53 protein-coding genes and 1 tRNA gene (1 of these 54 cut by a window edge) are annotated in these 55591 nt (G+C 65.1%); 25 read left to right on the top strand and 29 right to left on the bottom strand.

Annotated features, from left to right (window positions below; translation table 11 throughout):
* Positions 1-1883, bottom strand: the 5' portion of a protein-coding gene (gene uvrB / locus QM707_RS03965) for an excinuclease ABC subunit UvrB (RefSeq protein WP_415000567.1). The gene continues 139 nt to the left of window position 1, outside the view; only the first 1883 of its 2022 coding nucleotides appear in the window; its start codon is at positions 1881-1883; its stop codon lies off the left edge, out of view.
* Positions 1884-2049: 166 nt separating this feature from the next.
* Here uvrB and QM707_RS03960 point away from each other — a divergent pair, with 166 nt between their 5' ends.
* Entirely contained in the window at positions 2050-2592 is a 543-nt protein-coding gene (locus tag QM707_RS03960) for a GspH/FimT family pseudopilin (protein ID WP_415000566.1), read from the top strand.
* A 65-nt stretch (positions 2593-2657) separates the two neighbouring features.
* Here QM707_RS03960 and QM707_RS03955 read toward each other — a convergent pair whose 3' ends face one another.
* From QM707_RS03955 to QM707_RS03930, 6 genes are read right to left on the bottom strand one after another with little or no spacing between them, the layout of a single operon-like run.
* Positions 2658-3092 carry a type IV pilin protein gene (locus QM707_RS03955; RefSeq protein WP_415000565.1) on the bottom strand — a complete coding sequence of 145 codons (435 nt, stop codon included), beginning with the start codon at positions 3090-3092 and terminating at the stop codon, positions 2658-2660.
* 19 nt (positions 3093-3111) lie between these two features.
* Positions 3112-6987: a pilus assembly protein gene (locus tag QM707_RS03950; RefSeq protein WP_415000564.1), complete on the bottom strand. Its 3876-nt coding sequence runs from the start codon at positions 6985-6987 to the stop codon at positions 3112-3114.
* A 13-nt stretch (positions 6988-7000) separates the two neighbouring features.
* Positions 7001-7555: a PilX N-terminal domain-containing pilus assembly protein gene (locus tag QM707_RS03945; RefSeq protein ID WP_415000563.1), complete on the bottom strand. Its 555-nt coding sequence runs from the start codon at positions 7553-7555 to the stop codon at positions 7001-7003.
* Entirely contained in the window at positions 7552-8595 is a 1044-nt protein-coding gene (locus tag QM707_RS03940; RefSeq protein ID WP_415000562.1) for a PilW family protein, read from the bottom strand. Before QM707_RS03940 ends, QM707_RS03945 begins: the two co-directional genes overlap by 4 nt.
* The gene (gene pilV, locus QM707_RS03935; protein WP_415000561.1) at positions 8592-9080 is read right to left on the bottom strand and encodes a type IV pilus modification protein PilV; all 489 of its coding nucleotides are present in this window, start codon (positions 9078-9080) and stop codon (positions 8592-8594) included. The genes QM707_RS03940 and pilV overlap by 4 nt, the downstream gene beginning before the upstream one ends.
* Before the next feature lie 14 nt (positions 9081-9094).
* Positions 9095-9691 (bottom strand): GspH/FimT family pseudopilin, encoded by a 597-nt coding sequence (locus QM707_RS03930; RefSeq protein WP_415000560.1) that lies wholly within the window; start codon positions 9689-9691, stop codon positions 9095-9097.
* A gap of 166 nt (positions 9692-9857) precedes the next feature.
* Here QM707_RS03930 and QM707_RS03925 point away from each other — a divergent pair.
* Positions 9858-9934, top strand: a tRNA-Asn gene (locus tag QM707_RS03925).
* Between the two features lie 64 nt (positions 9935-9998).
* Here the strand turns inward: QM707_RS03925 and ppnN are convergent.
* The 5 genes from ppnN to grxD all read right to left on the bottom strand — a co-directional run bounded on the left by ppnN (position 9999) and on the right by grxD (position 16914).
* A complete protein-coding gene (gene ppnN / locus QM707_RS03920) occupies positions 9999-11381 on the bottom strand; it encodes a nucleotide 5'-monophosphate nucleosidase PpnN (RefSeq protein WP_415000559.1) in 1383 nt (460 codons plus the stop codon).
* Positions 11382-11508: 127 nt separating this feature from the next.
* Positions 11509-14907: a TonB-dependent receptor gene (locus tag QM707_RS03915; RefSeq protein ID WP_415000558.1), complete on the bottom strand. Its 3399-nt coding sequence runs from the start codon at positions 14905-14907 to the stop codon at positions 11509-11511.
* 271 nt (positions 14908-15178) lie between these two features.
* Positions 15179-15766 carry a YhgN family NAAT transporter gene (locus QM707_RS03910; protein ID WP_415000557.1) on the bottom strand — a complete coding sequence of 196 codons (588 nt, stop codon included), beginning with the start codon at positions 15764-15766 and terminating at the stop codon, positions 15179-15181.
* Between the two features lie 75 nt (positions 15767-15841).
* Positions 15842-16585, bottom strand: coding sequence for an SDR family NAD(P)-dependent oxidoreductase (locus QM707_RS03905; RefSeq protein ID WP_415000556.1), 744 nt, complete (start codon positions 16583-16585; stop codon positions 15842-15844).
* Positions 16582-16914 carry a Grx4 family monothiol glutaredoxin gene (grxD, locus tag QM707_RS03900; RefSeq protein ID WP_415000555.1) on the bottom strand — a complete coding sequence of 111 codons (333 nt, stop codon included), beginning with the start codon at positions 16912-16914 and terminating at the stop codon, positions 16582-16584. Before grxD ends, QM707_RS03905 begins: the two co-directional genes overlap by 4 nt.
* A gap of 101 nt (positions 16915-17015) precedes the next feature.
* Between grxD and QM707_RS03895 the strand changes: the two genes are divergently transcribed.
* Entirely contained in the window at positions 17016-17594 is a 579-nt protein-coding gene (locus QM707_RS03895) for a superoxide dismutase (protein ID WP_415000554.1), read from the top strand.
* Between the two features lie 84 nt (positions 17595-17678).
* Here QM707_RS03895 and QM707_RS03890 read toward each other — a convergent pair whose 3' ends face one another.
* Both QM707_RS03890 and purE read right to left on the bottom strand, forming a co-directional pair.
* Complete coding sequence (locus QM707_RS03890) at positions 17679-18821, bottom strand: 5-(carboxyamino)imidazole ribonucleotide synthase (RefSeq protein WP_415000553.1); 1143 nt, start codon at positions 18819-18821, stop codon at positions 17679-17681.
* Positions 18818-19324: a 5-(carboxyamino)imidazole ribonucleotide mutase gene (gene purE / locus QM707_RS03885; protein ID WP_415000552.1), complete on the bottom strand. Its 507-nt coding sequence runs from the start codon at positions 19322-19324 to the stop codon at positions 18818-18820. Before purE ends, QM707_RS03890 begins: the two co-directional genes overlap by 4 nt.
* 56 nt (positions 19325-19380) lie before the next feature.
* Between purE and QM707_RS03880 the strand changes: the two genes are divergently transcribed.
* Together QM707_RS03880 and nadC are read left to right on the top strand one after the other, a co-directional pair.
* Complete coding sequence (locus QM707_RS03880) at positions 19381-19647, top strand: Trm112 family protein (RefSeq protein WP_415000551.1); 267 nt, start codon at positions 19381-19383, stop codon at positions 19645-19647.
* Positions 19644-20501: a carboxylating nicotinate-nucleotide diphosphorylase gene (gene nadC, locus QM707_RS03875; protein WP_415000550.1), complete on the top strand. Its 858-nt coding sequence runs from the start codon at positions 19644-19646 to the stop codon at positions 20499-20501. The genes QM707_RS03880 and nadC overlap by 4 nt, the downstream gene beginning before the upstream one ends.
* A gap of 66 nt (positions 20502-20567) precedes the next feature.
* Here the strand turns inward: nadC and QM707_RS03870 are convergent, their stop codons facing one another.
* Complete coding sequence (locus QM707_RS03870) at positions 20568-21374, bottom strand: FHA domain-containing protein (protein WP_415000549.1); 807 nt, start codon at positions 21372-21374, stop codon at positions 20568-20570.
* 103 nt (positions 21375-21477) lie between these two features.
* Here QM707_RS03870 and QM707_RS03865 point away from each other — a divergent pair, with 103 nt between their 5' ends.
* Complete coding sequence (locus QM707_RS03865; protein WP_415000548.1) at positions 21478-21780, top strand: DUF3301 domain-containing protein; 303 nt, start codon at positions 21478-21480, stop codon at positions 21778-21780.
* A 30-nt stretch (positions 21781-21810) separates the two neighbouring features.
* On the opposite strand, the gene QM707_RS03860 is transcribed toward QM707_RS03865, so the two are convergent.
* From QM707_RS03860 to QM707_RS03835, 6 genes are all read right to left on the bottom strand, one after another.
* Positions 21811-22227, bottom strand: coding sequence for a ClpXP protease specificity-enhancing factor (locus QM707_RS03860; protein ID WP_415000547.1), 417 nt, complete (start codon positions 22225-22227; stop codon positions 21811-21813).
* Positions 22224-22859 (bottom strand): glutathione S-transferase N-terminal domain-containing protein, encoded by a 636-nt coding sequence (locus tag QM707_RS03855; protein ID WP_415000546.1) that lies wholly within the window; start codon positions 22857-22859, stop codon positions 22224-22226. The genes QM707_RS03860 and QM707_RS03855 overlap by 4 nt, the downstream gene beginning before the upstream one ends.
* Before the next feature lie 149 nt (positions 22860-23008).
* A complete protein-coding gene (locus QM707_RS03850; RefSeq protein WP_415000545.1) occupies positions 23009-23788 on the bottom strand; it encodes a cytochrome c1 in 780 nt (259 codons plus the stop codon).
* A complete protein-coding gene (locus QM707_RS03845; protein WP_415000649.1) occupies positions 23781-25052 on the bottom strand; it encodes a cytochrome b in 1272 nt (423 codons plus the stop codon). Before QM707_RS03845 ends, QM707_RS03850 begins: the two co-directional genes overlap by 8 nt.
* Complete coding sequence (petA, locus tag QM707_RS03840; protein ID WP_415000544.1) at positions 25049-25648, bottom strand: ubiquinol-cytochrome c reductase iron-sulfur subunit; 600 nt, start codon at positions 25646-25648, stop codon at positions 25049-25051. Before petA ends, QM707_RS03845 begins: the two co-directional genes overlap by 4 nt.
* A gap of 138 nt (positions 25649-25786) precedes the next feature.
* Positions 25787-26677: a transglycosylase SLT domain-containing protein gene (locus QM707_RS03835; protein ID WP_415000543.1), complete on the bottom strand. Its 891-nt coding sequence runs from the start codon at positions 26675-26677 to the stop codon at positions 25787-25789.
* Between the two features lie 83 nt (positions 26678-26760).
* Here QM707_RS03835 and miaB point away from each other — a divergent pair, with 83 nt between their 5' ends.
* The 7 genes from miaB to corA all read left to right on the top strand — a co-directional run bounded on the left by miaB (position 26761) and on the right by corA (position 33200).
* Positions 26761-28200, top strand: a complete 1440-nt coding sequence (miaB, locus tag QM707_RS03830) for a tRNA (N6-isopentenyl adenosine(37)-C2)-methylthiotransferase MiaB (protein WP_415000542.1) — start codon at positions 26761-26763, stop codon at positions 28198-28200.
* A gap of 18 nt (positions 28201-28218) precedes the next feature.
* Positions 28219-28572, top strand: coding sequence for a hypothetical protein (locus tag QM707_RS03825; RefSeq protein WP_415000541.1), 354 nt, complete (start codon positions 28219-28221; stop codon positions 28570-28572).
* A gap of 28 nt (positions 28573-28600) precedes the next feature.
* Complete coding sequence (locus QM707_RS03820) at positions 28601-29584, top strand: PhoH family protein (RefSeq protein WP_415000540.1); 984 nt, start codon at positions 28601-28603, stop codon at positions 29582-29584.
* Positions 29581-30051: an rRNA maturation RNase YbeY gene (ybeY, locus tag QM707_RS03815; RefSeq protein WP_415000539.1), complete on the top strand. Its 471-nt coding sequence runs from the start codon at positions 29581-29583 to the stop codon at positions 30049-30051. Before QM707_RS03820 ends, ybeY begins: the two co-directional genes overlap by 4 nt.
* A 66-nt stretch (positions 30052-30117) precedes the next feature.
* Positions 30118-30969 (top strand): HlyC/CorC family transporter, encoded by an 852-nt coding sequence (locus QM707_RS03810; RefSeq protein WP_415000538.1) that lies wholly within the window; start codon positions 30118-30120, stop codon positions 30967-30969.
* Complete coding sequence (locus QM707_RS03805; protein WP_415000537.1) at positions 30969-32159, top strand: DUF4105 domain-containing protein; 1191 nt, start codon at positions 30969-30971, stop codon at positions 32157-32159. Before QM707_RS03810 ends, QM707_RS03805 begins: the two co-directional genes overlap by 1 nt.
* Before the next feature lie 39 nt (positions 32160-32198).
* Positions 32199-33200, top strand: coding sequence for a magnesium/cobalt transporter CorA (corA, locus tag QM707_RS03800; protein ID WP_415000536.1), 1002 nt, complete (start codon positions 32199-32201; stop codon positions 33198-33200).
* 98 nt (positions 33201-33298) lie between these two features.
* On the opposite strand, the gene QM707_RS03795 is transcribed toward corA, so the two are convergent.
* Complete coding sequence (locus QM707_RS03795; RefSeq protein ID WP_415000535.1) at positions 33299-35362, bottom strand: prolyl oligopeptidase family serine peptidase; 2064 nt, start codon at positions 35360-35362, stop codon at positions 33299-33301.
* A gap of 70 nt (positions 35363-35432) precedes the next feature.
* Positions 35433-37364, bottom strand: coding sequence for an OPT family oligopeptide transporter (locus QM707_RS03790; RefSeq protein WP_415000534.1), 1932 nt, complete (start codon positions 37362-37364; stop codon positions 35433-35435).
* Between the two features lie 106 nt (positions 37365-37470).
* Between QM707_RS03790 and QM707_RS03785 the strand changes: the two genes are divergently transcribed.
* Positions 37471-39240 carry a peptide MFS transporter gene (locus tag QM707_RS03785; RefSeq protein ID WP_415000648.1) on the top strand — a complete coding sequence of 590 codons (1770 nt, stop codon included), beginning with the start codon at positions 37471-37473 and terminating at the stop codon, positions 39238-39240.
* Between the two features lie 88 nt (positions 39241-39328).
* Positions 39329-40348: an L-threonine 3-dehydrogenase gene (gene tdh, locus QM707_RS03780; protein ID WP_415000647.1), complete on the top strand. Its 1020-nt coding sequence runs from the start codon at positions 39329-39331 to the stop codon at positions 40346-40348.
* Positions 40349-40426: 78 nt separating this feature from the next.
* Here the strand turns inward: tdh and QM707_RS03775 are convergent, their stop codons facing one another.
* Positions 40427-41158, bottom strand: coding sequence for a TorF family putative porin (locus QM707_RS03775; RefSeq protein WP_415000533.1), 732 nt, complete (start codon positions 41156-41158; stop codon positions 40427-40429).
* Positions 41159-41295: 137 nt separating this feature from the next.
* On the opposite strand from QM707_RS03775, the gene kbl reads away from it, so the two are divergent.
* Positions 41296-42558 (top strand): glycine C-acetyltransferase, encoded by a 1263-nt coding sequence (gene kbl, locus QM707_RS03770; RefSeq protein WP_415000532.1) that lies wholly within the window; start codon positions 41296-41298, stop codon positions 42556-42558.
* Between the two features lie 18 nt (positions 42559-42576).
* Here kbl and QM707_RS03765 read toward each other — a convergent pair whose 3' ends face one another.
* Positions 42577-43320, bottom strand: coding sequence for a pseudouridine synthase (locus QM707_RS03765; RefSeq protein WP_415000531.1), 744 nt, complete (start codon positions 43318-43320; stop codon positions 42577-42579).
* 91 nt (positions 43321-43411) lie between these two features.
* On the opposite strand from QM707_RS03765, the gene QM707_RS03760 reads away from it, so the two are divergent.
* Genes QM707_RS03760 through QM707_RS03730 form a run of 7 tightly spaced genes read left to right on the top strand, consistent with a single transcriptional unit; the run spans position 43412 to position 50045 of the window.
* The gene (locus QM707_RS03760) at positions 43412-44371 is read left to right on the top strand and encodes an acyl-CoA desaturase (protein WP_415000530.1); all 960 of its coding nucleotides are present in this window, start codon (positions 43412-43414) and stop codon (positions 44369-44371) included.
* Positions 44368-45609, top strand: a complete 1242-nt coding sequence (locus QM707_RS03755; protein ID WP_415000529.1) for an NAD(P)/FAD-dependent oxidoreductase — start codon at positions 44368-44370, stop codon at positions 45607-45609. The genes QM707_RS03760 and QM707_RS03755 overlap by 4 nt, the downstream gene beginning before the upstream one ends.
* Positions 45603-46400 (top strand): DUF1365 domain-containing protein, encoded by a 798-nt coding sequence (locus QM707_RS03750; protein WP_415000528.1) that lies wholly within the window; start codon positions 45603-45605, stop codon positions 46398-46400. The genes QM707_RS03755 and QM707_RS03750 overlap by 7 nt, the downstream gene beginning before the upstream one ends.
* A gap of 17 nt (positions 46401-46417) precedes the next feature.
* Positions 46418-47695 (top strand): class I SAM-dependent methyltransferase, encoded by a 1278-nt coding sequence (locus tag QM707_RS03745; protein ID WP_415000646.1) that lies wholly within the window; start codon positions 46418-46420, stop codon positions 47693-47695.
* The gene (locus QM707_RS03740) at positions 47685-48221 is read left to right on the top strand and encodes a DUF2878 domain-containing protein (RefSeq protein WP_415000527.1); all 537 of its coding nucleotides are present in this window, start codon (positions 47685-47687) and stop codon (positions 48219-48221) included. Before QM707_RS03745 ends, QM707_RS03740 begins: the two co-directional genes overlap by 11 nt.
* A 17-nt stretch (positions 48222-48238) precedes the next feature.
* Entirely contained in the window at positions 48239-48997 is a 759-nt protein-coding gene (locus QM707_RS03735) for a DUF1295 domain-containing protein (RefSeq protein WP_415000645.1), read from the top strand.
* Between the two features lie 16 nt (positions 48998-49013).
* Positions 49014-50045 carry an SAM-dependent methyltransferase gene (locus QM707_RS03730; protein ID WP_415000526.1) on the top strand — a complete coding sequence of 344 codons (1032 nt, stop codon included), beginning with the start codon at positions 49014-49016 and terminating at the stop codon, positions 50043-50045.
* A 46-nt stretch (positions 50046-50091) separates the two neighbouring features.
* On the opposite strand, the gene QM707_RS03725 is transcribed toward QM707_RS03730, so the two are convergent.
* The 3 genes from QM707_RS03725 to QM707_RS03715 form a co-directional block, all read right to left on the bottom strand.
* On the bottom strand, positions 50092-50538 hold the full coding sequence (locus QM707_RS03725) for a hypothetical protein (protein WP_415000525.1): 447 nt from the start codon (positions 50536-50538) through the stop codon (positions 50092-50094).
* Between the two features lie 113 nt (positions 50539-50651).
* Positions 50652-51749 carry an OmpA family protein gene (locus QM707_RS03720; RefSeq protein WP_415000524.1) on the bottom strand — a complete coding sequence of 366 codons (1098 nt, stop codon included), beginning with the start codon at positions 51747-51749 and terminating at the stop codon, positions 50652-50654.
* A gap of 145 nt (positions 51750-51894) precedes the next feature.
* Positions 51895-53343, bottom strand: a complete 1449-nt coding sequence (locus QM707_RS03715; protein ID WP_415000523.1) for a bifunctional 2-methylcitrate dehydratase/aconitate hydratase — start codon at positions 53341-53343, stop codon at positions 51895-51897.
* A 150-nt stretch (positions 53344-53493) separates the two neighbouring features.
* On the opposite strand from QM707_RS03715, the gene QM707_RS03710 reads away from it, so the two are divergent.
* Both QM707_RS03710 and QM707_RS03705 read left to right on the top strand, forming a co-directional pair.
* A complete protein-coding gene (locus tag QM707_RS03710; RefSeq protein ID WP_415000522.1) occupies positions 53494-53766 on the top strand; it encodes a hypothetical protein in 273 nt (90 codons plus the stop codon).
* A 278-nt stretch (positions 53767-54044) separates the two neighbouring features.
* On the top strand, positions 54045-54584 hold the full coding sequence (locus QM707_RS03705) for a hypothetical protein (protein ID WP_415000644.1): 540 nt from the start codon (positions 54045-54047) through the stop codon (positions 54582-54584).
* On the opposite strand, the gene QM707_RS03700 is transcribed toward QM707_RS03705, so the two are convergent.
* On the bottom strand, positions 54581-54946 hold the full coding sequence (locus QM707_RS03700; RefSeq protein WP_415000521.1) for a hypothetical protein: 366 nt from the start codon (positions 54944-54946) through the stop codon (positions 54581-54583). The genes QM707_RS03705 and QM707_RS03700 overlap by 4 nt on opposite strands.
* Positions 54947-55591 lie beyond the last annotated feature (645 nt).

The following is a 55591-nucleotide window of genomic DNA, read 5'->3' as shown; positions in this document are numbered from 1 at the left end:
GGATCGAAGATCGCATAGTCCGCCGTCGCCTCCGCGACCTGTCGCTTGCCGCCCTTGCCGCGATCTTCGCCGCCGTCGGAGCGTGCGCCTTCGAGCACGTCGGTCACCGCCTTGACGATGGACTGCGGCACGATGCCGTGTTCTGCGTTGTATTCGAGCTGGCGATTGCGGCGGCGCTCGGTCTCGTCCATCGCCCGCTTCATCGAGTCGGTGATCCGATCGGCGTACAGGATCGCCTTGCCGCGCACGTTGCGGGCGGCGCGCCCGATGGTCTGGATCAGCGAGCCGGTCGAGCGCAGGAAGCCTTCCTTGTCTGCGTCCAGGATCGCGACCAGCGAGACCTCCGGCATGTCCAGGCCCTCGCGCAGCAGGTTGATGCCGACCAGTACGTCGAACACGCCCAGGCGCAGGTCGCGGATGATCTCGACGCGTTCCACCGTCTCCACGTCCGAATGCAGGTAACGCACCTTGACGCCGTGCTCGCCGAGGTAGTCGGTGAGATTCTCGGCCATCTTCTTCGTGAGCGTCGTCACCAACACGCGATCTCCGACCTTGACGCGCGCGTTGATCTCCGACAGCAGATCGTCGACCTGCGTGCCCACGGGTCGCACCTCGACCTCTGGATCGACCAGGCCCGTGGGACGCACGACCAGCTCGATCACCTGGTCGCCGGAATGTTCGAACTCGTACTTGCCGGGCGTCGCGGAGACGAAGACGGCACGCGGCGAACGGCGTTCCCATTCCTCGAACTTCAGCGGACGATTGTCCAGCGCCGACGGCAGGCGGAAACCGAACTCGACCAATGTCTCTTTGCGTGAACGATCGCCTTTGTACATCGCTCCTAGCTGCGGCACGGTCACATGCGACTCGTCGACCACCAGCAACGCGTCCGGCGGCAGGTAGTCGTAGAGGCAGGGCGGCGGCTCGCCGGGCATACGCCCGGTGAGGTGGCGCGAGTAGTTCTCGATGCCGGTGCAGAACCCGACCTCGGCCATCATCTCGATGTCGAATTGCGTGCGCTGCTGCAGCCGCTGCGCCTCGACGAGCTTGTTCTCGCGGTAGAAGTATTCCAGGCGCTCTTTCAGCTCGGGCTTGATCGTATCGATCGCATCGAGCACCGTGCGCCGCGTCGTCACATAGTGAGACTTGGGATAGAGGGTGTAACGCGGCAGCTTGCGGAAAACCTCACCGGTGAGCGGATCGAACAGGGACAGGTTCTCGATCTCGCCGTCGAACAGCTCGACACGCAGGGCCTCGGAATCGCTTTCGGCCGGATGGATGTCCACCACCTCGCCGCGCACCCGATAGGTCGCACGGCGTAGTTCCATGTCGTTGCGCGTGTACTGCATCTCGGTCAGGCGGCGGATCAGCTCGCGCTGGTCGATACGATCGCCGCGCACCAAGTGCAGCACCATTCGGAAGTATTCGTTCGGATCGCCAAGGCCGTAGATGGACGAAACCGTCGCGACGATCAGCGCGTCCCGGCGCTCGAGCAGGGCCTTGGTCGCCGACAGGCGCATCTGCTCGATGTGTTCGTTGATCGACGAGTCCTTCTCGATGAAGGTGTCGCTGGATGGCACGTAGGCTTCCGGCTGGTAGTAATCGTAGTAACTGACGAAGTACTCGACTGCGTTGTGCGGGAAGAACTGCTTGAACTCGCCGTACAGCTGCGCCGCCAACGTCTTGTTCGGCGCCAACACCAGGGTCGGCTTCTGCACCGCCTGCACGACATTGGCGATCGTGAAGGTCTTGCCCGAGCCGGTGACGCCCAACAACGTTTGATGCGCCAGCCCGGACTGGAAGCCCGCGATCAACCGTTCGATCGCCTGCGGCTGGTCGCCGGCCGGCTGGAAGGGCGAGACGAGTTCGAAGCGATCGGACATGGGGGAGATCCGGGGGCGATTGGACAGTATAGCCTTCGCGCAGGCGCTTGTTCCTTCGAAACGCAGCCGCAAGCCCGGCGTTTTCCTACGAAGTATCAGGCGAGTTGCCGACGGCTCGGGATTGCCTGCGTTGCCACGCTGGCGTTCAGCCGATCGGAGCGCCGTCATGCGTCGGAAACACGGATTCACCCTTCTGGAAATGCTCGTGGTGGTGGCCGTCGCAGGCTGTCTTTGCGCCATCGCGGCATCCGTTTACGGAAGCGCCGTCAGCGCCGGGCATGCCGCCGCCGCCAAGACTTCGCTTGCCGAATCGGTGAACCTGGCCTTCGTGCAATCGAGCCTGCGCGGTCAGTACGTCGTTCTCTGCGCCAGTGCAGGCGGCCACGCCTGCGACGGCGGCCTCGACTGGACGCGCGGCTGGATCGCCTTCGTCGATGCGAACCACGATCGCGAGCGCGACCCGGGCGAGCCGATCCTGCGTGTCTTTCGAACGCTCGCTCATGGCGTTCGCCTGCGCACCAGCACCGGACGCACCCGCATCGTCTTCCAGCCCCATGGCGGCGTGAATGCAGGCACCAATGTCACGTTCACTTTCTGCGACGGCCGCGGCGCGGAGAAAGCCAGCACGCTGGTGCTAGCCAATAGCGGTCGCATGCGCACGGGCATGGCAACACCCGCACAGGCCAGCGCCTGCCTGGCAATGGGCTGAGCGGGCCAGGAAAAGAAAAGGCCGCGGCGAGCCGCGGCCTTCGCATGATGCATCGCGCGCGAGGACTACCAGCAACCGGTCGCCGGCGTCTTTGTGCCGGTCTGATTGACGGTCATCGTGCCGCAACTGTCCTTCGCCTGCTTGCCCTGCGGGACGATCTGGATCGTGTAGGTCGTCTGCGTCACAGACCCGACGAAGCTGACATCGTAAAAACGCTGCGAGTCGGACGAGCAGATGGTGCTCGGCGCATTCACGGCAACCGGAGTCGCGGCGTTGGTCTGGTCGTAACGCAGGTTCGTCGCATAGAAGCGCTCCATGTACTGGGAGGCTTCCATCAAGCAGCCCTGGGCGGTGGCGCGCCGCGACTTGCGCATGGCGTACTCGTAGCTGCTGATCGCGATGACCGCCAGTACGGCGATCACGGTCACGACGATCATCAGCTCGAGCAGCGTGAAACCGCGCTCCCGGCCGGGGACGAAGCCCCGGCGTTCCCTTTTCATACGAACGGTTGCGAACATGTCAGTCCTTCAGGATTTCGCGCCAGGAAAGTCGCCGCGAGCCGTTGCCCTGCGGGTTGATGCTGATCGAACCCAGTGTACCCGTTGAACCGCCCGCCACCAGCAATTGGTCGATCAGGGTCGGCAGGGTCGGCATGCCGAGGCCCAGGTCGACCGAGCCGATGGCCACGGTGTCGCTGCCGCTGGTCAATGTATCGTCGGCGAAGTTGGCGGCGCCGCCCGTCTTGGTCAGGTTGGCGTTGAAGAAGGCCTGGGTCAGGCTGGTGCCGGTGAAAGCATCGAGCGCATTGATGTAGCCGTTACCGCCTGCGTCGCAGGTGTTGTTGGTCGGCGGGATCAGGCTGGCGGTCACCAGCACCGTGCCGAACACGCGCGGGTTGCTGACCGTGCGCTCGCCCTCCGCCGTCGGGGTCGGCGGTTTCACCATGTCGATGAACCAACCCTTCTTGCCAGCAGGCAGGGTGGCGTTCGGCTGGAAGCCGCGAACATCCCGGAACAGGTTGTCCGTACCCGCCGGCAGCTGGTTGGTATCGCCATCGCCGTCGGTGTCGAGCCTGATCTGGCTCGCGACCAGAATGCTGCGCTTTTCCAGTTCACCGAATGCGGCCACGCCGGTCCGGCTGTCCACATCCGCCAGGCCATCGTCGATGATGCCGTAGGTGCTCTGCACGGACATGTCGGACATGTCGGTCGTGCTCAGGAAACGGCCGGTCGCAAGGAAAACCCAGCGACGACCGCTCAAGGGCTCAAGCGCCAAGGCCAGGCCGGCCGTAATGGGCTGACGAACGTTCGACGCATCCTTGGCCACGAACAACGGGTTGCCGCTAAGCGCAATCTGCCAGTTGGTGGTCAGGTTGCTGGTCAGGTCGAACTTCCACAGATTGCCCTTCAGGTCGCCGGCGTAGACATAGTCCACCGTGCCGTTGTTGTCGTTGTCCCAACCGCGCGGCGCGAACAGGCCATTGTCGCCGGCAACGCCGGTATCGATTTCCTTGATGATGGCGCCGGTGGCGATGTTGAGGATGAACAACACCGCTTTGCCGTTGGTGCTGTTGATGCCGTTGCTGACGATGACGCCCTTGCTGCCGTCGTTCAAGGTCACGACCAGCGGCTCGCCCAGCACATAGCCCATGTTGGCGCCGGTGGTGCGTTCCCACAGCACATCGGTCGCTGCGAAAGACGCCGGCGTCTTAACCTCCAGGCCATACACGCCCTTGCCGCCGCGGCCGAGCGCGCCGACCAGGTAGTTGTGTCCGGGCGTCTGCTTGGTCGTCGACACGGCGATCGGGCCGTCGACGAAATAACCGTGCGCGTACTGCGGGTCGCTGAGGCCGCCCAGGGCCGTCATGTTGATGCCGGCCGGGATATAGGCGAAGTGCTCGGCACCGGTGGCGGCATTGATGGCATGCAGCATGCCGTCGTTGGCGCCAACGAAGATCGTCGACAGTTCCGATACGTAGATCGGGCTGGAATTGACGATGTCGCCCATGGGCGTACCCGCTACGATGTCGGCGCCGCCGGAGCGTATCGTGACCGTGCGGCTGCGCAGGGTACCACCGTCAAAACGGCGTTCCTTCGTACTCTGACCCTTGATGTAGTTGGCGTTATCGGTACCGTTGACGCTGGACAGCGGACGCGCGCTCTGGTCCAGCGTGGTCAGCTGCGTCGCCGTCGGGAAAGCCGCGCCCGCCGTGCCGTTCCAGGTGAAAACCTTGCGCGAGCCGTAGGCGGGAATTCCTTGCGACGCCTGCCAGGACGGCTCGGCCGCCACGCCGGCCGACGTGGCCGCATAGGCCGCCAACTCGCCGGTCCAGTTACCGGTGAGGTAACGGGCCTGGAACACGCGGGTATTGTCCTGGAACGAGGTGCTGTTGGTCGCGACGTTCGAACCCGAACCGCGGCGCGCGGCGATCAAGGACAGGGCGTCGAGCAGCGCCTGGGCGAAGGCTGCCGGGCTGGTGGCGGCGACGAAGCTACCGTGGCCATTGACGGATGCATGCCAGAGGTCGTCGATTCGGTCGTCATCCTCGGCATCGAGCGGGTTCGTCCACTTCACGCTGCCATTGGTGATGCTGGGCAGATCGGTGCTCGGGTTCAGGTTGCCCTGCAGGCCGATCGAGATGCCGAAGGTGACCATGTGCTGCCAGTAGGCCGGATCAGCCGCCGAGGCCGGCACGTCGTTGGTCAGCGTCGACATCAGGTCGCGCTTCCAGTAGTACATCGCGACGTCGGCCAGCGTGTCCAAGCGCGTCGGCGACACATTGTCCTTGTAGGGATTGATCGGCGCGTACTTGTAGTTGCTGCCACTGGGATTCGGGATGGTCGGGTTGACGCTTTCGGACGTCGACGTGTCGCTGTCCGCATCGCCGATGGCCGTATAACCGGCGTTGTTGTTCCAGTAGCCGTCGGTCGTCAGGATGGCGAAGGCCTGGCGGCAACTGATTTGCGCCGCCGGACCCCAAGGCCCCGTATTGGCGCTATCAGTGAAATAGCGGCCAGCGCGTTGCAAGGCGCCCTTCAGCGGCGTGCCGTTGTCGCCCACTGCACCGTGCAGGTAGTTGAACCAGGTCGTGCGGTTGTTGGATACCGTCGGTGTCGTGGTATTGCGGAACAGACCGCCGTCGGATCCCACCGGGATCGGATAGACCGGGGTGGCATTGGTCGCGACGCTGTCGTCATGCGCATCAGGGTCGTTCCAGATGGTATCGAAGCCCATGCGCGCATTGGTGCCGATCTGGCTGAAGGCTTCGCTGGCGCCGGCCTTCGCCACCTTCAGGCGACTACGATGGTAGGAGTACCAGGTGGCGTAGTTGTTCTTCTCGTCCGTCAGGTTGCGGGTCGAGGGCAGTTCCGAAACGCAGTTGATCCAGGCGCTGCCGGTAACGTCGTCGCCGTCGCAACGATTGGTGGTGTAGTTGTACTTGTACTTGAACACGACCCGCAACTGCACGCCGCCGAAGCTCGACGCCCGGTTGATGCCGATCCAGTAGTGGTTGCCGCCCACCGGATCCGGAGAATCGATGGTGCAGGACTCGTCGTTGCCGCCGCCGATGGATCGGCAGGTATAGTTGTTGACGCGCACATCGCTGGCGGTGTGGACGTACAGGTTGGCGCCATCGCCGTTGTTGTTGTTGTGCGAACCGTTGTCGCCGTGCGTACCGCCGGTCAAGGTGACTACCATCGATTCCCAACTATGGCCCGCGGCGGGCGTCGGTACCGTGATGTCGTACTTGAGCTCCACATCGTTGCTGCCGCCGACGTTGGTTGTCGTTTCCGGCACGTTGAAGGGGTTGTAACCCGCCAGGTTCACGTCCGCCGGCGTCGTGACGGTCACCACGGCGGTGCCGTACTCGCCCTTCCGGATATCGCTACCACCGGAAACGATTTCGTAGCGCCAGTAGGAGGACAGCGACGTCAGCGGCGTAGCGCCGGTCTTGGCGATATAAAAGTACTGCGCACTGCTGGACAGGTTGGTGGAGCTGCTCAGATTGCTGATGTCGCCCCACGCGCTGGTGTAGGTGGTGCCCGTGGTATAGCGCGTATTGTCGGCCTTGATCCAGGCCTTGTAGGTCACGGCCGGGTTGTAGGCCATGGGGTTGTGCGGATAGGCGGCATTGCGCACGTTGTTGTCGCCACCGACGGACGCCAGGGCGTCCGGCATGTAGGTGAAGTCCATCGAACCCGAATCGTCGAGGATGAACATGATGTTCGGCGCCGGGAAGGACGCGCCCGATTGCAAGGGCGTGTTCGGGATATCGACCGCCGCGCCCGGCAATGAAATCAAGGTGGCGGCGAAAGCGGCGGCGATCGGGCTCGCGCGCCGGAAATGGCGCTGCAAGCGGGCGGCGAGGGAAGACTGATTGCGAGACGTATTCATGGGGGTTCCCTGCTCAGGGCACGGCGATGTTGGATTGCAGGATCACTTCCGAGCGACCGGCAGTGATGCCGGAGCGGGCCGTGATGCGATAACGGCTTTCCCAGTTGGTGCAGGCGGCGTCGGGGGAAACGTCGCCGGACGTGGTGCAGTTGGAACCGGGCACGGCGTCCACCGCCATTTCCTCGACGATGAATCGCGGCTGCGAGGCAACGCCAGAGCCGGTGAATACGGTGGTGGCGGCACGCGACCAGGTGTTCCAGTTCGCGTCCGTGTCCAGCCAACGCGGCGTCGCGGCAGCGACCGGCGCCGGGCACAAGCCGTTGCTGCAGGGATTGCCGGCCGTCGGCACGACCGGCTTGGTCGAGGCCAGCGTCTCGCCCTCGCGCAGGGCCGCTTCGGCGGCCTGGAAGCTCAGGCTACGGTCCATCTGGCTGGTGCTCATGTATTGCTCCAGCAAGGTGCCGCGCAAGCTGGTCAATGCCAGCAGCGTCAACAGCACCAGCAGGATCAGGACGACGACCAGCGTCACGCCCCGTTCGCCGCGCGGCGAGAATTTCGTAGGTTTCATAGCAGATTGTTCCTGAGGCTGATCACGTGCTGCACCGTGCGCGAGATGGCGGCGTTGCTGTCGGTACTGCCGCCACGGTCGGGCGCGGAAATCGTCAGGGTGACCTTGATGGCGCCGACGGCGCCCCAGTTCGTCACGCCGGCGGACGTGGTGTAGTTCGTGCCACCCGATGCGAGATAACGCATGGTCATGTTCGACACGCCATTGGCGATTTCGTCGTTGACCACGCTGAACGTGCCCGCGTTGTTCACCAGACTGCTCTGATAGAGCGAGCGTCCGACCGGCTCGGCGCAATCGGCGCGACCATTGCAGCCGATGTACCAACGCGAGGCCTTGAGCTTGGACACCATGCCGTTGATCGCCAGTCCCGGCATCGCCACACCGTCCTTGTCGTTGCCATGCGGGCCGAGCAGCAGCGTCGCGCTGGCATTTCCCGGAGAGCCGCCCGTGCCCGCGCCTGACGCATGCAGGATGGTATTTCCGACGAAGCTGGTGGCCTGGAAGACCGTCGCCCCGCGATAGTCGCAGGCGATCAGCAAGTCGTTTGTCGTCAAGCCCGTGACGGTGCGTACCGGAATCGGCTGATTGAGATTGGCGTCGGACAAGTTGGCCGTCGTGTTGACCGTAGAAGGCAGCTCGCCGTACTTGACCTCGATCGCCTCGGTGCCGGAGACGCGCGCACCGGCTGTAGTGCCGAAAGCCACGTCGGGAAATGCCGTCGTTCCCGCATAGCCGATGAGGCCGTTGTTCCAGTTCTTCCACCAGTTGCCGGTGGGCGAGTTCAGGCCGTTGCTGAGCGGCAAGTTGGCATCGCAGGGATTGCCGCCGGCTTCGCGAACGTCGCGCGCCATCAGCTCGAACGCAGCGCGCCCCGCTTCCTGGATGCGGCCCATGTTCTCCGAGGCCGAGTAGGTCACGCGGTTGGTGGCGAACATGGCGACGGCGGCGCCGGCCACGATCAGGCCCAGCACCATGGAAATCATCAGTTCGACCAGCGATACGCCCAGGTTCGTCCGCAGGCGGGGATGGGCGCGCTTCATAGGCGGGTCCTCGTGATGATGCGTTGATTGGCGTTGCCCTGCGTACCGCGGGTGTCGTCCCAGCGCACGCCGACAGCGCAATTGGCGTCGTCGCAGTCGATGATGACGCAGGCGTTCGGCTCAAGACCGCCAGGGCCGCGCACCTGCTCCATCCACTCGCGCCGCTCCGCAACCGGAAGCGCCGTGCCGTTGTCGGGCAGCGCGCAGGTCCACACCGTCGTGCCGGTACCGCCCAGGTCGGAGCCGAGGTTGCCGAGGTTGTAGCTGCCGATCCTGGCCTGCAGCGCGTCGGCACGCATCCGGTCGATCATCGCGTAGGTCAACGCCACGCCCTGGCTGTGCTGCATCGCGCTCTGGCTGTTGCGTAGCGCGGTCATCTGCAGCGCAGCGACGCCCAGCACGCCGAAGACGAGGATCAGCACCGCCACCAGCACTTCGATCATGCTGACGCCGGCCATGGAACGGAACGCAGGGGCGCGGCGCATTCTGGCTGAAGACTTCATAGTGCGTTCCCCGGCTCGGCGCAAAGTTTGTTGCCGTCGGCGCGCGTCACGACGACGCCGCCGCCACGGATGTTCACGTTGCGGACGTTCTCGGCCGGGCGGCCGGTAGGCAGACACATGCTCACCGTGCCGCTCAGCACCGTACCGGTCGAGCGCCGCGCCAGGCCGTCGGAGCGGAAGTCGATACGCACCTTGCCGGCGAGATTGCTGCTGCCGAGGATGCGCACGCCAGCCGCCGGCGCGGCGACACGCAGCAGGCGATCGGTGCCGTTGTTGTAGGCGCCGTTGGTGTTGGTGTCGACGAAGACGATCCAGCCCGTGGCGTTGGTGGAGTTGTCGGCCGCGCAGGCGACGGAGGCAGCGGCGGCGTTGGGGTTGGTGCTCAGGCACAGCACCACCCGCCGGTTGTTGCGGATGGCTTCGGCCCGGCCCAACTGCACCGCGCCAACGAATTCGTTCGCCGCCGTGGTCAGCCGGTTCGAGTTCATCACCGTCTGGAAACTCGGTACTGCCACGATCAGCAGGATCGAGACGATGGCTACCGTGACCATCAACTCGATCAGGGTGAAGCCGGAAGGGCGGGACAGGGTCATGCGCGGGGGTCCTGATGATCCAGTCCGCATTCTTCCGAGCGGCCTCCGCCACCGCAAGCTGCGGCAGGACGAGCGGCTCCGGGGGCAGGACGAACGGCCCGACGCGTGGCCGGACGGGTCGTTTCGGCTTGCGCGGAAAAGACGCCGCGGGCACAATACGCGCCCCGCCCGAATAGCTCAGCCGGTTAGAGCACTTGACTGTTAATCAGGGGGTCGTTGGTTCGAGTCCAACTTCGGGCGCCAAATGAAATCAAGGGCTTGCGAGCGATCGCAAGCCCTTTTTCTTTTCCTCGGCGAAATCGCCCGCTCAGGTGATGACGCGATAGCAGGGACGGTATTCGCCGGCGATCTTCATGCGGCGCTGGGCAACGAAAGCCCGCAGCAACGCGTCCAGCGATTGCATGATTTCGCTGTCCCCGTGGATCTCGAACGGACCATGCTGTTCGATGGCCCGCATGCCCTCCTCCTTCACGTTGCCGGCGACGATGCCGGAAAAGGCGCGACGCAGGTTGGCGGCCAGCATGTGGGTCGGCTGGTCGCGGTGAAGGTTCAGGCCGGACATCGCCGCATGGGTCGGGTGGAACGGCTGCTGGAACTCCGGCGACATGCGCAGCGACCAGTTGAAGAAGAACGCGTCCTTCTCGTCCAGCCGGTGCTCGCGCACCTTCTTCAGCCCCTGCACCATCGCCCGCGCCACTTCGCTGGGATCGTCGACGATGATGCGGTAGCGCGAGGTCGCGCTGTCGCCCAGGGTCAGGCGCAGGAACTGGTCGATCTGCTCGAAGTACGCGGCCGATTCGCGCGGCCCGGTCAGCACCAGCGGGAACGGCAGGTGGGCATTGTCGGGATGCAGCAACAGGCCGAGCAGGTAGAGGATTTCCTCGGCGGTTCCGACGCCGCCCGGGAACACGATGATGCCGTGGCCGAGGCGCACGAAGGCTTCGAGGCGCTTCTCGATGTCCGGCATGATCACCAGGTGGTTGACGATCGGGTTCGGCGACTCGGCCGCGATGATGCCGGGTTCGGTGATACCGATGTAACGATTGGAATTGCGCCGCTGCTTGGCGTGCGCGATCGTCGCGCCTTTCATCGGCCCCTTCATCGCGCCCGGTCCGCAACCGGTGCAGATATCGAGGCGACGCAGGCCCAGTTCATAGCCGACGCGCTTGGTGTACAGGTATTCCTCGCGGCCGATCGAATGGCCGCCCCAGCACACCACCAGGTTCGGGTCGGTGTGCGGGCGCAGCACGCGCGCGTTGCGCAGGATCTCGAAAACGGCGCCGGTGATGCCGGGGCTGGTGTTCAGGTCGAACTTGCCGCCTTCGTTGATTTCGGTCGCCGTATAGGCGATGTCGCGCACGACCGCGAACAACAGGTCGGCGACGCCGCGGATGATCTCGCCATCGACGAAGGCCGTCGCCGGCGCATGCTTGAGTTCGATCTTGATGCCGCGGTCCTGCTGCAGGACCTGGATGTCGAATTCGGGGAAGCGGATCTGCGCCGCCCGCGGATCGTCCGAGTCGCTGCCGGTGGTCAGCACGGCCAAGGCGCAGCGACGCAGCAGTTCGTGCAGGCCGCCGACCGACGCGTCGCGCAACCGGGCGATTTCCTGCCGGGAAAGGATGTCGAGACCGCCGCGCGGAGAAATGCGGGCGTTGACCGTGGGTGCCGCGGGGGTATTGCCTTCCATCGTGTTCTTCAGTCGCTTGCTCGTGTGGACCTGACACTCTAGCACCGCCCAGGCTTCGGCAACGGCCGCGCAAAAGAAAACGGCCGGTGTCGCCACCGGCCGTTCCCGATACTGCTTGTCGCGTGGATCAGAACTCGTACTTGAAACCGACCTGCACGGACCACTGCGAGATGCCGTTGGTCTGACCGTCGGCATTGGTCGGCAGGCCCAGCGCGGTGGCCTGGCCGAACTCGGTGCCGGAGCGGTAGCCGTACACGTACTTGCCGGTCATGCCGGCCGGGCAGTTCACGCGGCAGATGCCGACGAGGCTGGCGACCGCGACGTTGGCGTTGAAGCCGTAGTCGATGATGTTGCCCCAGTCCTTGTCGATCATGTTGCCGATGTTCTGGATGTCCACCCAGATCTGCGACTTGTGGCCCTTCATGAAGCCCGGCAGTTCCTGGCTGATGCGCAGGTCGAAGGTGTTGACCCAGCCGGCGCGGAAGTCGTTCTCCGGCGCATAGCTGCCGGCGTACGCATTCAGGTGCTCCTGCGTGTCGAGCCAGGCCCAGAACGCGGCTTCCATGGTCGGGTTGGCGGTGAACGCGCCGGTGGTCGCGTTGAGCGAACCGAACAGCACGTCGCCCGGACCGGACGGAACGTAGAACAGGTCGTTGAAGGTGCGGTTGTCGCCGTTCGCGTCGTTGTTGAAGATGTAGCTGAACGGACGACCGCTGCGGCCTTCGTACACCAGGCCCACGCGGGTTTCGTAGTCGCCGAAGAAGGCATGCTTCCAATCCAGCGAAGCAGTGAAGCGATCCTTGATCTCGTAACGCGCGGTGTTGGCCAGATCGTCGTCGATGTTGAAGCTAAGCTGCGAACCGTAGCCGGAGCCGGCGGTCGAGCTGGTCAGCGAAGCGACTTCCGAAGCATTGGTGTAGGTGTAGGCGATGCTCCAGGACCAGTCGCGATCGGCGGCGAACGGACGCGCCAACGACAGCGTGAACTGGCGGCTGCTGCCCTTGTCGGTGTTCGTGATCAGGTAGACGTCGCCGAACGTGCTGTTGTTGTTGTAGCGCGCCGGGTTGGTCGCCGTGTTGCCCGAGGCGGTGTTGCCGAACGGACGCGGGCTGTTCGGATTCCAGTACAGACGGCGGCCATCGGGGCCATCGAAGCCCGGACCGACGTTGAGGCTGCGGTAGAACAGGCCCTTGTTGATGTCGGTGAGCAGGATTTCCGCGCTGAACACGGTATCCATCCAGCCGGTCTCGGTATCGAACGCGAGGTTGGCCTTCCACACGGAGGGCATCTCGAAGTCCGGATCCATCACGTTGACGTTGCGGTTGGCGGTCGCCGACGGCGGCACGGTCGGGTTCAGGCCGTCCGGGTTGAAGATGCTGTTGAGGCAGGTCGCGTTACGCGAACCTTCGCTCTGGCCCGGAGCGCTGTTGTTCCACAGGCAGTGGCGATAGTTCGAATAGGCGATGTAGTTGAGGCCGTTGCTCTGGTAGGAGTTGCTCACCCACACCTGCGGCGCATCGCCCTGGAACAGGCCGATACCGCCACGCAGCTGCATCTGGCGCTGCGTGTCGAAGGTGTAGTTGAAGCCGAAGCGCGGCTGGATCAGGAAGTCGCCGTTGAACGTCACCGAGTTGTCGTAGCCGAAGCCGCCCGTCCAGGCGCCGGTGTTCGGGTTGATGGTCTGCGGCGCCGCGAACGTCGCGTTGTACGGCGGCTGCGGGCTGGTGCTCGGCTTGTCGCCGCGCAGGCCGAAGGTCAGCGTCAGGTTGCTGTTGACGTACCAGGTGTCCTGCAGGAACAGGCCGAGGTTGCGGTTCGAATAGATCGCCGGCACCGAGTCCGCGGAGGTCTGGTACTGGAGGTCGTAGTCGAAGTAAATGCCGTTCTGGAAGTTGGTCAGGCCGTAGAAGCTGTAGTTGCCCCACGAGTCCTGCAGGAAGTAGTTGTAGATGTCGTTGTCGCTGTACTCGGCGCCGAACTTCAGGTCATGGTCGCCGAGGTGCCAGGTGCCCGATCCGAAGTAGTTCCAGGTTTCGGTCAGCAGGGTGTTGCCCATCGAGCTGCGCTCGGTGCCCATGCGGATGAAATCGCCGGCGCTGGGAGCGTTGCTGTTGTTGCCGTCGTCGAAGTAGATCTGGATCGTCGGCGCGGTGGTCGGATTGACGCGGATGGCGTCGTAATCGCGGAAGGACACCTTGAACTCGGTGCTGAAGTTCTCGGACCAGTCGCTGAACAGCTGGGCCACGTAGCTTTCGACGGTCTTCTCGTGGTTGTACCAGTTCGAGCTCAGCGAGAGCGCGCTGGCCGTGGAGGCTTCCGGACGCACGCGGGTCTGCTCAAGCTTGCTGTAGCGCAGGCTGGCGCGGTGATTGTCGTTGATGTTCCAGTCGAGCTTGAGCGCATACTCTTCCAGTTCGGTGTCGCCACCGACCAGGCCGCCCGCGTCGATGCCCCAGACGTTCTTGGCGATGTCGATCGCCTGCTGCACGTCGTCGGCGTCGAAGTCGCCACCGGCCACCAGCGGGTTCGTGCCCAGGCCCTTGCCGCCGGCCGTGCCGATTTCGGTCGTCTTCAGCTTTTCGTAGTTGACGAAGAAGAACAGCGTGTCCTTGACCAGCGGGCCACCGAAGGTGAAGCCCCAGGTGGTGTCCTTCTCGAATTCGTCGAAGGGCAGACCGGTCACGTCGATGGTGGAACCGGCGGCGCGCGCCGGATAGTCGCCGAACCAGTCGCCGTCGCGATACATGCCGTACACCGAACCATGGAACTGGTTGGTACCGGACTTGGTGACCGCGTTGACCTGGGCGCCGGCAGCGCCGGACATGGTCACGTCGTAGTTCGACAGGTTGATGTCGATGGCTTCGATCGCCTGCAACGACACCGGCTGGCGCTGGGTCGGCATGTTGTTGCCTTCCAGACCGAAGGTATCGCTGGCGGAGACGCCGTCGATGGTGATCTTGTTGAAGCGCGGGTTCATGCCGCCGGCGCTGATGCTGCCGGACGCGCGATCGGTGAAGGCCACGCGCGGGTCGAGGCGCATGAAGTCCTGGATGTTGCCGTTGACCGAGGGCAGCGCCTTCAGCGTTTCCTGGTCGACGTTGGTGCCCGAACCCATCTTGGTCGCGCTGAAAACGCTGATCGCGCCGGTGCCCGTCACTTCGACGGTGGCGATGTTGGCGGCGGCGCCCATCACGGCGTCGACATTGTTGCTTTCAGCCAGCTGCAGGTAGACGCCTTCGCGCTTCTCGGTACGACCGTCCTTCGAGATGGTGATCGTGTACGGGCCGCCCACGCGCAGGCCGCGCGAGACGTAGCGACCGTCGCTGCCGGTGGTGACCTGGCTGGTCGTACCGGAGTCGGTGTGCACGATGGTGACTTGCGCGCCGGAGACCGGCTGACCGCTTGCGTCGGTGATGCGACCGCCGACGGCGGACGAGGTGCTCTGCGCGAAAGCCGGGGCAGCGGCGAGCGCGATCGCGAGGCCAAGGGAAAGCTTCGAGAGCCGTACCCGATTGCGATTGATCATGATGTGAACCCTGAGTGGTGAATGTCGGCGCAGCATCCTGCTGCTGGATTTTGATGCCCGGAGAATGGCTGCGGGCAACACCCCATCGCTTGCTCAGTGAGCCTTCCGGGCTTCCGAGCAATAACAAGAGATTAACATGCTAGGTCGTACGGATGACAGCGGGGTGACGGTTTGCGGAGGCTGTCATCAGGCCTGCCAAACGGTTCACATTGCTGGCTGAATGCGCCCGCCGACGCCCCCTCCGGATCGGGCCCGGCCATTGCGGCTCCGGCTACGTGTTCAGGTAGGTTTTGACGCCGTCCAACAGCATTTGTACGGAGATCGCCACCAGAAGCATGCCCATCAGGCGCTCGATCGCGACGAGGACGCGCTGGCCCAGCAGGCGGTACAGCGAAGTCGCCGAAAACAGGATGGCGGCCGTCCCCGCCCAGGCGATCAAAAGGGCCAGGCTCCAGTCCCCCATGCGGTCGGGCTCCTGGCTACCGAGCAGCATCACCGAGGCCATGCCGGAGGGACCGGCGACCAGCGGAATCGCCATCGGCACGATGAAGGGCTCGCCTTCGCCCGTTTCCCCGAACATGCCCTCGGGCGAAGGGAAGATCATCTTCAGGCCGATCAGGAACAGCACGATGCCGCCGGCGATCGAGACCGACTCCTGGCGCAGGTGCATCGCTTCCAGCACGTACTGGCCGCCCCAGAGAAAGCCGAAAAGCACCGCCAGGGCGATCAACAGCTCGCGCGCGAGCACGATGCGGCGTCGCCCGCCCGGCAGCGGTTTGAGCAGGCTGAGGAAGACCGGGATATTGCCCAGCGGGTCCAGGATCAGGAACAGCAGCAGGGCGGCGGAAAGCGTGGTCATGACGGTCGGCGCAAGTCGGGCCGCCCCATTGTTTCCGTTCGCGGGCGTGCTGTCGAACCGGCGCGACGGCCGCGCTCAGTCCTGGCGGGGCGCGTAGACCTGGCCGCGTTGCGCGATACCGGCGGGCGACAACAGGTGCACGCAGGCCGGCGCATAGCGCGTGGGCGGCGGGCAAAGGGTCGCGGCCTCCTCCACGTAGGCGCGATTGCGCACGGCGCTGCGCATCGGTCCGGGCTCGAGCATGCTCACGCGTACCGGCCCGTTCTCGGTCTCCTCGTGCAGCAGTCGCGTCAGTGCCTGCAACCCTGCCTTGGCGACGCCATAGGCGCCCCAATAGGCGCGGTTCACGCGCGACAGATCGTCTCCGACGAAGACCACGGCGCTGTCGCCCGAACGACGCAGCACCGGCAGGCATGCCTGCGTCATCAGCCACGCCGCACTGAGGTTGACGTGGATCTGCCGCACGAAATCCGCTGGCGGCGTGCTTTCCAATGGCGCCAGGCCTGGGAACTCCGTCGCGCAATGCAGGATGCCGTGCAGGCCGCCGAGTTCGGCACCGATCCGGTCGGCCATCGTCTCGTAGTCGGCGGGATCGGCGCCGGCCATGTCCAACGGATACAACAGCGGTTCGGGACCGATCGCCTTCACCGCGTCGTAGACGCGACTGAGCTTGGGCACCTTGCGCCCGAGCAGGATGAGGGTGGCGCCTGCCTGGCCGCAGGCCCTGGCGGCGGCTTCGCCGAGTCCGCCGTAGGCGCCGGTAATCAGGATGTTGCGCCCGGCCAATGCGTCGGCCGCGGGCGCTGGCATGGGGCTCATGCCGCTTTTTGCGCTTCGCCGACCATGCGCGCGAGCTCGCCGCTTTCGAACAGTTCGACCGTGATGTCGCAGCCGCCGATCAACTCGCCGTTGATGAAAAGCTGCGGGAAGGTCGGCCAGTCGGAATAACGCGGCAGGTTGGCGCGGATCTCGGGCTCCTCGAGCACATTGATGCTGTGGAAGGACGAAGCGCCGGCCGATTTCAGCGCCTGGCTGGCGCGACTGGAGAACCCGCACATCGGGAACTGCGGCGTGCCTTTCATGAAAAGCACGATCGGGTGGCCTTCGACTTCGGACTTGATGCGGTCCATGACCGGATTGCTCGCCATTGCTTTCTCCATCCGCCCGCCCGATCGGGAGAGCGGCATCTTGTTCAGGGAATAAGGGTAAAATTATAGCTTCACCCGCCACTCCCTGCTGGAGAAGCCCGATGGCCATCGAACTGCCCGCCCTGCCCTACGACCGCACCGCCCTTGCCCCGCATATTTCGGCCGAGACCATCGACTTCCACTACGGCAAGCATCACCAGACCTACGTCACCAACCTCAACAACCAGATCAAGGGCACCGAGTTCGACAACCTCGACCTCGAAGCGATCATCCGCAAGGCCCAGGGCGGCATGTTCAACAACGCCGCGCAGGTCTGGAACCACACCTTCTACTGGAACTGCCTCGCGCCCAATGGCGGCGGCGAACCCGGCGGCAAGCTCGGCGATGCGATCAATGCCGCCTTCGGCAGCTTCACCGCGTTCAAGGAACAATTCACCAATACCGCGCTGACGACCTTCGGTTCGGGCTGGGCCTGGCTGGTGCAACGCCAGGACGGATCGCTGGCCCTGGTGAGCACGCCGAATGCCGCCACGCCGCTGACCGGCACCGACAAGGCGCTGCTGACCTGCGACGTCTGGGAACACGCCTACTACATCGATTACCGCAATGCGCGCGCGAAGTACGTCGAAGCGTTCTGGAACCTGGTCAACTGGGACTACGTCGCATCGCAAATGAACTGAGCGACACCGCAGCGCGACGAGGAACGGCCGGACGATCTCCGGCCGTTTTTCTTGGTGCCGCCGTCGAAAAACGGAGGGGCGAAGTCAGGCCCGCAAGCGCTCGATGACCGGCGCGACCTGCGATTCGCGACCGAGCGAGCGACCGACGCTCTCCAGCGCCAACGCCAGTTCGCCGGCATCTTCCGCGCGCAAGGTCGCATGACCGACCTTGCGGCCTGCGCGAGAGCTCTTGCCGTAGTCGTGCCAGTGTCCGCTGGCGTTCGCCAGCACCGGATTCGCCGACGGCACGCTGCCGATCCAGTTCAGCATGCAGGCGTGGCCGAGCATGCGCGTATCGCCGAGCGGCAAACCCAGCACGGCGCGAAGGTGGTTCTGGAACTGCGAGGTCTCGGCGCCCTCGATCGTCCAGTGGCCGGAGTTGTGCACGCGCGGCGCCATCTCGTTGGCCAGCAGCTCGCCGTCCTTCAGGAACAGCTCCAGTGCGAACACGCCGACATAGTCCAACGCTTCGGCGATGGAGCGCGCGTGAGCGATGGCCTTCTCCGCCAACGCGGGCGGCAACGTCGCCGGCGCCAGGCTGGCCGACAGGATGCCGTCCACATGCCAATTCTCTGTCAACGGCCAGGCGCGGAACTCGCCGTCGCGGCCTCGCACGGCAACGACCGAAATCTCGCGCTGGAACGGCACGAAGGCTTCCAGGATCAGACCGACCGTCGTGGCCTGCGCACCGAGCGCATCCCAGGCGGCATCGGCGTCCGCACTGGTCTTGATGCGGAACTGCCCCTTGCCGTCGTAGCCGAGCCGCCGCGTCTTCAAGATGCAGGGCAAGCCGAGCTCGGCGACCGCGCGATCGAGGCTTTCGCGCGTGGCGATGTCGGCGAAGGCAGGCACCGGGATGCCGAGTTTGCGGAACAGACTCTTCTCGGCCAGGCGATCCTGGGCGACGGCGAGCGCGCGAGGATTGGGAAACACGGGAACGCGCTCGGCCAACCATTGCGCGCTCTCGGCCGGTACGTTCTCGAAGTCGAAGGTGGCGACGTCGACCCGGCCAGCGAATTCGGCCAGCACCGTCTCGTCGCGATAATCGCCGACCACCATCGGCACGAACTGTCCGGCGCAGGCGTCGATGGTGGAATCGAGCACGAGGAAACGCAGGCCCAGCGGCGCGCCCGAAAGCGCAAGCATGCGGGCCAACTGCCCGCCGCCGAGAATGCCGACCGTGGTCATTCCTGCCTCGGATCGGGCTTGGCGAGCACGTCCTGCGTCTGCGTTTCGCGAAAACTGGCGAGCGCCTTGCCGATGGCCGGATGTTCGTGGGCCAGCATCGCTGCGGCAAACAGGCCGGCGTTCGCCGCACCGGCGTTGCCAATCGCGAAGGTCGCGACGGGAATGCCGGCCGGCATTTGCGCGATCGACAGCAGCGAGTCCATGCCGTTGAGCGCCTTGCTCTGCACCGGAACGCCCAACACCGGAACGGCGGTCTTGGCCGCCAGCATGCCCGGCAAATGGGCCGCGCCGCCGGCGCCGGCGATGATCGCGCGCAGACCGCGCGATTGCGCCGTCTCGGCGTAGCGGAACAACAGGTCCGGCGTGCGGTGGGCGGAAACGACCTGCACTTCGTGCGGAACGCCTAACGATTCGAGCCGGGCGACCGCGTGCTGCATCGTCTCCCAGTCGCTGCGGGATCCCATCACGACGCCCACCAGGGGCGGCACCGGCTTCTCGCTCATGGCAGGGCCTTGGCTCAAAAAGGTATTCTAGACGCAAGTTCCCGGCGGTACGACCCATGGATCGCAAGTTGCTCGACATCCTCTGTTGTCCGGCCAGCAAGCAGCCACTGGCCCTGCTGGATCGCGCCGAACTGCAGGCCTTGAACCAGGCCATCACGCAGGGACATGTGATGCGATTGGACGGCAGCAAACAGGATCAGATGCTGACCGAAGGCTTGATCACCCGCGACCGCCGAATCATCTATCGCGTCGACGATGGCATCCCGGTTCTGCTGGCCGACGAAGGCATCGCCACGGCCGCCGTGCCGGACTTCCCGCTTTGACGTCGGCTTTCGCTCCGCCGCCTGCCGCGAGCATCGCCGAGGACGTGCGGCGCGCGCTCGCCGAGGATATCGGCGCCGGCGATGTTACCGCGGCCTTGCTGGCGGATGTGCCGGAAGCGGGCTATATCCTCGCGAAGGAAGCGGCCGTGATCGCCGGCCGCCCCTGGTTCGACGAGTGCTTTCGCCAGCTCGATCCCGACGTACGCATCGAATGGCGGGTCGCCGAAGGCGATCGCGTGAGGGCTGGCACCGTCGTCTGCGTCTTCTCCGGCCGGTCGCGCGCGCTGGTCAGCGCCGAACGCACGGCGCTCAATTTCCTGCAGTTGTTGTCCGGCACGGCGACGCGCACGGCGGAGTTCGCCGACGCGCTACAGGGCACGCGAACGCGCGTGCTCGACACGCGCAAGACCTTGCCCGGACTGCGGCTCGCGCAGAAGTACGCCGTGCGGGTCGGAGGCGGCGTCAACCATCGCATCGGCTTGTTCGATGCGGTGATGCTGAAGGAAAACCATATCCACGCCGCCGGATCGATCGCCGATGCCGCGGCCTTGGCCCGTGCTCGCTATCCGCAACTGCCGCTGATCATCGAAGTGGAGAACCTCGACGAACTGCAGCAGGCGCTGGCGACGGATTGCACGCGCATCCTGGTCGATGATTTCCCGTTGGCGGAACTGCGCGAAGCGGTGCGCATCGCCGATGGACGCATCCCGATCGAAGTATCGGGCAGCGTGGACCTGTCGCGGCTGAAGGAGATCGCCGAAACCGGCGCCGATTTCGTCTCGGTCGGCGCGTTGACCAAGCATGTGCGCGCGGTCGACCTGTCGATGCGCCTGGGCGAGCCGCCCGGCGGGTGATCGCGCAAAGAAAACGGCAGCCGGGAAATCCACGGCCGCCGTCCGTATCTCGCCGGTGGCGGCGTATCAGCCGCGCAAGACCATCAGCCCGATCATGATGAGCGCGGCGATCGTGATCATGATCAAGGCCCACTTCATCATCGCGCCCTGACCGCCGCCGGATGCCCTCGGCGTCGCGGCGAGGTTCGCCGTCTGCTTCGTCGCCTGGGCAGCGCCCATCTCGATGCCCGGCGCCACGAGCACGAAGCGCACCGCGTCGAGCCGCAGTTCATCGCCAGGATTGAGGAATCCCTGCTGCACGCGCTTGCCGTTGATGTAGGTGCCGTTGGATGAACCGAGGTCTTCGACCGACACGCCATCCGGCGTCGGCTTGACCAAGGCATGGCGACGGGAAATTTCGTCGGCAGCGACAGGAATATCGCATTCGGCCGCACGGCCGATGACGGTCGGTCCCGATACCGGATACATCTTGCTGAAGACAGCGCCGGAAACGCCGCGCAACAGGTACTTGGGGATCGCCGCACGCACGCGCGTCGCGCCGGAGTCTTCGTCCGGGCCAGCGACAGGCGCCGCGCTGGAACGCTTCGCCGCTTCGACGATGGCGAACTTCGCGACCACGGCGCCGATGCCGATCGTATCGCCGCTGCGCAGGGCCATCAGGTCGGTGACGGGCTTGTTGTTGACCGTCACCGGTCCGCCGCCGGCGGGAACCTGCAAGTTCGCGCCTGCCTGCGTGACATGGATCTCGCAGTGCACGGGCTTGATGTCGGGAAGCGTCAGAACGACGGCACCCTCCGGCGCGGAGCCGATCCGGTTCGCCCCCAGATTCAGCAGCACCTGACTGTGTTCGCCATTCGGAAATACCAGCTTCATTCATCCTCCGCGTCTTCGCGCTGCCGCGTATCTAACGATGAATCGCAGGACCACGGCAAGGGGCAGCCTTGCTGACGATGCGTCCCACCCCCAGACTTGGGGCATGCCAGAACTCATTTTACTGATGCTATTGGTCGGTCCGGCGGCTGTTTTCTGGACTTCCGGGCGACGCGCGGCCGAACGCGCCGCCGACCTCGGCCGGCAATCCTGCGCGCGGGCGGGCGTTCAGTGGCTGGACCAGAACGTCCACCTGGTTCGCCTGCGTTTGCGCCGCGGCGAGTCCGGCTGGCTGGCCTGGGAACGGCAGTACCGCTTCGAGTATTCGCATGGCGGTGACGACCGCCAGGCCGGACTCGTCACCTTGCTGGGATTGCGGCTTTCGGCGCTGGTGGGTCCGGACGCTTGAGAGCCGGAACGGCGACCAGAACCGGCCCGGCTACTTGACGATGCGCAGGTGGCCGCCGCGCTTGGGGCCGTCGCCCGGAGGCGTCGGCGTGTCGTCCGCAGCGTCTTCCGGCATCACGCCGCCATCCTCAGGCAGCATCATGCCCTGCCCTGTTTCCTGGGCATAAATGGCCAGCACCGCCACGATGGGCACGGAAACCGTCTGGCTGACGCCGCCGAAGCGCGCCAGGAATCGCACTTCGCGATTGCCGAGATCGAGCTGCGCGACGGCGCGCGCCGCGATGTTCAACACCACGCGTCCTTCCTTGATGGCCGCCGCGGGAACCTGCACGCCCTCGACGCTGGCATCGACCAACAAATAAGGCGTCATGCCGTTGTCGGCGATCCACTCGTACAACGCCCGCAACAAGTACGGGCGATTCGAGGTCATGGCCTGCGCGTCGCTCATGCCGGCAGATCGCGCAACTGCCTTTCTTCCGGCGTGAGGCTGCGCGCGAAGCCCGGATTGCGGAAGATGCGCATGCCGTAGTCCTCGATCAGCTTGGCTTCCTTCGGCAGCACGACGCCGAGGGAAGGCAGGCGATAGATGATCGGAGCCATCGCGCAGTCGGCCAAGCTCATTTCCGGGTTAAGGAAGAACTTCGCGGCCTTGAACAAGGGCAGCGAGCCGAGCAGCAGCTCCCGCAACGCCTTCCTTCCCGCTTCGGCCTGCACCTTGTTTCCGCTCTGGATGGCCTGCACCTGCGGGACCCAGTTCTTCTCGATCTGCAGCATCGCCAGGCGCAGGCGCGCCCGCGACAGCGGATCGACCGGCATCAGCGGGGGATGGGGATAACGTTCGTCCAGATACTCGCTGACGACGGACGCGGAATAGAGCACCAGATCGCGATCGACCAGGGTCGGCACGGAATGGTAGGGATTGAGATCGAGCAGATCTTCCGGCGGCTTGGCCGGATCGACCGGCACCAGCTCGTAGCTCACGCCCTTGGCCGCCAGGACCAGCCGGACCCGGTGGCAGACCACGCAATCCGGTGCGGAGAACAGGGTCAGGGCGTTGCGCATCCGCGGACTTGCGGCCATCGGCGAATCCTCGATCGGGCTGCCGCCGGCCCCTGCCGGCGGTCATCCAACCGTAAACCTGCCCGGCCCGCCGTTTTTTCGCAAGACCTGGAGCCAGCAAAAAGGCCGCCCCAAGGCGGCCTTTTCGGCAAAACGTGACGGAACTCGCCTCAGTGCACGTCGCGCCAGTACTCCACCTTGACCAGATAGGCCAGGAAAGTGAAGAAAGCCAGGAACAGAACGGCCCAGACGCCGACCGATTCGCGCTTCACCGCGCCGGGCTCGCCCACGTACGCCAGGAAGGCCGTGATGTCGCGCGCCGTCCGGTCGAATTCCTCAGGGGTCTGGCGGCCCTTCACCGGAATCTCGAACCCAGTGATGCAGCGGCCCTGGTATTCGCCCTTGTGGCAGGCCTCGTCTTCACCCGCGGCGTTCTTGTGCTTGGCCTCGGTCACCGGATGCTGGATGCCCTGCAGCTCCCACAGCACATGCGGCATCGACGCGCCCGGGAAAACGGTGTTGTTCCAGCCCAACGGGCGGGATTCGTCGATGTAGAAGCTCTTGAGGTAGTTGTAGACCCAGTCCGGTCCCTGCGCCTTGGCACGGGCGATCACGCTCAGGTCCGGCGGCGCCTTGCCGAACCAGGCCAGGCCGTCGTCGGCGTTCACGCCGGTGCGGATGTTCTCGCCGATCTTGGCGTCCCCATAGATCAGGTTCTGCTCCACCTGCTCTTTCGTCAGACCGAGGTCCTCGGCCGTGCGCGAATAACGGTGGAAGCCCAGCGCGTGGCAGCCCGAGCAATAGCTCATGTAGAGGCTGGCGCCGCGCTGCAGCGAGGCCTTGTCGGTGAGGTCGATCTGCGAGGACTCCATCGCCGACTCGCCGCCGGAGGCGGCAGCCAGCGCGGGCGCGAGCAGCAGGGCGAGTGCGAACAGTCTGGACTTAATCATGCATGGTCACCCGCTCAGGCACCGTCTTGAACGAGCCCATGCGGCTCCAGAACGGCATGAAGATGAAGAAACCGAAGTAGAACAGCGTCAGGCCGCGCGCCAGCCAAGTCTGGGCCGTGCTGCCCGCCTGCATGCCGAGGTAACCCAGGGTCAGGAAGGCGACGCAGAACAGCGCGATCAGCATCTTGTGCAGCATCGGGCGATAACGGATCGACTTCACCGGGCTGCGGTCGAACCAGGGCAGGCCGAACAGGATCATCGTCGCCGCGCCCATCGTGATGACGCCGAGTAGTTTGTCGGGAACCGCGCGCAACATCGCGTAGTAGGGCGTGAAGTACCAGACCGGCTTGATGTGCTCTGGCGTGACCAGCGGGTTGGCCGGCACGAAGTTGTCGTGCTCGAGGAACAGGCCACCGAAAGTCGGCGCGAAGAACATGATGAAGGCGGCAGTCGTCAGGAAGAAGCCGACGCCGAACAGATCCTTGCCGATCGTGTAATACGGATGGAAAGCGATGCCGTCGAGCGGGATCTTGGTGACCGGATCCTTCTTCTTCTTGATGTCCACGCCATCCGGGTTGTTCGAGCCGACTTCGTGCAGCGCGCCCAGGTGCAGGACCACCAGCAGCAGGATGACCAGCGGCAGGGCGATGACGTGCAGGGCGAAGAATCGGTTGAGCGTGGCGTCGGAGACCAGGTAGTCGCCGCGGATCCATTCGGTCAGGTCGCCGCCGATCAACGGGATGGCGCCGAACAGGTTGATGATCACCTGCGCGCCCCAGTAGCTCATCTGGCCCCACGGCAGCACGTAGCCCATGAAGGCCTCGGCCATCAGCGTAAGGAAGATCAGCATGCCGATCACCCAGACCAGTTCGCGCGGCTTCTGGTACGAGCCGTAGATCAGGCCGCGGAACATGTGCAGGTAGACGACGACGAAGAACAGCGAGGCGCCGGTCGAGTGCATGTAGCGGATCAGGTTGCCGCCCGCCACGTCGCGCATGATGTATTCGACGCTCTCGAACGCGCGCGGGATGCCAGCCGCCGTCAAGGACGCATCCGGCTTGTAATGCATCGTCAGGAAGATGCCGGTGACGATCTGGTTGGCCAGCACGACCATCGCCAGCGAACCGAAGTAGTACCAGAGGTTGAAGTTCTTCGGAGCGTAGTACTCCGTCATGTGCTTCTTGTAGAAGGGCATGAACCCCGGGGCGCGGTCGTTGAACCACCCCATCACGCCGTTGACGGCACGGTCGATGGCGTTCATCAGGCGGCCCCCTCAGGCGCGACGCCGACCATGATGTGGTTGTCGTCGATGAAATGGTAAGGCGGCACTTCCAGGTTCGAAGGCGCGGGCACGCCCTGGAACACGCGGCCGGCGAGATCGAAGCGCGACTGGTGGCAGGGGCAGTAGAAGCCGCCCTTCCACTCGGCGTCATAGGCCTGCGGCACGAGCTCGGGCACGTACAGCGGCGAGCAACCGAGGTGCGTGCAGATACCGACGAGCACGGCGATCTCCGGCTTGATCGAACGGCCTTCGTTCTTGGCGAAGCCCGGCGTCTGGTCGGCGTTGTCCGACTTCGGATCGCGCAGGCGGCCATCCAGGGCTTGCAGGGCCGACAGCTGCTCGGGGGTGCGCTTGAAGATCCAGACCGGCTTGCCGCGCCACTGCTGGATGATGCGCATGCCCGGCTCGAGCTTGCTGATGTCCACTTCCACCGGTGCGCCGGCCACCTGGGCGCGGGCACTGGGTTTCCATGACGTGACGAACGGAACGGCCGCGAAGCCAACACCGACCGCACCGACCACGGCGGTCGTAGTGGTCAGGAAGCGGCGGCGACCCGGGTTGACCTCATCGTTGGCCATTCGGCTCTCCGAAGACTTAACTGTGAATTCCCTGAGACGGGCAAAGGCATGCCCGGCAAAATCAACGCGCAATTGTAGCGGCGCGCCCGGCGGGCGACAACGGAGCGGCTCGTCCGGCCACGGGCGGCGCCGGCCCGGTCAGGGCGTGGCGGGCGCTTCGCGGTAGCGTTGGGCGAGTTGGCCCACGCGCTCGACATAACGGCGCGTCTCGTTGTAGGGCGGCACGCCGTTGTAACGATCCACCGCACCTTCGCCCGCGTTATAGGCTGCGGCGACCAGCGTCAGGTCCGAGCGGTAACGCTTCATCAGCCAGGCCAGGTACTGCACGCCGCCGCGGATGTTCTGGCCCGGATCGAAGGGATCGCTGACGCCGAAGCGCGAGGCCGTCGCCGGGATCAGCTGCATCAGGCCCTGGGCATTCTTCGGCGACACCACGTGCGGTCGGAAGGCCGATTCGGCATGGATGATCGCCCGGACTACCGCTTCTTCGACGCCGTACTGCAGGGCGGCGCTGCGGATCTCGCCGCTGAAAGCGGTCGTATTGAGCGTGACGCGTCCGAAATTCGTGCCCGGCAGGACGGCGCAGGCGTAACAGCTGGGCTGCGAAAAGATCGCGTATTCGATCCGGCTGACGCTGACGTTGCTGGCGCCCTTGGGCCGGCGATTGCTGAAATTGCGCACGCCGTTGGCGTCGGTGTAGGAGTAGATCGTGGAATGCGCCATGCGCAGGAATCGCGGCGTGAAGCCGGCGGTCTTGACCTGGTCCGGCGCTTTCGGATCGCTTGCCCTGGACGCCGCCTGGACCGGCGCCGGGTTCGACGCGGTCGCCGTTGTCTCAGCGGCGGCCGGCTCGCTGCGCTTGGGCGCCGGGGAAGGCGTGGTGGCGATCAGCTTGCACTGCGCGCCGGGCACCCGCTTGCTGCTGTAGTTCGGTATGCCGTCCGTGCCGACACAGCGGTACAGGCCGCCCGCCGTTGCAGGCCCCGCAAACGCCAAGCCCAGCCAGATCAAGAAATGCAATCGCCCCATGGCGCGGAGTGTCCGCCCTTTTTTTTGGAAATCCAAGCGCTTAGGCGCGAAATGAATGGCCCGATCTCCCGCCTGGGCCTACAATGACCGCCCCGCGGACCGGAATAAACGCCGTCCTCCCCCGGAGCCAGCCCATGAGCCAGCCTATCTCCCCCGCCACCGGCATGCCGCCGTCCGGAAAACTCTTCATCAAGACGCACGGCTGTCAGATGAACGAGTACGACTCCGCCCGCATGGCCGACCTGCTCGCCGCCGAGCATGGCCTGGAGCTGACCGACGACGAGTCGCAGGCCGACGTCATTCTGGTCAATACCTGCTCGATCCGGGAAAAGGCACAGGAAAAGGTCTTCAGTCAGCTCGGCCGCTGGCGCCTGCTCAAGCAGGACAAACCGCACCTGGTGATCGGCGTGGGCGGCTGCGTGGCCTCGCAGGAGGGCGACGCGCTGCTCAAGCGCGCGCCCTTCGTGGATCTGGTCTTCGGTCCGCAAACCCTGCATCGCCTGCCCGACCTGATCGATGCGCGCCGCGAAACCGGCAAGCCGCAGGTGGACATCAGCTTCCCGGAAGTCGAGAAGTTCGATCGCCTGCCGGAACCGCGCGCCGAAGGCCCGACCGCCTTCGTCTCGATCATGGAAGGCTGCAGCAAGTACTGCTCGTTCTGCGTCGTGCCCTATACGCGCGGCGAGGAGGTCTCGCGTCCGTTCGACGACGTGCTGCTGGAAGTGGCGCAACTGGCGGAACAAGGCGTACGCGAAATCAACCTGCTCGGCCAGAACGTCAATGCCTATCGCGGAACGATCGGCGACTCGGAAGAAATCGCCGACCTCGCGTTGCTGATCCGCGCCATTGCCGAGATCGAGGGCATCGGCCGCATCCGCTACACCACCTCGCATCCGCTCGAATTCAGCGACTCGCTGATCGAGGCGCACCGCGATGTCGACAAGCTGGCCAATTTCCTCCATCTACCGGTGCAATCGGGTTCGGACCGCATCCTGACCGCGATGAAGCGCAACCACACCGCGCTGGAGTTCAAGGCCAAGATCCGCAAGCTGCGCGAAGCCAAGCCGGGCATTTGCATCAGCTCGGACTTCATCGTCGGCTTCCCGGGCGAAACCGAGCGCGATTTCGAAGCGACGATGAAGCTGATCGATGACGTCGGCTTCGACCAGAGTTTCTCCTTCATCTACTCGCGCCGTCCCGGCACGCCGGCGGCCAGCCTGGACGACGACACGCCCGCGGCGGTGAAGCACGAACGCCTGTCGCGCCTGCAGGCCGCCATCAACGCCAACGCCCGGCACATCTCCGAGGCGATGGTCGGCAGCGTGCAGCGCGTGCTGGTCGAAGGCCCGAGCAAGAAGGACGCCAACGAGATGACCGGCCGCTGCGAGAACATGCGTTACGTGAACTTTGCCGGCCACCGGCGACTGGCCGGGCAGTTCGTCGACGTGCTGATAACGCATGCGATGAGCAATTCGTTGCGTGGCCGACTCGCCATCGGCGACGAGGACGGCGTCGCCGCCTGAACCCCAAGCAAGGGAGCAATGCCATGGCATCGTTGGGTCTGTTCGAACTGTTGCTGGCAGAACATCGGTCGGTTGCTCCTGCTCGCCCTGCTCGTCGGCGGCTTGGTGCTCGCCTTCCAGCGCCAGGCGAAGCATCCGACCGTCTCGCTGTACGTCGCCATCGCGCTGGTCGCGGGGATCGTTCAGGTCGCCGCCGGCATCGGCCTGCAATGGTGGCTGGCGCAGTCGGCGGCTTCCGGCGGCTATTCCGGCAATACCGTTTTCTTCACCGCCTTCGGCTTCTTCCAGACCGCGCTCGAACTGGTCTCGGTCGGATTCCTCGTCGCGGCCGCGTTCGTCGACCGCGACCCGGCCCCGCCGCCGCACCGTTGATGATCGCTTCGACGACGAGCGAACGCCCATGACCGCAGCGCAACGCGACTTCGTGCTCGAACCGCAGGACGGCGATCGCCTGGCCAACCTCAACGGCCCGTTCGACGAGCACCTGCGCCAGATCGAGTCCCGCCTGGGCGTGCAGATCGCCAATCGCGGCAACGTCTTTCGCGTCAGCGGCGAGGAGCATGCCGCGATCGCCGCCGAGCGCCTGTTGCAGGCCCTGTACGCCGATGCCGCCAGCGAAGTGCTCGACCCGCAACGCATCCACCTGCGCTTGAGCGAAGCGAACGTCGAACGCCTCGGCAGCGCCGACGAGATCGTGCCGCAGGAAGTCTCGATCAAGGTCAAGCGCGGCAGCGTGCGCGGCCGTGGCGCCAACCAGGCGCGTTACCTGCACGCGATCGCCACGCACGACATCAATTTCGGCGTCGGCCCGGCCGGCACCGGCAAGACCTATCTCGCGGTCGCGATGGCGGTCGATGCCTTGAACGAAGGCCGCGTGCAGCGGTTGCTGCTGGTGCGGCCGGCGGTCGAGGCCGGCGAGAAACTCGGCTTCCTGCCCGGCGATCTGTCGCAGAAGGTCGATCCCTACCTGCGCCCGCTGTACGACGCGCTGTACGAAATGCTCGGCGTCGAGAAAGTGGCCAAGCTGCTCGAACGCAATGTCATCGAGATCGCGCCGCTGGCCTACATGCGCGGCCGCACGCTCAACGATGCCTACGTCATCCTCGACGAAGCGCAGAACACCAGCATCGAACAGATGAAGATGTTCCTGACGCGCATCGGCTACGGTTCGACCGCCGTCGTCACCGGCGACATGACGCAGATCGACCTGCCGAAACACCAGAAGTCCGGCCTGAAGGACGCGATCGAGGTGCTGAAGGACGTCAAGGGCATTTCCTTCACCTTCTTCGATGCGCGCGATGTCGTGCGCCATCCGCTCGTGGCGAAGATCGTGCAGGCGTATGATCGGCGCGACGCCCGTGACGACGGTAACGAGAAGGCATGACGCGCGGCCCCATCCAGCTCGATGTCAGCGTCAGTTACGGACTGCCGCGCAAGGGCGTGCCCGCCGCCGCCAGCTTCCGCCGCTGGGTGGCCGCCGCCTGCACGGGCCGCATCCGCCGCGCCGACTTGGGCATCCGCCTGGTCGACGCCAAGGTCGGGCGTTCGCTCAACCGGCATTACCGGGACAAGGATTACGCGACCAATGTCCTCAGCTTCCCGGCCGACCTGCCCGAGGGCGTGACCCTGCCCCTGCTCGGCGACCTGGTGATCTGCGCACCGGTCGTCGCCCGCGAGGCCCGCGAACAGGGCAAGGCGCTGGCTGCGCACTACGCCCACCTGACGATCCACGGGGTTCTGCACTTGCTCGGCCTGGACCACGAGGACGAGCGCGAGGCCGAGGCCATGGAGCAGATCGAGCGGGAAATCCTGGCCGGCTTGGGCTTCGCCGACCCGTATTACGAAAGCTGAAACCTGCCGATTTCGGCGGTTTGCTAGACTTTCCCTTCCGCCGCCCCCGGCGCATCACCCGTTTCCATGTCCGACGAGCCCGACAGTAGCCCCCCGCATGAACGCCGTTCCTGGCTGGAACGGCTGAGTCAGGCCTTCTCGGGAGAACCGCAGAACCGGGAGGATCTGGTCGAGATCCTGCGCGATGCCCAGGCCAATGGCCTGGTGGGCAGCGATACCCTGAAGATGCTCGAAGGCGCGCTGGCCGTGTCCGAGCGGCAGGTCGACGACATCATGATCCCGCGGGCCCAAATGGTCTCGCTACCGGTCGACGCCGCCTTCCTCGACCTGATGAAGTTGGTGGTCGAATCGGGCCATTCGCGCTTCCCGGTGCACGGCGAGGACAAGGATGACATCCTCGGGGTGTTGCTGGCGAAGGATCTGCTGCGCGGCATCGTCGCCGATGGCGGACCCGGCCAAGTCCGCGAGCTGCTGCGGCCAGCGGTGCTGATTCCCGAATCCAAGCGCCTGAACGTGCTGCTGAAGGAGTTCCGGCTTTCGCGCAACCACATGGCCATCGTCGTCGACGAACACGGTGGCGTTGCCGGTCTGGTCACGATCGAGGACGTACTCGAACAGATCGTCGGCGAAATTGACGACGAACACGACGAAGCCGACGAGGCGAAAATGATCGCGGCGCAGGCCGATGGCCAATTCGTCGTGGATGCGCTGACCCCCATCGGCGATTTCAACGAGCAGTTCCGCGCCGATTTCCCCGACGACGAATACGACACGATCGGCGGCCTGATAACTTCCGCCATCGGCCACCTGCCTGAAGCCGGCGAGGAACTGAGCATGGACCGATTCCATTTCCGGGTCGGCCGGGCGGACGCACGCCGCGTGCATTCCTTCGTCGTCAGCGTGCACGCGCCGGAGTGATGCGGCGCTTCGTCCTGGGGCTATGCCTGTGGCTGATCGCCACGGCCGCCTGCGCCGTCTCGCTCGCACCCGTCGTCGCGCCGCGCATCGGCGTCATGACGATGGAGCCGGGCGAGGAGTTCTGGGAACGCTTCGGCCACAACGCCATCGTCGTGGTCGACCCCGCCACGCGCGCGGCGACCTCGTACAACTACGGCTACTTCGACATGTCCGAGCCGGACTTCGTCGGGAATTTCGTACGCGGGCGGATGCGCTACCAGCTGGTGGCGATTCCGTTCGAGGAAGATGTCGAGAACTACCGCCTCGTCGGGCGCGGCGTCACCCTGCAGTGGCTCGATCTCGACCCTGCACAGGCCGAGTCGATCGCCGCCGCGCTGGCGTTGAACGCGCGACCGGAAAACGCCCGCTACACCTACGACTATTTCCTGTCGAACTGTTCCACCCGCGTGCGCGATCGTCTCGATGAAGGCTTGGGCGGCATGCTCAAGCGCCATCTCTCCGGTCGTTCCGAGGGCAACACCTACCGCAGCGAAGCGGTGCGCTTGGCCTGGCCGGCCCCGTGGATGGCCTTCGGCTTCCATGTCGGACTTTCCGGCGCGGCCGACGCCCCCCTATCGCGCTGGCAGGAAGCCTTCATCCCGATGCGCCTGCGCGACGCCCTGCGCGAACTCAGGCGTGCCGACGGTCGACCGTTGGTCGCGCAGGAAACGGTCGTGGTTCCGCACCGGCTTTCCCTGCCGCCGAGCGAACTGCCGCGCTGGCGTCTCCCCGCATTGTTCATCGGCATGGTGCTGGCGGTGTCGGCGATGTGGCTGGGCCGGCGTCGGCCGCGCGTATTGGCGGCGATCGCGCTGCCGTTCTGGACGCTGTGCGCGCTGCTGGGAGGCACGATGCTCTTCCTCTGGCTCGGCAGCCAGCATCGTTTCGCCTGGGGCAACGAAAACCTGCTCCTCCTGAGCCCGCTTTGCCTGCTCCCGCTGCGCGGTGGCTGGTCGATCGCCCGGGGCCGCCGGCCCGGCAAGCATTTCGCCACACTGCTGTGGTTGGTCGCAGGCAGTGCCGCGATCGCCGGCTTCCTGAAGTTCCTGCCTTTCCGGCCGCAGGAAAACGTCGAATGGGTATTGCTGCTCCTGCCCCTGCACCTGGCGCTGGCACGCAGCTTCGATCCGAAACCGCAGCCGGCGCCTTGAGCGCTTGCCGAGCGCAGGCCGCTCGCCGATGATCGCGGCATGAACACTCCCCTCGCCCCGATCACACCGGCCTGCGTCATCAATTGCGTCGCCTACGGCCGCGACGGTTCGCGCCGCGACATCACGCTCGACGCCATCAGCGACGTGCTCGCCGTGGACGACGGCAGCTTCGTCTGGGTCGGCCTGTACGAACCCGAAGAGTCGCTGCTCGACAAGCTGCAGGAAGAATTCGGCCTGCACGACCTGGCCGTCGAGGACGCGCACAACGCGCACCAGCGACCCAAGATCGAAGCCTACGGACAATCGCTGTTCATCGCCGCGCACACCGCGCAGGTCGTCGACGGCAAGCTCTCGTTCGGCGAGACGCATATCTTCGTCGGACCGCGCTACCTGGTGACGGTGCGACATGGTTCGTCGCTGTCGTACGCACCGGTCCGGGCGCGCTGCGAGCGCGAGCCCGAGCTCATGGCGGTCGGTCCCAGTTACGGCCTGTACGCGGTACTCGACTTCATCGTCGATAACTTCATGCCGATCGTCGACGAGTTCCGCGAGCAGCTCAACGCCCTCGAACAGGACATCTTCGCCGAGTCCTTCCGCCGCGAAACGGTGGCCAAGCTCTACCAGCTCAAGCGCGACCTGACGCGCATGCGCCTGGCGGTCGCTCCGATGCAGGACATCACCGGCCAGCTCACGCGCGTGCACACCGCCCTGGTCGGCGAGGAAATGCGCCTGTACTTCCGCGACGTGTTCGACCACACGCTGCGCGTCAACGACGCCACCGACACCCTGCGCGAGATGCTGACGGCGGCGATGTCGGTGAACCTGGCGCTGGTGACCGTCGCCCAGGGCGAGATCGTCAAGCGCCTGGCCGGCTGGGCCGGGTTGCTCGCCGCGCCGACGCTGATCGCCAGCTGGTACGGCATGAACTTCGTGCATATGCCGGAACTCGGCGGGCGCTACAGCTACTGGATAATGATCGGCGTGACCATCCTGGTCTGCAGTGGCCTCTATGCGACCTTGCGTCGCGCGAAGTGGCTCTGACCTGCAGCATCGCGGTCGTAACCCGGCATCGCCGAATGCAGGAAGGCCGCGGTTTCCCGCGGCCTTCGCTTTTCCGCTGATCTAGCGGGCTCGCTGGCCTATTCGGCGGTCCAGCGCTTGATCCAGGCATTGACCGTGTCGTGCCACAACACGCTGTTCTGCGGATTGAGCACCCAGTGGTTCTCGTTCGGGAAGTACAGGAACTGGCTCTCGACGCCCTTGCGCTGCAGCGCCCCGAACAAGGCGATGCCCTGCTCGACCGGAATGCGGTAATCGAGCTGGCCGTGCACGACCAGCATCGGCACCTTGAACTTGTCGGCGTGCAGGACCGGATTGAAGCGTTCGTAGCTCTCCGGCTTGTCGAACACCGTGCCGCCGTTTTCCCATTCGGTGAACCACATCTCTTCGGTGCTGTAGCCCATCATGCGGTTGTCGAAGATGCCGTCATGGCTGACCAGGCACTTCCAAGCATCGGGCCACTGGCTGGCGATCCAGTTCACCATGAAGCCGCCATAGCTGGCGCCGAGCGCGCAGGCCCTGTTGCCGTCGAGGAAGGCGTACTTCTTCTGCGCCGCCGCCCAACCCTTCTGCAGGTCTTCGAGCGGTCGATCGCCCCAATGCTGCGAAATCGCATCGGTGAAGGCCTGGCCGTAACCGGTGGATCCGTGGAAGTCGATCATCACCACGGCGAAACCCTGGCCTGCATAGGTCTGCGGATTCCAGCGGAAGCTCCAGCCGTTGCCGAAGCTGCCCTGCGGGCCGCCATGGATCAGGAACGCGACCGGATACTTCTTGCCGGCCTGGTAGTTCCACGGCTTCACGACATAACCATGCACGGTCTCGCCGTTCCAGCCGATGAAGTTGAACTGCTCGTACTGGCCGAAGGCGATGTCCTTGAACTTCTCCACGTTGTTGACGCTGACCTGGCGCGCGGCGCTGCCGTCGGCGCGCGAAGCGAACAGATCGCCCGGCGACTTGAGGCTGTTGCGCACGAAGACCAGGGTGTCGCCGACGAGATCGAACGTCGCGATCGAACCATCGCCCGCCACGCGCGTCGCCTGCCCGGCGGCGATATCGAAGGAGAACAGCGGGTGCTGCCCGAGTTCCTGCGCCGTCGTGTAGATGCGCTTGCCATCGGCCGAGAGCTTGATGTTGTCGGCCGATGCGTCCCACAGCGGATCGAGCTCGCGGCTGGCGCCGCTGCCCAGGTCGAGCGACATCAGCGCGAAACGATCCGCCTCGAAACCGGGACGCTTCATTGCGCGATAGAACAAGGTCTTGCCATCGGCGCTGAACACCGGACCGGCATCCCAGGCGGGGTTCGCGGCGGTCAGGTTCTTCGGTGCCGCATCGCCTTCGACAGGTGCAAGGAAGATGTCGAAGTTAGTCGACCAGGGCTCGGTCTTGCCGGCGATGCGAACGCTGAAGGCGATGGATTTACCGTCCGGCGACCAGGCGAACTCGTCGACGTCGCCGAAGGGCTTGGACGGGATATCGCCATCGATGCCCCGGCTGAGCTTCACCGGTTCGCCACCCAGCTTGCCGTCGGCACCGAACGAGGCGACGAACAACTGGTTGCGCCGGCCATCGGCCCAGGTGTCCCAATGCCGGATGAAGGCCTTGTCGAACACGACGCCACGGGCCTTGCGTGCGGCCGCCTCGTCGACGCGCTTCTTGCTGCAGTCGAGCGTGTCGCAGTCGTTGAACACTTCGAAGGCGAGTGCGATGGACTTGCCATCGGGCGAGAGCTTGTAGCCGCCGACATCCATCGTGTAGTTCGACAGCTGCACGGCATCGCCGCCGGCGACGGCCTGCGACCACAGCTGCATCGATCCGGATTTGGCGGACAGGAAATACACCGTCTTGCCGTCCGGCGAAAATGCCGGACTGTTGACGCTCATGCCCTCGGCCGTGAAGCGCACCGGCGGCGCCGCGTCGCGCGCGACCAGGTTCTCGATCCACAAGCCCGTGCGGCTCTTGTTGGCGTCGAGATCGGTCTGGCGCACGGCGAAGACGACGAGGCGACCGTCGGGCGACAGCACCGGGCTGGAAACACGGTCGAGTGCCGCCATGTCGCGAACTTCCAGCGGACGGGCGGCCTGCGCGCCGGCCGGCAACAACGCGGCCATCAGCACGGGCAGGAAAGCGTGACGAAGATTCATGCGAGTCTCGGCGAAAAAAAGTGAAAGATGCGTCGCGCCGGCGTGGTACCGGCGCGACGGGTTGTCGCGTTTACTGCTGGCCGGCGGACTTGGCGCCGGTGCGATAGATCAGCCAGCCGACGAAGGCCAGCACGATCAGGCCGACGATCTGTCCGAAATGGAACTGCTCCGGCAGCGCCAGCACATCGGCGCGCTCGGTGACGACGATCGGAATGGCGATGGCGATGCCCATCAGGGCCTCGCCGGTGATCAGGCCTGCGGCGAACAGCACTCCCGGACGATGCACGCGATCGCGCATCGCTTCGTCGTGCGTGCCGACGATGCCGTGGCGACGTTCGACGAAATACGCGAGCAGACCGCCGAGGAAGATCGGCACCATCAACTCCAGCGGCAGGTAGATGCCGATGGCCGCAGCCAGTACCGGAACGCGGAAGGAAGAGCCGCGCGACTTCAGCCAGTTGTCGAAGGCGATGACGATCGCACCGATCACCGCGCCGGCGCCGATCATGTCCCAGGGCAACTTGCCGCCGAACATGCCCTTCGCGACGGAAGCCATCAAGGTCGCCTGCGGTGCCTGCAACGAGCCTGGGCGGGTCGGGTCGCCGATGCCGTAGGCCTGCGCCAGCAGGTTCAGTACCGGCGCCATGATAAGGGCGCAGGAGAATGCGCCGATGCCGAGCATCAACTGCTGTTTCCAGGGCGTCGCACCGACGAGGTAACCGGCCTTCAGGTCCTGCAGGTTGTCGCCACCAACGGCAGCGGCGCAGCAGACCACGGCACCGATCATGATGGCCGCGACCGCGCCGATCTTGGAATCGCTGCCGAGCAGGAACATCAGCACTACCGAGGCGAACAGGATCGTCGCGATCGTGATGCCCGACACCGGGTTGTTCGACGAGCCCACGAGGCCGGCGAGATACGCCGACACCGAGACGAACAGGAAGCCGGCCACGATCATGATGACCGTCATCGGCACGCTGACGCCCCAATTGTTGACGATGGCCTGGTACAGGCCCAGCAGCGGCAAGGTGAACAGCACCAACGCGACCAGCATCCACTTCATCGGCAGGTCGCGTTCGGTTTCCGCGACGTTCGCATCGGAACCCTTGCGGGCGGCGGCGATGCCGCTCTTCACGCCGGACAGCAGCGAATTGCGCAGCGACCACAAGGTCCATACGCCGCCGATCAGCATCGCACCGACGCCGAGATAACGGATCCTCTCGCCGCGGATGATCGCGGCCGCTTCCGCCGCGGTCTTGCCGGCCAGCTGCGCCGCCATTTCCGGATCGCCGCTCGCCAGGAACGCGTGGTAGAACGGAATGGCGATGTTGTAGGCGAGGATGCTGCCCGAGACCACGACGATGCCGATGTTCAGGCCGACGATGTAACCGACGCCAAGCAGCGCCGGCGACAGGCCCGTGCCCATGTAGCCCAGGTACTTGCCGAAGAAACCGGCACCGGCCGCATTGTCCGGAATCATGCGGAAGCCGCTTTCCGCAGCAAGCTTGACCAAGGCACCGATACCGGCGGAGATGCCGAGGATCTTCAGGCCCGGACCGGGATTCTCGCCGGCTTTCAATACTTCGGCGGCCGCCTTGCCTTCCGGGAAGGGCAGCGGATCCTCGACGATCATCGAACGGCGCAACGGCACCGAGAACAATACGCCGAGCAGGCCACCGAGACCGGCGATGGCCAGTACCCAGGAATATTTGAAGTCGTCCCAATAGCCCAGGATGATCAGCGCAGGGATCGTGAAGATCACGCCTGCGGCGATCGATGAGCCGGCCGACGCGCCGGTCTGCACGATGTTGTTCTCGAGGATCGTGCCGCCGCCGAGCAGGCGCAGCACGCCCATCGAAACGACAGCGGCGGGAATGGCGGTCGCGATCGTGAGGCCGGCGAACAGGCCGAGGTAGGCGTTCGCGGCGGACAGGATGACCGCCAACACCATCGCCAGCAGCACGGCGCGGAAAGTGAGTTGCGGGGGCGACGCAGGATTCATCGGGAACTCCGGGACCTGGAAACCCGGCGATGGTGGCACGAGCCGGCGGCTATACTCAAACGAACGCCCCAGCCGGACTCCGAACGTGACCCCTGTCGCAGAAGCCATGCCCGCGGCGGACAGCCGCGACGACGAGTTCCTCGGACACCCCAGGGGCGTCTATGTCTGCTTCTTCACCGAGATGTGGGAGCGCTTCTCCTTCTATGGGATGAAGGCGCTGCTGTTGCTGTATCTTACGAAATACCACTTGTTCAGCGACACCGGCGGATTGAACCTGCTGGGCGCATACGGTGGACTGGTCTACTGCCTGCCGGTGCTGGGCGGCCTCGTCGCCGATCGTTGGCTGGGCATGCGCAAGGCGGTGGTGTTCGGCGGCGTGCTGCTGGTGCTGGGCCATCTCGGCATGGCCTTCGAAGGCGAGCAGGCGCGACGGGTCGGCGATGCGGTGGTGCGCGACGATACCGCCCTTTGGGTGTTCTATTGTTCGTTGGCGCTGATCATCATGGGCGTGGGCTTCCTCAAGCCGAACATCTCCGTGATCGTCGGCAAGCTCTACGCCGAAGACGATCCGCGCCGCGACTCCGGTTTCTCGCTGTTCTACGCCGGCATCAATCTCGGCGCCATGCTTGCCTCGCTGGTCTGCGGTGTCCTGGGCGAGACCTATGGCTGGAAATACGGTTTCGGCGCGGCCGGCATCGGCATGCTTGCCGGCCTGGCGATGTTCCTATGGGGCCAGAAGTACCTCAACGGCGCGGCCGAACCGCCGCGACCGGAGCTCCTGCGCGAGCGCGTCATGGGCATGCCGCGCGAATGGGCCATCTACCTGGGCGCGCTGCTCGGCCTCGCGCCGGTAGCCGCATTGATGTGGGCGACGGGAAGCGACCGATTCAGCCTCGACATCGGCGTCGACCTGACGCTGGCGCAACTGTTGATGTTGATCGTGCTGGCCGTGGTGCTGTCATGGTTCGCACGCTTCGTGCTGCGCGATTGCGACAAGCGCGAACGCGGCCAGATGATCACGCTGATGGCGCTGATCTTCATCGCGCTGGTGTTCTACACGCTGTACGAACAGACCTACGGCTCATGGGTGGTATTCACCGATCGCCTGCTGACCAAGGATTTTTTCCCCTCGCTGGTTCTGCGCGAAGGGCTTCCGCTGTCCTACTTCGTGGCTTCGACGCTGCTGTTGCCGGCCGCTTTCATCCTGAGCTGCCTCTGGCGCGAACGCAGCCCCGGTTCGAAGGCACCGACGGCGATTTTCCTGCTGGCCGCCGCCGTGAACCTGCTCATGATTATCGGCATGGTCGTGTTGCAACCGCAGACGGCGGGTTCCCTCACTTTCATCTCGGGGGTTTTCATCCTGTCGCTGGCGCCCGTGTTCTCGTGGCTTTGGGGTTGGCTGGGTCGCCGCGGACGGAACCCGGGCAAACCGTTCAAGAGCGTGATCGGACTATTGTTCGGCGCATTGTCCTTCCTCCCGCTGTACCTGGCCGCACAGGCGGCAGGCGACTCCGGCACCTGGGCCAGCGTCTGGTGGCTGGTGTTGGCTTATGCGGTCCTGCAAGTCGGGGAAATCTGCCTCTATCCGGTCGGGCTGTCCGCCGTGACGCAATTGTCCGTGGCGCGCGTGGCCAGCCTGATGATGGGCACGTGGTTCCTGGCAACTGCGTTCTCCGAACTGCTGGCGGCCAAGCTCGGCACCCTCGCATCGATCGACGACCCCGGCGCCATCGCCGAACACAGTGCGGCCTGGGCCAGTGCAGCGGCCACGTACGGCGATTATTTCCTGAAGCTGACCCTGGGCGGACTTGGATGCGCGATCCTCGCCGCCCTCTGCCTGCCTTGGCTCAATCGCGGCATGCATGGCGTGAAATGAGCCGGTCGGGCAGGACGGACAGGCTCGGGGCCGGCGCTATAATTGCGGCTTCGAATTCCAGCTCTCGAGGACTCCCATGGCCGCGATGATGAAGGCGCTGGTCAAGCGCAATCCGGAAAAAGGCATCTGGATGGAACAGGTGCCGGTGCCGGTGCCCGGCCCGAACGAAGTGCTGATCAAGCTCGAGAAAACCGCGATCTGCGGCACCGACCTGCACATCTACAAATGGGACGAATGGTCGCAGCGGGTCATCAAGCCCGGCCTGGTGATCGGCCACGAATTCGTCGGCCGCATCGTCGAACTCGGCACGGGCGTCACCGGCTACAAGGTCGGCGACCGCGTTTCCGCCGAAGGCCATATCGTCTGCGGCCACTGCCGCAATTGCCGCGCCGGTCGCCAGCACCTGTGCCCGAACACGGTCGGCATCGGCGTGAATCGTCCCGGTGCCTTCGCGGAATACATCGCGATGCCCGCCTCCAATCTCTGGCCGATTCCCGACCAGATCCCGAGCGAGCTGGCGGCATTCTTCGACCCCTACGGCAACGCCGCGCACTGCGCGTTGGAATTCGACGTCATCGGCGAAGACGTGCTGATCACCGGCGCCGGCCCGATCGGCATCATCGCCGCCGGCATCTGCAAGCACATCGGCGCGCGCAACGTCGTCGTCACCGACGTCAACGACTACCGCCTGAAGCTCGCCGCCGACATGGGCGCCACGCGCGTGGTGAACGTGGCGAAGCAGTCGTTGAAGGACGTCGTCGCCGACCTGCACATGGAGGGCTTCGACGTAGGCCTGGAAATGAGCGGCAACCAGGCGGCCTTCAACGACATGCTCGACTGCATGTACCACGGCGGCAAGATCGCCCTGCTCGGCATCCTGCCCAAGGGCGCCGGCATCGATTGGGACAAGGTCATCTTCAAGGGATTGACGCTGCACGGCATCTACGGCCGGCGCATGTACGAGACCTGGTACAAGATGACGCAGATGGTGCTCAGCGGCTTTCCGCTGCAGAAGGTGCTCACGCACCAGGTGCATATCGACGATTTCCAGAAGGGTTTCGACCTGATGGACGCCGGCAACTGCGGCAAGGTCGTTTGCTCCTGGTAGCGGAACGGCTTCCTTCCGCGTCGCACGAAAAAATGGGGCGCCTTGCGGCGCCCCGTTGCGTTTCAACCGAAGCGGTGATCAGCCTTCGATCGTGAAGCTCAGCACGACGCGGTCCGAGACGCGCGGGCCGTCGATGTCGGTGTCGTAGAAATTCAGCGCGGCGTTGACCGGGCCGAACTGGCGGCTGACGCCGATGTTGTAGTCCGTGTAGCCGTCGACGCCGTCGCTGAAATCGGAATGGCCGACGCCGGCGTTGATGCTGAAGTCGTTGCCGACGTCCCAGGCGCCGGTCAGGCCGTAGTACAACGACGAATAGTCGGCGTTGGAGTAGTCGTTGGCGTAACCGATGGTGAGCGTCAGCATCTCGGAATAGGTCAGCTTGCCGATGATTTCGTTGTAATCGATGCTGCCGTAGGCATCGCGTTCGCCGATGTAGTTGTAACGCACCAGCGACAGGTCGAGGTTCCAGTCGTCGTTGAAGTCGTGGTTCCAGCCGATGTAGGTATCGAACTCCATGTCGGGACCGTCGGGATCGGCGAAGTCCACGTTGGAAGCCCAGACGCCGACGTACAGGCCGGTGTCGCCGAAGGCGTAGTCGAGCCCGCCCTGCAGCGCAGGCTGGAAATCGTTCTGGGTCACGCCGCGGAACACGTAGTCCGAGGTCAGCGACAGGTTCCAGCTCAGGTTCGAGGACTCTTCTTCGGCCGCTGCGGCTTCGTCGCCGGCCGCAGGCTCGTCCTGCGCCCAAGCCAGCATCGGGGAAGCGAGCAGGGCAAGACTCAGGGCAAGGGACAATTTCTTCAGTTTCATCGGTGCAGCTCCTGTGGATTCATTGGGTGGCAGGACGCGTCGAACGGGCTGTTTCCCTGCCCTGCGTGGTCCGCCCCTCTCCGGGGGCATTGAACTTTTTTAACACAGTTTTATCGTTCTTTGCGATACGCACGCGTATGGATTCAGCGCTACCAACAGCCGTAACCGCCGGATGCCGGATAATCACGCCTTTCCTCCCGCCGGCCACTCCCATGACTTCTCGCTTCAGCCAGGAACTCGATGCCATCCGCGAACAGGGCCTGTTCAAGGCCGAACGGATCATCACGTCGCCGCAATCGGCGGAGATCGAGCTGGCCGATGGTCGCCGCGTCCTGAACTTCTGCGCCAACAACTACCTCGGCCTGGCCGACCATCCCGACGTCATCGGGGCCGCGAAGGATGCGCTGGATACGCATGGCTTCGGCATGGCGTCGGTGCGCTTCATCTGCGGCACGCAAGACCTGCACAAGGAACTGGAGGCGAAGATCGCCGAATTCTTCGGCACCGAGGACAGCATCCTGTACGCGGCCTGCTTCGACGCCAACGGCGGCCTGTTCGAACCGCTGCTGGGCGAAGAGGACGCGATCATCTCGGATGCGCTGAACCATGCCTCGATCATCGATGGCGTGCGCCTGTGCAAGGCCAAGCGCTATCGCTACGCCAACTGCGACATGGCCGATCTCGAAAAACAGTTGCAGCAGGCGCGCGCCGATGGCGTACGCGACATCATGATCACCAGCGATGGCGTGTTCTCGATGGACGGATTCATCGCGCCGCTCGACGAAGTGACCGCCCTGGCCAGGAAGTACGGCGCACTCGTGCATATCGACGAATGCCATGCCACCGGCTTCCTCGGCGCGACCGGCCGCGGCAGCGCCGAGGTGAAAGGCGTCATGGACCGTATCGATATCTTCACCGGTACGCTGGGCAAGGCGCTCGGCGGTGCGCTCGGCGGCTTCACCACCGGCCGCCGCGACGCAATCGAGATGCTGCGCCAACGCTCGCGCCCCTATCTTTTCTCGAACTCGCTGCCGCCGCATGTCGTTGCGGCCGGCATCAAGGTGTTCGACATGCTGGCGCAGGCCGGCGACCTGCGGGAACGTCTCGCGGACAACACGCGCTACTTCCGCGAGCGCATGACGGCGGCCGGTTTCGACATCAAGCCCGGCGTGCATCCGATCTGCCCGGTCATGCTTTACGACGCGCCGCTGGCGCAGCGTTTCGCCGCCAGGCTGCTCGAAGAAGGCATCTACGCGATCGGTTTCTTCTTCCCGGTCGTGCCCAAGGGCCAGGCGCGCATCCGCACGCAGATGAGCGCGGCGCATACGCGAGAACATCTCGATCGTGCCATCGCCGCGTTCATCAAAGTCGGCCGGGAACTGGGCGTGCTGAAAGCCTGATCCGCGGCCCAGCCGGAGTCATTGCTGCAGGGCGCCGACTTCTTCGACGCTCAGATCCCGCCACTGGCCCTTCGCCAGCTCGCCCAAGGCGAGCGGGCCGATGGCCACGCGCACCAGGCGCAGCACCGCGATATCGAACGCCGCCAGCAGGCGACGGATCTGCCGATTGCGGCCTTCGTCCAGCATGATTTCGAGCCAGGCGTTCTTTTCGCCGGCGCGCAGCAGCGAGGCCGACGAGGCGCGTAGTCGTTCGCCGTCATCGACGACGCCGGCCTGCAACGCCGCGAGCTGCGCGGCGTCGGGAATGCGGTCGACCTGCACATGATAGGTTTTGCCCGGACCGCGATCGGGATCGGTGATGGCGGCGGCCCAGGCAGGATCGTTACTGAAAAGCAGTAGCCCTTCGCTCGCCTTGTCGAGCCGCCCCACCGGTGCGATCCATGGCAGGTCCGCGCCGTCGAAGCAGCGATAGACGGTGTCGCGTCCCTGTTCGTCGGCCACCGTGGTGACCAGTCCTCGCGGCTTGTTGAGCATCAGGTAACGACGCTGCACGTTCGCTTCCAGTCCCTGCACGGCGACATCGTCGACATGCATGCGCACCGGGAACTCCGGATCGCGCACGACGCGACCGTTCACTTTCACGCGCCCTTCGCGCACCCAGGCGGCGGCCTGCGTGCGGGACGCATGGCCGAGTTTCGACAACACGCGCGCCACGCCGTGCCTCGTCGCCTTGTCCGCAGCGGTGAGCGGCTTCTTCTGCATCCGGCAAGCATGCCGCAGCGTAATGCAGAAGACCACCACGCATCGGGCGATTCACCCGCCCATCACCGCCGCCTGACCAGAATCGCATCGCATGGAACCTTCGATCGAAACGACCCGGGCCCGTTCGGGCACATCGGTGCTGGCAAGCCTGGTGCGTTGGTTCGATACCTCCCGTGCGCCCGATGCCGATCCCGTCGCTGCCCACGACATCGATTGGCTTCGCGTCGTTCCGTTCATCGGGCTGCATCTGGCCTGTCTGGCGGTCTTCTGGGTCGGCGCGTCCTGGTTCGCGCTGACCATGGCGTTCGCGCTGTACGGCATGCGCATGTTCGCCATCACCGGCTTCTACCATCGCTACTTCTCCCACAAGGCGTTCCGCACGTCGCGCACGACGCAGTTCCTGTTCGCCATGCTCGGGGCCGCCTGCGTACAGCGCGGCCCCCTTTGGTGGGCCGCGCATCATCGCCACCATCATCGCCACGCCGATACCGAGCAGGACCTACACTCCCCGCGACACGGATTCTTCCGCAGCCATATGGGTTGGTTCCTGACGCCAGCCGCTTTCCGCACGCGCCTGGAAGCCTTGCCGGACTTGCTCGACTTCCCGGAACTTCGCTGGCTCGACCGCTTCGACATCCTGGTGCCGATCGCATTGGCCGCATCTCTGTACCTGCTCGGCGATTCGCTGCAGGCGCATGCGCCATCGCTGGGCACCGATGGCCCGCAACTGCTGGTCTGGGGGTTTTTCGTGTCGACCGTGGCGCTCTTCCACGCAACCGTCACGATCAACTCGCTGGCGCACCGCTGGGGCTCGCGTCGTTACGCCACGCGGGACGACAGCCGCAACAACTGGCTGCTGGCCCTGCTGACGTTCGGCGAAGGCTGGCACAACAACCACCACCATTTCCCCGGATCGGCCAGGCAGGGTTTCCGCTGGTGGGAGATCGACCTGACCTACTACGGATTGAGGCTGATGTGTTCGCTCGGCCTGGTTTGGGACCTGAGGCCCGTGCCACCGACGCTGCTCAATGCGCGCCGGGAGCCGTCATGAGGATCGCCGTGATCGGCAGCGGCATCGCCGGCCTCGGATCGGCCTGGTTGCTGTCGCGCCAGCATGACGTGGTCCTGTTCGAGAAGGACGGACGCCTGGGCGGTCATACGCACACGCACAAGTTCGCGCGCGATGGCCGCGAGTACAGCGTCGACAGCGGCTTCATCGTGCACAACCCGACGAACTATCCGTTGCTCACGCGCTTGTTCGACGAACTCGGCGTCGCCTCGCAAGACACGGCGATGGGTTTCGCGGTGCAGGACGAACGCAACGGGCTCGAGTACAACGCCAGCAGCCTCGCCGGCCTGTTCTGCCAGCCCGGCAACCTGTTCTCGCCGCGCTTCCTGCGCATGGTGCGCGAGATCCTCCGCTTCTACCGCGAATGCCCCGCGCTACTCGAAGAGACCGGCGACGGCCCCACCCTGAGCGAATACCTCGAACGCAATGCCTACTCTCCAATGTTCGTGGAAGATCATCTGGTGCCGATGGCATCGGCGCTCTGGTCGTCGCCGGCGCAATCCATCCTTGCGTTTCCCGCGAAGTACCTCGTGCGCTTCATGGCCAACCACCGCATGCTCGATGCCGGCGAACGGCCGCCATGGCGCGTGGTACGGGGCGGATCGTCGAGCTACGTCGACGCCATGAGGCGAAGCTGGCCGGTGGAAGTCCGTCTGTCGCAAGGCGTGCGCCGCGTGCGACGGGAAGCCGATGGCATCGTCGTCTGCACGATGCAGGGCGAGGAGCGCTTCGACCAAGTCGTGCTGGCCTGCCACAGCGACCAGGCTCTGGCCATGCTGGAACAACCGACCGCGGCCGAGCGCGAAATCCTCGGCGCGATTCCATACCAGGAGAACGAAACGGTTCTGCATACCGATGCGCGCCTGCTGCCGACGCGGCGCAGGGCGTGGGCCGCCTGGAACGCGCATGTCCCCGCGGATCCCGGCGCCGCCTGCACGGTCAGCTATTGCATGAACCTGCTGCAGTCCTTCGACTCGCCCGAGCCCTTCGTCGTCACGCTGAACCGCACGAACGACATCGCCGTGGACAAGATCCTGGCGCGCATGCGCTACCAGCATCCTGTCTATACCCACGCCAGCGTCGCGGCACAGGCGCGCCGGGCGGAAATCAACGGCGTGGACCGTCTCTGGTACGCCGGTGCCTATTGGGGTTTCGGCTTCCACGAAGATGGCTTCCGCAGCGCGGTCGACGTCGCGCGCGGATTGGGAGTGTCATGGTGAGCGCCGTCATGCTGCGCAGCGCGGTCTACGAAGGCTGGGTACGGCATCGCCGCAATCTTCCGCGTGGCCACGCCTTCCGCTATCGAATGTTCCAGCTCTATCTCGACCTGCAGGAGCTCGATCGCCTGTTCGAGGATCGCTGGTTCTGGTCGCTGGACCGCCCGAACCTGGCGCAGTTCCGGCGACGCGACTATTTCGGCGACCCCGGGCTTGCACTCGACGAGGCCGTGCGACGCCATGTGGCGGCCGAATCGGGACGGCGCCCGACCGGACCGATCCGTCTCCTGACGCACGGTCGCTACTTCGGCGTGACGATGAATCCGGTGAGTTTCTACTATGGCTTCGCCGACGATGGCGAGACCCTGGAATGGATCCTCGCCGAGATCACCAACACGCCCTGGGGCGAACGGCATGCCTACCTGCTTCGCGTCGAGAACGCGGAGCGCCACGGCCGCGCGATGCACTGGCGTTTCGCGAAGGAGTTCCACGTTTCGCCGTTCCTGCCGATGCAACGCCAATACCACTGGGTGTTCCACGACCCGGGCGACGGCTTGCGCGTGCACATGGAGGTGCTGGCCGACGGAGCGCGCGAGTTCGACGCGACGCTGGCGCTCGAGCGCCGCCCATGGAGCGCGAACACACTGGCTTCATGCCTGATCCGCTATCCCTTGCTCACGGCGAAAGTCGCGATCGGCATCTATTGGCAGGCTGCACGCCTCTGGCTGAAAGGCCTGCCTTTCCATCCCCACCCGAAGACCATGCGACACGCCCCCGCCCGGAGCCCACGATGAGCAGCCCCGCAGAATTCATGGATGATCGAGAGGCAGGCGTCTCTTCTTTCGGAGGCATGGACCGTTTCCTGCGCACGCGACTGTTCGCACGCCTGGACGAGCTGCGGGGCGGCACGATGCTGGTGCGCGATGCGCTCGGCGAGCGTCTGCTCGGCCGGGCCGACGGCAATGCGCCGGTGAACGTCGTACTGGATGTGCGGAGTCCGGCCTTCTACCGGCAGGCTGCAGCGAACGGTTCGGTCGGCGCCGGCGAGTCCTACATGCAGGGCGACTGGCATTGCGACGATCTGGTCGGTCTGGTCCAGCTGATGGTACGCAACCGCGAGTTGCTCGATGGCGTGGAAGGCGGCCTGGCGCGATTGGGCGCCTGGGCGATGAAGGCCGCGCATGCGCTGCGCCGCAATACGCGCGACGGCAGCCGCCGGAACATCGCGGCGCACTACGATCTCGGCAACCAACTCTTCCGCCTGTTCCTCGACGAGAACCTGATGTATTCGTCGGCCATCTTCGCCCATGCCGACGAGTCGCTGGAGAGCGCATCGCGGCGCAAGCTCGACCGCATCTGCGAAAAGCTCGACCTGCGACCGTCCGATCACCTGCTGGAAATCGGAACGGGCTGGGGCGGCATGGCACTGCATGCGGCCCACCGCTACGGCTGCCGCGTGACGACGACGACGATCTCCCGCGAGCAGCACGCGCTGGCGAGCGAGCGCATCGCTGCCGCTGGCCTTTCCGATCGCGTGACGATCCTGCTGCAGGACTATCGCGACCTTCGCGGCGAATACGACAAGCTCGTTTCGATCGAGATGGTCGAGGCGATCGGCCATCAATACCTCGACACCTACTTCGAGCGCTGCTCCGCCCTGCTCAAGCCCGAAGGGCTCGCCCTGATCCAGGCGATCACCATCGAGGACGATCGCTACGAAATGGCCCTGCACTCGGTGGACTTCATCAAGCGGCACGTCTTCCCGGGCAGTTTCATCCCTTGCGTGACGGCGCTGGCCGGCGCTGCGGCACGCGCCGGGCGTCTGCGCCTGCTGAACCTGGAAGACTTCGGACCGAGCTACGCGACGACGCTGCGGCACTGGCGCCAGCGTTTCTTCGCCAACATCGAGCAGGTACGCCAGCTCGGATACGACGACCGCTTCATCCGCATGTGGGAGTTCTACCTGTGCTACTGCGAGGGCGGATTTCTCGAACGGTCGATCAGCGACGTCCAGCTGCTGCTGGCCCGTGGCGGAAATCGCCGCGAACAGTTCGTCCCCGGCAGCGGAATCGAAGCGAATGTGGGCTAAGGCCGCCAATGCCGTCGGCTTCCAGTTGGTCTGGATCTGCTGCGTCGTCGGTTCGACGCGCGGATCGGCCTGGCCCGGTCCGGCAGCAGCGCTGCTTTTCGCGCTAGGCATGTTCGCGTTCGGTGGCAAGGCCCGGGAGGACGCCGCCGCGATGTTGCTGACGCTGCCCATTGGCGTATGCCTCGACAGCGCTTTCTCGATGTCGGGCTGGCTGCGTTACGCCGGAGGCGATGAAGCGGGCCTGGCGCCGGCCTGGATTGGTTCGCTGTGGCTGGCATTCGCTTTCAGCCTCAATCATTCGCTCAAGTTCCTGCAGCGGCTCGTCGGCTTGGCCGCGTTGCTGGGCGGCGTCTGCGGACCGCTGTCCTATCTCGCCGCGGAGCGCCTGGGAGCCGTCGAGTTCATCGCGCCCCGCAGCCATGCGTTGGCTCTCATCGCGGTCGCCTGGGCCCTACTGTTGCCGATGCTATTCGGTTTGCTGCGGCACGCTTCTTCGCCTCCGCAACGCACAGGACAGCCGGCATGAACATGACGACCGCGATTCTGTCGACCTGGGGCCTGGCTTCCTTGACGATGGTTTTCGCCTGGTGGCTATGCCGTCGGGTGAACAACATCGGCTACGTCGATGTCTTCTGGGCGGGATTGATGGCAGCGGCCGCCCTGTTTGCCGGCGCTTTCGGCCTCGGCGCCGACCTGCCGCGCGGCCTCGTGGCATTGTTCGGCGGCGTGTGGGGCACGCGACTCTGCCTGCACTTGCTTCGTCGCGTGTTGCACGAAAGCGAAGATGGACGCTATCAGGCGCTACGCGCCGCCTGGGCCGACAGCGCATGGAGGTTCTTCGCCTTTTTCCAGATGCAGGCCGCAGTGGTCGCTCTGTTCGCGATTCCCTTTCTTGCTGCGGCCGGCAATCCATCCGGTCGCTGGAACCTGGCGACCGTGGCTGCCGTGGGCGTGTGGCTGCTCTCGATCGGAGGCGAGGTCCTCGCCGATCGCCAGCTGTCCGCATTCCGTGCCGATCCATCCCATCGCGGCAAGACCTGCCGAACGGGCCTGTGGGCCTGGTCGCGGCATCCGAACTACTTCTTCGAGTGGCTGCACTGGTTCGCCTATGTATTGCTAGCCATCGGCAGCCCCTATTTCTGGTGGAGCCTGATTGGGCCGGCGTTGATGTTCGCCTTCCTGTATCGCGTGAGCGGCATTCCCTGGACCGAAGCGCAATCGTTGCGCTCGCGCGGCGACGACTATCGCCGGTACCAGCGGGAAGTCAGCGCGTTCTTCCCTTGGCCACCGAAAGCGGCATGAATCCGACGGAGTCTCCATGGCAATGATCGATCTTTGCGAACGCGGGCTGGTCCCGGACGCCCTCACCCGCTACGGCATCCGACGCCTCTGCGCACAACGGCTGAAGGACGAAGGCGCACGGGACGCGGCGCTGGCTCAACGTCGCTATCGCGAGTTGCTCGCCCGGCTGGGCGAAAGTCCGATCGCCATCGAAACGGCGGCGGCGAACGAACAGCACTACGAAGTTCCGACGCGTTTCTTCCAGCTCTGCCTTGGCCGGCGCCTGAAGTATTCGAGTTGCTACTACCCCACCGGCCGCGAAACGCTGGACGAGGCGGAAGAAGCGATGCTCGCGCTGTACGGCGAGCGGGCACAGTTATCCGATGGCCAGCAGATACTGGAGCTCGGCTGCGGTTGGGGTTCGCTGACCTTGTGGATGGCCGAGCGCTATCCCAACGCACGCATCACGGCGGTTTCGAATTCGAACGGCCAGCGCGAACACATCGAGGCGCAGTGCCGCAAGCGCGGCTGGATGCACGTGCGGGTCGTGACCTGCGACGTGAATCGCTTGCAACTGGCGGAAGGGCAATTCGATCGTTGCGTTTCGATCGAGATGTTCGAGCACATGCGCAACTACGACAGTCTGTTCGGCCGCATCCGCGGTTGGCTCGAACCAGGCGGCATGCTCTTCGCGCACATCTTCTGCCACCGCCAGTTGATGTATCCCTTCGAAACCGAAGGCGAGGACAACTGGATGGGCCGGCACTTCTTCACCGGCGGCCTGATGCCCTCGGCCGATACCTTGGTCGATGCCCAGACCCATCTGCCGCTGCAACAACGCTGGTTGCTTCCGGGAACGCATTACCAGCGCACAGCTGACCATTGGCTGGCGAACCAGGACCGGCATCGCGACGAGGTCCTCGCCGTGTTGCGCGAAGCCTACGGCGATGCCGATGCGCAACGCTGGCACCAGCGCTGGCGGATGTTCTGGATGGCTTGCGCCGAGCTATTCGGTTACGACGGTGGGCGCGAATGGCTGGTCGCGCACTATCGCTTCGCGAAGACTTGAGTCGAGGCGCGTCGGGCCTGGCCCGACACGCGCATTGCGTCGACGCTCAGTTGCCTTGCGCGTTCTGCGCCGGGGCGGGCGCAGTCGCCGCCGGCGCTGCATCCGCGGGCTTGCCCTTGGCGACGCGGATGCCCTTCGCCTTCATCCAGGCATCGAACTCTTCGGCCGTCATGCGCTTGCCGTTCTGGTTCATGTCGAAACGCCAGGGCGTATTGTCGAACTGGGTTTTCGGCACGTAGGTGTTCGGATCAACGCCGGCGCTGCCCTGTACGGGGGCCGGCGTTGGCATCGCCGCCTGACGGCGTGCGCGCTCGATGACGAACTGTGCGGTGAGCGCACATTCGACCGCCGTGGCCGGCGCCTGCAGCATCTCCGGAGCCGCCACCGAAATGCCGCTCAAGTCCGGCGGAGCCGCGCCACTGCATGTCTGTGCGGCGACGGGCAAGCCGGTGGCGCACAGGCCGAGGCAGAAGATCATCGATAGCGGTTTCACGGGCGCCGTCTCCTGGAGTCCGGGGGCAGGATAGCCGGCGCGGACGAGACGAGGCAACAAAAAACGAAGCCCGGCCGGAGCCGGGCTTCGCAGATCAACGCTGGAACAGACGATCAGTTCTGAACGTTCAGCTCGGTGCGACGGTTCTTCTCGCTCTTGCACGCCGGGAACGCATCGCCCAGCTGCTCGAGCGGACGGTTTTCGCCGTAGCCGTTCGGACCGGACAGACGACCGGCATTCACGCCGTGACCGGTCAGGTAGTCGTACACCACGCGGGCACGACGACCGGACAGGCCTTCGTTGTAGCCATCGGCGCCGCACTCGTCGGTGTGGCCGGCGACTTCAACGCGCAGTTCCGGATACTTGTTCAGGATCGACACCGCCTCGTCGAGGATCGCGATCGCGTCGGGACGCAGCGTGTCCTTGTCGAAGTCGAAGTTCACGCCGCGCAGGTCGATGGTCAGCGGAACCGGGCAACCGTCCGGACCGATGGCCTGACCGGCAGCGGAACCCGGGCAGCGATCATTGCAGTTGTTGACGCCGTCGCCGTCGTCATCGAGATCGGCGCAGGTCTTTTCCGGAGCCGGCGTCGGAGTCGGGGTCGGCTCGGCGCGCGAACCGATCGGCATCATCGCCTGGATCATCGCGTAGCCATCGACGAAATAGTCGTCGCCGGGGGCGGCAAAGCTGTTGTCGTCCGCGTCGTAGCGCAGGCCGACTTCAGCGCGGGCGCTCCAGTTGCTGAACTGCATCTGCACGCCGGTACCGAGCGAAGCGAGGAAGTTGGTCTCGTCCTGGTTGACGAAGTTGTAAAGGCTTTCGTCGTGGTGCTGCACGCCCACGCCAGCGGCCAAGTAGGGCCACCAGTTGCGGTTTTCGCTACGCCAGAAATGGTAGCGGCCGACCACGGTCAGGCCGGTCATCGTCCAATCGGCCGGGTCGCCGTCGAACAGCGGCGGGCCATTGCTGATGAAGGCGCCGTTGTCGTGCTTGCTCCAGTCCAGCTGGACATCGAGCGAGACGTTCTGGTTGATGAACTTGCCGAAACCGAGAGCAAACATCGGATCGTCGCTGGTCTCGCGATCGCGATCGGTGTACTTGATGCCGCCACCGCCGGTCACATACCAACGATCGTCGTAGTCCTGGGCCGACGCAGCCTGGGCCATGCCGAGGGCGCCGAGCAGGGCGCAACACAGAAGCTTCTTCTTCATGATGTTCAACTCCATTGCACTAGAGAAATTGGTCTTGCGGCGCCGGTCGGCTCGAAGCCTGACCGGTCGCCGTCAACGTCCTAGATATCCCACCGGGCGTTAACGCCAACATAACAAATCGCCTCCCCGGTGCCAAGATTGGCCCTTAGACCGCGAACAGGTCCAGGAAGCGGTGGACGGGGGTCGATTCGAAGCGGGACGTGTCCTGGGTCAGGGCCAGGATCTGCTGGACCCGGCGGGCCGGCAGATGACCGCCCAGGGCCGCTTCGAACTTGTCCAGCAGGACCGGGATGCCTTCGCCGCGGCGGTTCCGATGACCGATCGGGTAGTCGATCGAAACCTTGTCGGTGCTGCTGCCGTCCTTGAAGAAGACCTGGATCGAATTGCCGATGTAACGCTTTTCGGGGTCGAAATAGTCGGCCGTGAACTGCGGGTTCTCCTTCACCGTCATCTTGGAACGCACGGCATCGATACGCGGATCGGCGGCCACGGCATCGGTGTAATCGTCGGCGGTCAGGCGGCCGAAGATCAACGGCACGGCCACCATGTACTGCAGGCAGTGATCGCGGTCGGCGTAGTTGGCCAGGGGGCCGGTCTTGTCGATGATGCGCACGCCCGCTTCCTGCGTTTCCAGCTCGATGCGTTCGATCTGGTCGATCCTGCCGGCGACCTGCGAGTGCAGCTGCATGGCGCATTCCACCGCCGTCTGGGCGTGGAACTCGGCCGGGAAGCTGATCTTGAACAGGACGTTCTCCATCACGTAGCTGCCGAACGGGCGCTCGAATTCGAAGGCCTTGCCCTTGAACAGGACGTCGTAGAAGCCCCAGGTCTTCGCGGTCAGCGCGCTCGGATAGCCGACGCAACCCTTCACCGCGTTCAAGGCATGCGTCACCGCGCGACGGCAGGCGTCGCCCGCCGCCCAGCTCTTGCGCGGGCCGGCGTTCGGGGCGTGGCGATAGGTGCGCAATGCACCGCCGTCGATCCAGCTGTGGCTGACGGCATTGATGATCTCTTCCTTGCCGCCGCCCAGCATGTGGGTAGTGACGGCAGTGGAAGCAAGGCGAACCAGGATGACATGGTCGAGGCCGACGCGATTGAAGCTGTTCTGCAAGGCATAGCTGCCCTGGATCTCATGCGCCTTGATGGCGGCGGCGAGCACATCGCGCACCAGCACGGGCTTGCCGCCTTCGCGCTCGGCCTTGCGGCTCATGTAATCGGCCACGGCCAGGATGGCGCCGAGGTTGTCCGAGGGATGGCCCCACTCCGCCGCCAGCCAGGTGTCGTTGAAGTCCAGCCAACGCACCTGGACGCCGATGTTGTAGGCGGCCTGCACGGGGTCGAGCTCGAACGGAGTGCCCGGGACGCGGGCGCCACCGGCCAGGGTCGCACCGGGAACCAGCGGGCCCAGGTGCTTGACGCATTCGGGGTGCTTCATCGCCAGCATCGAGCAGCCGAGGGAATCGAGCAGCATGTAGCGGGCCGTCGTATAGGCCTCGGGCGAGCCGACGTAGTAGTCGACCACGTAGTTGGCGATATCCACCATGGCCTGGTCGGGATCGGGGCGCTTGGCGGAACGGATGTCGTGCTGGCTCATGGCAGTCTCGGACGGTGGCGAAAGCGCGATATTTTGCCAGATTAACGTCGGGCCCGGCGGTTTCCGCGCCTTGGCCCCGGCGCGCAACTCGGCTTGTATCACGACGCATTCCGGGCATCGTTCCGCCCTGCCCTACGCCTGCGTATCCGGATGACCGCCTCCGCCTACCCCCATCTGTTCGCCCCCTTGGACCTCGGTTTCTGCACCCTGCCCAATCGCGTGCTGATGGGTTCGATGCATACCGGCCTGGAGGATCGCAGCCGCGACTTTCCCAAGCTCGCCGCCTATTTCCGCGAGCGCGCCGAGGCTGGTGTCGGACCGGATGGTCACCGGCGGCGTTTCTCCGCCAATCTGGTGGGCTGGCGGAAACCATTCATCGCCAAGCGAAACTGGCCCTGGGAAATCCACAAGCACCGAATGTGACGAAGGCCGTGCACGACGCCGGCAGCTGCATCTGCCTGCAGATCCACGCCCGCCGCTACGGCATACCCTCTTCATGAGGCTGCCATCGTCCTGGATCCGCTGATTAACCCATTAGCTGCGCGGGTTGAGCGCGCGCGGCGTGCAGCGTCAGATCCCGCGCCCTCCGTTCATCGGCGCCCCGCCCGCTGATGTTGGTTACGACGGCGTCCAGCCATGGGCTGCAAGGCTGATCCGATCAACCAGTTCCCCAGCGTGCGCACCAATACGCGCGAAGACGCCTGGGGCGGCACGCCGGAAAACGCACGCGCTTCGCGGTCGAAATCGTCCGCCGCATCCGCGAAGCCCGCCGGCTGGATTTCATCCACCTCATCGCCTGTCCATGTCTTCAGCCGTTCGGCGGATCGGACTGGGACGAAATCGTGATGCAGGCGAAGGCGATCGAGCCGGCCGGGGCGACCATCATCAGTACCGGCATCGGCTGGCACGAGGCACGCGTGCCGACCATCGCCACCTCGGTACCGCGGGCCGCCTTCGCCGGCGTGACGGCAAAACTGAAACCGCACGTGCACATTCCACTGGTCGCGACCAATCGCATCAACATGCCGGAGGTGGCCGAACGCATCCTGCTCGGCGGCCAGCTTGAGCATGGTGTCGATGGCGCGCCCCCTTCTGGCGGATCCCCGCTGGGTCGCGAAGGCGCGCGAAGGCCGCAGCGAACGCATGAATACCTGCATCGCCTGCAATCAGGCCTGCCTGGACCACACCTTCACCAACCGCACGGCGAGCTGCCTGGCGAATCGACGCGCCTGCGCGGCTAACCCAGGTCGAATTCACGCCGGACGGCGACACCGCGGAGATCGCCGTCGTCGGTGCCGGCCCCGCCGGAGCCGCCACGGTCGCGGCCGAACGCGGTCACCGCGTCACCCTGTTCGATGGCGCGGCCGAGATCGGGTGGCGAGTTCAACCTGGTAAGCGCATTCCCGGCAAGGACTCGACGAGACCTTGCGCTACTTCGGCGAACAACTGCGATCTGCATGGCGTCGAGCAGCAACTGGGCCGGCGCGTGTCGGCGCCGGAACTGGCGCAGGGCGGTTTCGACTGAATCGGTGAGCGATCGGTACTGCTGCGCAAGGTGCAGTTCCCGGTGCCGATCACGCCGAGGCTCTACCCACAGGGTCACTGACCGGGCGCGTGCGCGTGGCGAAGAGTCGCGCTGATCGGCGCCGGCGGCATCGGTTTCGACGTGGCCGAGTTCCTCGTCGAGGACGCACCCTCGCCCAGCGTGGACACGCCGCGCTGGATGCACGAATGGGGTGTGCGTCCGGACTTCAAGGCCCCGGTGCACTTGCCAAGCTGCAGCTCAGCGCGGACCAGACAGGTCTGGTTGCCTGCAGCGCTCCGCCGGCAAGCCCGGCGCGCGCCTGGGCAAGACGACCGGCTGGATCCATCGCTCCACCCTGAAAGCCAAGAAGGTCCAGATGCTGGCGGGTCGAATATCTGGGCGTGGACGACGAAGGGCTGCGGATCCCGACATCGGCGACCAGGAGCAAGTGCTGCCTGTGGATACCTGGCCGCTGGCGGGACAGGAGCCGCTGCGCCAACTGCAAGCCGAGCTGCAAGCATTCGGGCAAGGCGCCGCATTTGATCGGCGTGCTGATGTCGCCGCCGAGCTTGATGCCAGTGGGCCATCAACCAGGCAGCCCACTCGCTGGAGTTTTCTGAGATTGGTGGTCAGAGTGAGGTGAATGCCTGTATTTTCACATTCATGAACGAATCGCGGCGGCGCTGAGAAACCCAGTACTACCGGGGTTTAGGAGCGGCTTTT

It is taken from the genome of Arenimonas sp. (genome assembly GCF_047602345.1).
GTDB lineage: Bacteria > Pseudomonadota > Gammaproteobacteria > Xanthomonadales > Xanthomonadaceae > Arenimonas.
The sequence above is the reverse complement of the archived record's forward strand: the minus strand, read 5'-3'. Positions and strand labels throughout refer to the sequence as shown.

What these genes read in the sequence shown, in the direction of transcription:
- QM707_RS03960 (WP_415000566.1), top strand. Translation starts at nt 2,050, where the DNA reads ATGCGTCGGAAACACGGATTCACCCTTCTGGAAATGCTCGTGGTGGTG.
- QM707_RS03955 (WP_415000565.1), bottom strand. Translation starts at nt 3,092, where the DNA reads ATGAAAAGGGAACGCCGGGGCTTCGTCCCCGGCCGGGAGCGCGGTTTC.
- QM707_RS03950 (WP_415000564.1), bottom strand. Translation starts at nt 6,987, where the DNA reads ATGAATACGTCTCGCAATCAGTCTTCCCTCGCCGCCCGCTTGCAGCGC.
- QM707_RS03945 (WP_415000563.1), bottom strand. Translation starts at nt 7,555, where the DNA reads ATGAAACCTACGAAATTCTCGCCGCGCGGCGAACGGGGCGTGACGCTG.
- QM707_RS03940 (WP_415000562.1), bottom strand. Translation starts at nt 8,595, where the DNA reads ATGAAGCGCGCCCATCCCCGCCTGCGGACGAACCTGGGCGTATCGCTG.
- pilV (WP_415000561.1), bottom strand. Translation starts at nt 9,080, where the DNA reads ATGCGCCGCGCCCCTGCGTTCCGTTCCATGGCCGGCGTCAGCATGATC.
- QM707_RS03930 (WP_415000560.1), bottom strand. Translation starts at nt 9,691, where the DNA reads ATGACCCTGTCCCGCCCTTCCGGCTTCACCCTGATCGAGTTGATGGTC.
- ppnN (WP_415000559.1), bottom strand. Translation starts at nt 11,381, where the DNA reads ATGGAAGGCAATACCCCCGCGGCACCCACGGTCAACGCCCGCATTTCT.
- QM707_RS03915 (WP_415000558.1), bottom strand. Translation starts at nt 14,907, where the DNA reads ATGATCAATCGCAATCGGGTACGGCTCTCGAAGCTTTCCCTTGGCCTC.
- QM707_RS03910 (WP_415000557.1), bottom strand. Translation starts at nt 15,766, where the DNA reads ATGACCACGCTTTCCGCCGCCCTGCTGCTGTTCCTGATCCTGGACCCG.
- QM707_RS03905 (WP_415000556.1), bottom strand. Translation starts at nt 16,585, where the DNA reads ATGAGCCCCATGCCAGCGCCCGCGGCCGACGCATTGGCCGGGCGCAAC.
- grxD (WP_415000555.1), bottom strand. Translation starts at nt 16,914, where the DNA reads ATGGCGAGCAATCCGGTCATGGACCGCATCAAGTCCGAAGTCGAAGGC.
- QM707_RS03895 (WP_415000554.1), top strand. Translation starts at nt 17,016, where the DNA reads ATGGCCATCGAACTGCCCGCCCTGCCCTACGACCGCACCGCCCTTGCC.
- QM707_RS03890 (WP_415000553.1), bottom strand. Translation starts at nt 18,821, where the DNA reads ATGACCACGGTCGGCATTCTCGGCGGCGGGCAGTTGGCCCGCATGCTT.
- purE (WP_415000552.1), bottom strand. Translation starts at nt 19,324, where the DNA reads ATGAGCGAGAAGCCGGTGCCGCCCCTGGTGGGCGTCGTGATGGGATCC.
- QM707_RS03880 (WP_415000551.1), top strand. Translation starts at nt 19,381, where the DNA reads ATGGATCGCAAGTTGCTCGACATCCTCTGTTGTCCGGCCAGCAAGCAG.
- QM707_RS03870 (WP_415000549.1), bottom strand. Translation starts at nt 21,374, where the DNA reads ATGAAGCTGGTATTTCCGAATGGCGAACACAGTCAGGTGCTGCTGAAT.
- QM707_RS03865 (WP_415000548.1), top strand. Translation starts at nt 21,478, where the DNA reads ATGCCAGAACTCATTTTACTGATGCTATTGGTCGGTCCGGCGGCTGTT.
- QM707_RS03860 (WP_415000547.1), bottom strand. Translation starts at nt 22,227, where the DNA reads ATGAGCGACGCGCAGGCCATGACCTCGAATCGCCCGTACTTGTTGCGG.
- QM707_RS03855 (WP_415000546.1), bottom strand. Translation starts at nt 22,859, where the DNA reads ATGGCCGCAAGTCCGCGGATGCGCAACGCCCTGACCCTGTTCTCCGCA.
- QM707_RS03850 (WP_415000545.1), bottom strand. Translation starts at nt 23,788, where the DNA reads ATGATTAAGTCCAGACTGTTCGCACTCGCCCTGCTGCTCGCGCCCGCG.
- petA (WP_415000544.1), bottom strand. Translation starts at nt 25,648, where the DNA reads ATGGCCAACGATGAGGTCAACCCGGGTCGCCGCCGCTTCCTGACCACT.
- QM707_RS03835 (WP_415000543.1), bottom strand. Translation starts at nt 26,677, where the DNA reads ATGGGGCGATTGCATTTCTTGATCTGGCTGGGCTTGGCGTTTGCGGGG.
- miaB (WP_415000542.1), top strand. Translation starts at nt 26,761, where the DNA reads ATGACCGCCCCGCGGACCGGAATAAACGCCGTCCTCCCCCGGAGCCAG.
- QM707_RS03825 (WP_415000541.1), top strand. Translation starts at nt 28,219, where the DNA reads ATGCCATGGCATCGTTGGGTCTGTTCGAACTGTTGCTGGCAGAACATC.
- QM707_RS03820 (WP_415000540.1), top strand. Translation starts at nt 28,601, where the DNA reads ATGACCGCAGCGCAACGCGACTTCGTGCTCGAACCGCAGGACGGCGAT.
- ybeY (WP_415000539.1), top strand. Translation starts at nt 29,581, where the DNA reads ATGACGCGCGGCCCCATCCAGCTCGATGTCAGCGTCAGTTACGGACTG.
- QM707_RS03810 (WP_415000538.1), top strand. Translation starts at nt 30,118, where the DNA reads ATGTCCGACGAGCCCGACAGTAGCCCCCCGCATGAACGCCGTTCCTGG.
- QM707_RS03805 (WP_415000537.1), top strand. Translation starts at nt 30,969, where the DNA reads ATGCGGCGCTTCGTCCTGGGGCTATGCCTGTGGCTGATCGCCACGGCC.
- corA (WP_415000536.1), top strand. Translation starts at nt 32,199, where the DNA reads ATGAACACTCCCCTCGCCCCGATCACACCGGCCTGCGTCATCAATTGC.
- QM707_RS03795 (WP_415000535.1), bottom strand. Translation starts at nt 35,362, where the DNA reads ATGAATCTTCGTCACGCTTTCCTGCCCGTGCTGATGGCCGCGTTGTTG.
- QM707_RS03790 (WP_415000534.1), bottom strand. Translation starts at nt 37,364, where the DNA reads ATGAATCCTGCGTCGCCCCCGCAACTCACTTTCCGCGCCGTGCTGCTG.
- QM707_RS03785 (WP_415000648.1), top strand. Translation starts at nt 37,471, where the DNA reads ATGCCCGCGGCGGACAGCCGCGACGACGAGTTCCTCGGACACCCCAGG.
- tdh (WP_415000647.1), top strand. Translation starts at nt 39,329, where the DNA reads ATGAAGGCGCTGGTCAAGCGCAATCCGGAAAAAGGCATCTGGATGGAA.
- QM707_RS03775 (WP_415000533.1), bottom strand. Translation starts at nt 41,158, where the DNA reads ATGAAACTGAAGAAATTGTCCCTTGCCCTGAGTCTTGCCCTGCTCGCT.
- kbl (WP_415000532.1), top strand. Translation starts at nt 41,296, where the DNA reads ATGGATTCAGCGCTACCAACAGCCGTAACCGCCGGATGCCGGATAATC.
- QM707_RS03765 (WP_415000531.1), bottom strand. Translation starts at nt 43,320, where the DNA reads ATGCAGAAGAAGCCGCTCACCGCTGCGGACAAGGCGACGAGGCACGGC.
- QM707_RS03760 (WP_415000530.1), top strand. Translation starts at nt 43,412, where the DNA reads ATGGAACCTTCGATCGAAACGACCCGGGCCCGTTCGGGCACATCGGTG.
- QM707_RS03755 (WP_415000529.1), top strand. Translation starts at nt 44,368, where the DNA reads ATGAGGATCGCCGTGATCGGCAGCGGCATCGCCGGCCTCGGATCGGCC.
- QM707_RS03750 (WP_415000528.1), top strand. Translation starts at nt 45,603, where the DNA reads ATGGTGAGCGCCGTCATGCTGCGCAGCGCGGTCTACGAAGGCTGGGTA.
- QM707_RS03745 (WP_415000646.1), top strand. Translation starts at nt 46,418, where the DNA reads ATGGATGATCGAGAGGCAGGCGTCTCTTCTTTCGGAGGCATGGACCGT.
- QM707_RS03740 (WP_415000527.1), top strand. Translation starts at nt 47,685, where the DNA reads ATGTGGGCTAAGGCCGCCAATGCCGTCGGCTTCCAGTTGGTCTGGATC.
- QM707_RS03730 (WP_415000526.1), top strand. Translation starts at nt 49,014, where the DNA reads ATGGCAATGATCGATCTTTGCGAACGCGGGCTGGTCCCGGACGCCCTC.
- QM707_RS03720 (WP_415000524.1), bottom strand. Translation starts at nt 51,749, where the DNA reads ATGAAGAAGAAGCTTCTGTGTTGCGCCCTGCTCGGCGCCCTCGGCATG.
- QM707_RS03715 (WP_415000523.1), bottom strand. Translation starts at nt 53,343, where the DNA reads ATGAGCCAGCACGACATCCGTTCCGCCAAGCGCCCCGATCCCGACCAG.
- QM707_RS03710 (WP_415000522.1), top strand. Translation starts at nt 53,494, where the DNA reads ATGACCGCCTCCGCCTACCCCCATCTGTTCGCCCCCTTGGACCTCGGT.